Consider the following 41,374-nt stretch of genomic DNA (forward strand, 5'->3'; position numbering starts at 1 on the left):
GCTGGTCGTCGAGCACGAACCAGAAGAGCAGGCCCGCGAAGATCGAGGCGTCGCCCAGCCGGTCGAGGGTGGAGTCGAGGAAGGCGCCCCAGGTGCCCCCGGTGCCGGTCAGCCTCGCCAGCACGCCGTCGAGCAGGTCGGCGAGCACGAAGAAGGTGATCACCAGCGTGCCTGCGAGGAGCTGGCCGCGCGGGAAGAAGAACAGTGCCGCCGCCGCCGTGCCGAGGGTGCCGATGACGGTCACCGTGTTCGGGCTGACCCCATGACGGGCCAGCGCCCTGCCCAGCGGGGTCAGGACTCGGGTGACGGCGGGACGCAGGAGTTTCAGCATCGCGGTCCGATCGTAGGACACCCGTGGAGAGGACCGCCCTGGAACGTGTGCGAGCCGAGCACTTTACCCTCTCCCCCTTGTGAGATTCGCCACATCGGGTGTTTGGTGAACACACCGCGTCTTGTCGGTGACCCCGCAAGCTCGGCACAACGGCACGCGTCAGGACACGGTGGCGGAGCCGACCGCGGCCGTGCGCCGTGGGTGGACGAGACGACGCTGGAGGCGACATGGCTGACAAGACGGCCGGCGCGACCACGGGAGCCGCGGGCAGGGCACCGGCGGCCGACCTGCCTGACCTGGTGAGAAACGTGGTGCTGGTCGGCCATTCGGGAGCGGGGAAGACCACCCTGACCGAATCCCTGCTGGCCGCTACGGGCACCGTACAGCGCGCCGGGCGTGTGGAGGACGGCACCACCGTCAGCGACTTCGACGAGGTCGAGGTGCGCCAGCAGCGCTCGGTCAACCTGACCCTGGCCCCGCTCGTGCACAACGGAATCAAGATCAACCTGCTGGACACCCCCGGCTACGCCGACTTCGTGGGCGACCTGCGGGCCGGGCTGCGCGCCGCCGACGCCGCGCTGTTCGTGGTCTCCGCCGCCGAGGGCGTGGACGGCCTCACCAAGATGCTCTGGGAGGAGTGCGCGTCGGTCGGCATGCCCAGGGCCGTGGTGATCACCAAGATCGACCACCAGCGGGCCGACTTCGACGAGGTGCTCACCTCCTGCCAGGACGCTTTCGGCGACGGCGTGGCGCCGCTTTACCTGCCGCACGACGGCGGCCTGGTCGGCCTGCTGTCACAGCGCTTCTTCGACTACTCGGGCGGCCGGCGCACCGAGCGCGACCCCGAGGGCGACCTCCTGGACACGATCGAGCAGTACCGAGGCATGCTCATCGAGGGGATCATCCAGGAGTCCGAGGACGAATCGCTGATGGACCGCTACCTGTCGGGCGAGGAGATCGACGCCAAGGTCCTGGTCGACGACCTGGAGAAGGCGGTGGCCAGGGGCGGCTTCTATCCCGTGCTCCCCACCGGCGCCGGCATCGGCTCCATCGAGGTGCTGGAGCTCATCACCCAGGGCTTCCCCTCCCCGCTCGAACACCCGCTGCCCGAGATCACCACGATCGACGGCCGGCCGGTCGCCGACGTCTCGTGTGACCCCGCCGGCCCGCTGGTCGCCGAGGTGGTCAAGACCACCAGCGACCCCTACGTGGGCCGGATCAGCCTGGTGCGGGTCTTCTCCGGCACGCTGCGGCCCGACATGACCGTGCACGTGTCAGGCCACGGGCTGGCCGACCGCGGCCACGAGGACCACGACGTGGACGAGCGGATCGGCACGCTGTCCTCGCCGCTCGGCAAGACCCAGCGGCCCGCGGCCAAGTGCGTCGCGGGCGACATCGTCGCCGTGGCCAAGCTGTCGCGCGCCGAGACCGGCGACACGCTGTCCGACAAGGACCGGCCGCTGCTGATGAAGGCGTGGACCATGCCCGACCCGCTGCTGCCGGTGGCCATCCGCGCCAAGTCCAAGGCCGACGAGGACAAGCTCGGCCAGGCCCTGGGACGGCTGGTCGCCGAAGACCCCACGGTCCGGCTGGAGAACAACGCCGAGACCCGCCAGCTCGTGCTGTGGTGCATGGGCGAGGCGCACGCCGACGTCCTGCTCGACCGCCTGGCCAAGCGCTACGGCGTGGAGGTGGAGCGGGTCGATCTGCGGGTGCCGCTGCGCGAGACCTTCGGCGGCAAGTGCCAGGCCATGGGCCGCAACGTCAAGCAGACCGGCGGGCACGGGCAGTACGCCATCTGCCATCTGGAGGTCGAGCCGCTGCCGTCCGGCGGCGGGTTCGAGTTCGTGGACAAGATCGTCGGCGGGGTCGTGCCCCGCCAGTTCATCCCGTCGGTGGAGAAGGGGGTGCGCGCCCAGATGGAGCGGGGCGTGCTCGCCGGATACCCGATGGTCGACGTCCGGGTCACGCTCTACGACGGCAAGGCGCACTCGGTCGACTCCTCCGACATGGCCTTCCAGATCGCCGGGTCGCTGGCGCTGAAGGAGGCCGCGAGCAAGGTGGCCACGCTGCTGCTGGAACCGGTGGACGAACTCGCGGTGCTGGTCGGCGACGACTACGTGGGTTCCGTGATGTCGGACCTCTCCTCGCGGCGCGGCCGGGTGCTCGGCACCGAGCCCGTCGGCACCGGCCGTACGCTCGTCCGGGCCGAGGTGCCCGAACTGGAGATCACCCGATACGCGATCGACCTGCGCTCGATGTCGCACGGCACGGGCACCTTCCACCGCGCCTTCCTGCGCTACGAGCCGCTGCCGTCGCACCTGGCCGGCAAGGTCGCCGCCCACAACGACGCCTGAGACCGGCCTCTGGCGGGCGGCGTCCCCCGGACGCCGCCCCTCAGGGGCCCTTCATCACGCAAGCATCACGAAACGATTTCTGTTTTCCGGTCAGAGCATGCCGCCCGCGATGTAAGACTGAGGAACCATGCGCACCGGTAACCAGGAGACGAGCGCCATGCGAAAGGCGCTGCTCGCGGCCGCGGCCATCGCCGTGGCGGCGACCGCCACCGCCTACGTGTTCGGCCCCGACGCCGAGGCCGACCAGCGCAAGCCGCGGACGGGCCAGGCCCGGAGCGCCGCCGAGCCCGGTAAGGCCGGGCAGGAGACACGGCCGCTCAGCACCGCGAGCGGCGCGCCCGTTTGCGAGGTCGATCCCGCCTATCCCAAGCGCCAGATGCGCGGCCTGTGGATCGCCACCGTCAACAACCTCGACTGGCCATCCAAGGCGACCCTCTCGCCGCAGCGGCAGCGCGCGGAGTACACACGCATCCTCGACGCCGCGGCCAAGCGCCGGTTCAACGCGGTGTTCGTGCAGGTGCGCCCCGCCTCCGACGCCATCTACAAGTCGCCCTACGAGCCGTGGTCGAAGTTCCTGACCGGCACCGAGGGCAAGGACCCCGGCTGGGACCCGCTGCCCTTCCTGATCAGCGAGGCGCACAAGCGCGGCCTGGAGTTCCACGCCTGGTTCAACCCCTACCGCGCCGCCTACGACGGCGACGCGAGCAAGCTGCCCGCCTCGCACCCCGCCAGGCGGCATCCCGACTGGGTGGTCAAGTACGACAACCGCCTGTACTACAACCCGGGCCTGCCGCAGGTGCGCGAACACGTGGTCAAGGTGGTGAAGGACGTCGTCAAGCGCTACGACGTGGACGGCGCGCACTTCGACGACTACTTCTACCCCTATCCCGGCCAGGGCGGCCGGTTCGCCGACCAGGCCGCCTTCCGCGAGTACGGCGGCGGCAAGAGCCTGGCCGCCTGGCGGCGCGACAACGTCAACAAGCTGGTCGCCGAGGTGGACGAGGCCGTCCACGAGACCCGGCCCGAGGTGAAGTTCGGCATCAGCCCGTTCGGCATCTGGCGCAACAAGTCGCAAGACCCCACCGGCTCGCGCACCAACGGCATGTCGGCCTACGACCAGATCTACGCCGACTCGCGCCACTGGATCAAGAAGGGCACCGTCGACTACATCATCCCGCAGCTCTACTGGCCGCGCGGCCAGGCCAACGCCGACTACTCGGTGCTCGCCCCGTGGTGGGCCAACGAGGTCAAGGGCACCGGGGTGCAGCTCTACATCGGCCAGGCCCTCTACCAGGTCGGCACCGCGGGCCCCTGGCGCAAGCCCGGCGAACTGCCCGCCCACCTCACGCTCAACGAGGGGCTGAAGCAGATCCGCGGCGACGTCTACTTCAGCGCCAAGTCGCTGCTCGCCAACCCGCTCGGCGTGGTCGACCGCCTGGTCAAGGAGCACTACAAGCGGCCCGCGCTGCTGCCGCTGATCAAGGACCTCGGCGGCCAGGCCCCGCCCAAGCCGGCCGACCTGCGCGTCTCCGGGGGCACGCTGACCTGGAAGGCGTCCGAGGGCGCCCGCTCCTACGCGGTGTACCGCGTGGACGGCGAGCCCGGCCGCTGCGCCACCGCCGACGCCCGCAACCTGGTCGCCGTAGTCTCCGGCGGGCAGAGCGTCGCCGCGGCCAAGCCGGGCACCTATCTGGTCACCGCCCTCGACCGCCTGAACAACGAATCGGCGGCGGCCCGGATCAAGATCTGACCCGGCTCCGTCCCGGAATCTCGCGAATCCTGGACGCGCGGCCCCCGGCTCCCCTACGGTGCCCGTCAGCGTCAGGGTGCCGTGGGGCGGGCCCCGGCAGGCGTACAGAGGGTCAGGGGGAAATTCTGGTGAGGCGGACGATGCTCGCGGTGGTGGCGTTGCTCACCGTGCTGGGGGTGCCGGGCGCCGCGTGGGCGTCCGGCGGTCCTGTGCCGTCGCTGGCGGAGCACGGCGCGCAGGGCCCGGTCGTTGCCCTGATCGGCGTCCCCGGGCTGCGCTGGGAGGATCTCAGCGCGCGAGAGACCCCCAATCTTTGGCGTCTGGCGGGCCAGAGCGCGCTGGGCACCATGTCCATCCGCACCGTGGGCCCCGTCACCTGCCCCTACGACGGATGGCTGACGGTCTCGGCCGGGGTCCGCTCGGCGGTCGGCTACCGCTGCGGCCTGCCGCCGGTCCCGGAGGCGCGCGGAGCGGGCGCGGTGATCCCCGACTACGGCTATCTGCACCACGTCGCGGGCCAGCGGCACGCGGGCGCCCTGGGCGAGGCGCTGCGCGCGGCCGGGCGGTGCGCCACCGCGATCGGGCCGGGCGGCGCGCTGGCCCTGGCCGACCGCTCCGGCGCGGTCGGCGTCTACCTGCCCTCCGCCGACGGCCTCACCGCCGCCGCGCTGGCCCGCTGCCCGATCGTGGCCGCCGACGTGGACGACCTGGCCCGCGCGTACCTGGCGGGAGGGTCTATCGCGAGGGTGGCCGAGCCGCTCTCGGCGGGCGACCGCGCCGCCGCCGTCCGCCAGGCCGACGCCAAGGTGGGCACGGTGCTGGCCGCGCTCCCGCCGGCCGCCACCGTGCTGGTCGCGGGCCTGGCCGACCACGGGTCGATCCCGCACCTGCGGGCCGCCATGCTGCGCGCGCCGCAGGCCGCGGGCCGTACGCTGGGCAGCTCCTCGACTCACCTGGCCGATGTCACGATCATCCCGGACATCACCGCCACGCTGCTGCACGCCGCCGGGGTCGCGCCCCCGGCCAACGTGGTCGGCACGCCGCTGACGCCCGGCACGGGCACGACCGGCCCGGTAGCCGACGCCGCCGCCGCGTTCGAGGCCGACGACGCGGCCGGGCAGACCATCAGGAACACCCTGACCGGGTTCTTCTTCGGCCTGGCCGTGCTGCAACTCGTGTTCTACCTGGTGGCGTTCCTGCTGATGCGGCGCAGGCGGGCGCTGGTCAGGGTCCGCGTGGCCGCGCTCGCGCTGTCGTCGGTCCCGGTCGCCAGCCTGCTGGTCAACCTGGCGCCCTGGGGCGGCGCGTCGAACCCGCTCGCCGCGCACGTCGGCGTCATCGTCGCGATCGCCCTGCTGATCACCGCGGTGGCGCTGGCCGGGCCCTGGCGGCGCGCCCCGCTGGGCCCGCTCGCCGTGGTGGCCGGAGTCACCGGGCTGGCGCTGGCCGCCGACCTGCTCACCGGCACCACCCTGCAGCTCAACAGCGTGATGGGCTACACCTCGGTCGTCGGATCGCGTTACTACGGCCTGGGCAACATCCCGTTCGCGCTGCTGGCCACGGGCATCCTGCTCACCTCCACCGTGGTCGCCCACCACCTGCTGAGCAGGGGCATGCGCGCGGCGGCGGTGGCCGCCGTGCTCGCGCTGGGCGGCGTGGCGATGATCCTCGGCGGCTGGCCGGGCATCGGCAGCGACTTCGGCGGCGTGATCGCCTTCCTGCCGGGCATCGCGGTGACCGCCCTCATGATCGCGGGCAGGCGGGTCTCGCCGGTCAAGCTGGGCGCGTTCTGCGTGGCGGGCGGCGTCGTGGTGATGGCCATCGCCTTCCTGGACTCCCTGCGCCCGCCCGCCGCGCAGACCCACCTGGGCAGGTTCGTCGGGCAGGTGGTCAGCGGCGAGGCCGTCGAGGTGATCCTGCGCAAGCTGGCGGCGATGATCGGCACCCTGGCCAACCCGATCCTGATGCCGATCCTGATCGGCGCCGCCGCCTTCCTGGTCTACGCGGTCCGCAACCCGGGCCAGGCCAGCGCGGGCGTGGTCACCGCCGCCTTCGAGCACTCCCCCGCCCTGCGCGCCGGTCTGGTCGGCACCCTGGTCAGCGGGGTCGTCGGCATGCTGGTCAACGACTCGGGCGCGGCGGTGCTCTCCATGGCGCTGGCGCTGGCCGTGCCGCTGGTGCTGGCGGCCGGGATCTCCGCGCTGCCCGGCGCGGGGCGCAGCCCCTCGTCCGACCCGGTGCTACCGGCCTCCGTGCCCACGCCCGGCCCCGCCTGAGCCCGCCAGGTAGTCCGCCCAGGTGATCGTGCCGGACGGCCGGGCGCCCGTGGTCAGGTGCCCGGCCCGGAAGGCGCGGCCCAGGCGTCCCGGCAGGCGCACGCGCAGCACCGGCCGCCTGACGCCACGGGCCCGCCGCCATGCGCCGAGCGTGGTGTCCACGTCGAGCACCTCCGGCCCGCCGTACTCCCGGATCTCCCCGGCCGGTCCGTCCGCGACGAGCGACAGCAGGGCGCCCGCGACGTCGCGGACGTCGACCGGCTGGGCGGTGATGCCGGGGTCGGCGAGCAGGAAGGGCAGCCGGGCCATGCCGCGCAGCGCCTGGTCCACGAACTCGTGGAACTGCGTCACGCGCATGATCGTCCAGGGCACCCCGCCCTGCCTGACCAGTTCCTCCGCCATGACCTTGGTGCGGAAGTAGCCCCACGGGACGCGGTCCACACCGACGATCGAGAGGTAGACCAGGTGCCGGACCCCGCACTCGCGGGCGGCGGCCAGCAGCCGCCGCGTGCCGTCCAGTTCCACCCGGCCGGTGTAGCGGCCCTTGTAGGGGGCGGAGGCGAGGTGCACGATGGTGTCCGCGCCCGCCACGGCCGGCGCCACCCCCTCCCCCGTGGTCAGGTCGGCCGTGCGCCATTCGGCACCGGCCGAGGAGCGCGGGCGGCGGCTCATCGCGCGCACGGTCAGGCCGTCGCGGGGGAAGGCGTCGAGCAGGGCGGTGCCCAGGCGTCCGGTCGCTCCCGTCACCAGAATCGTTCTCATGCCGGTGCGGACAACCCGCCGCCCCGGAATGTGACATCGCCCCGGCCGGACGAGGGAGTCAGGCGGTGTCTTCGTCCGAATGCCACGCCTGGGCGAGCAGTTCCCGGGTGTCGGCGAGCAGTTGGGGCAGCACCCTGGTGTGCCCGACCACCGGCATGAAGTTGGTGTCGCCGCCCCATCGGGGCACCACGTGCTGGTGCAGGTGGGCGGCGATGCCCGCGCCCGCCACGGCACCGAGGTTCATCCCGACGTTGAAGCCCTGCGCGCCGCCGGCCCTGCGCAGCGCGCCCAGCGCGCGCTGGGTGAACGCCGACAGCTCGGCGGTCTCCGCCGCGTCGAGGTCGGCGTAGTCGGAGACGTGGCGGTACGGGCACACCATCAGATGCCCGGAGTTGTACGGGTAGAGGTTGAGCACGGCGTAGACCGCGGCGCCCCGGGCGACGATCAGCCCTTCGGCGTCGTCCAGCTTGGGGATCTCGCAGAACGGGCAGCCGTCGTCAGGGCCGCTTCCGGCGGGCTTGTTCTCACCCTTGATGTAGGCCATCCGGTGCGGGGTCCACAGCCGCTGGAAGTTGTCCGGGTCGCCCGCGCCTGCCTGCTCGATCGGGTCGCTGTCGTGCATGCCATGCAGCATAGGGCGTGGCGGGGCAGGCGCGGGGCGGTGGGTCAGACCTGGACTCGGCGCGCGACGGCGTCGACGATCTCCTCGACGGCATCGGCGACGGGTACCCCGTTCTTCTGCTCGCCGCTGCGGTAGCGGAAGGACACCGCTCCCGCCGTGACGTCGTCGTCACCGGCCAGCAGCATGAAGGGCACCTTGGCCTTCTGCGCGTTACGGATCTTCTTCTGCATCCGCTCGTCGCCCTCGTCGACCTCGACCCTGATGCCGCGCTCGGCGAGCCGCTCGGCGACCGCCTTCAGGTGCGGCACGTGGGCATCGGCGATCGGGATGCCGACCACCTGGACGGGGGCCAGCCACGGCGGCATGGCGCCCGCGTAGTGCTCCAGCAGGATCGCGAAGAAGCGCTCCACCGAGCCGAACAGCGCGCGGTGGATCATGTAGGGACGCCTGCGGGTGCCGTCGGCGGCCTGGTACTCCATGTCGAAGCGCTGCGGGAGCTGGAAGTCGACCTGGAGGGTGGAGAGCTGCCAGCGGCGGCCGATGGCGTCGCGGATGTGCACGTCGATCTTCGGGGCGTAGAACGCGCCCTCCCCCTCGGCCACCACGTACGGCACGCCGGACTTGTCCAGCGCGTGGTGCAGCGCCGCCGTCGCGTCGTCCCACTCGGCGGGGTCGCCGACGAACTTCTCCGGCCGGGTGGCCAGCTCCGCCTCGAACTCGGTCAGGCCGTAGTCGCGCAGCAGGTCGATGACGAACTGCAGCAGCGAGGCCAGCTCGTCGGCGAGCTGGTCGGGGGTGACGAAGATGTGCGCGTCGTCCTGGGTGAAGCCGCGCGCCCGGGTCAGGCCGTGCAGCACGCCGGACTTCTCGAAGCGGTAGACGGTGCCCAGCTCGAACATCCGCAGCGGCAGCTCCCGATACGACCGCCCGCGCGCCTTGAAGATCGTGATGTGGAACGGGCAGTTCATCGGCTTCGGGTAGTACTTGGCGCCCTCCATCTCCATGGGCGGGTACATGCCGTCGGCGTACCACTCCAGGTGACCGGAGGTCTCGAAGAGCGAGGACTTGGTGAGGTGCGGGCTGACCACGAACTCGTAGCCGGCCTCCTCGTGGCGCACCCGGGAGTACTCCTCCATCACCCGGCGCACCCGGCCGCCCTTGGGATGCCAGACGGCCAGCCCGCCGCCGATCTCGGACGGGAAGCTGAAGAGGTCGAGCTCGGTGCCGAGCTTGCGGTGGTCGCGCTTCTCGGCCTCGGCCAGCATGGTCAGGTAGGAGTCCTGTGCCTCGCGCGATTCCCAGGCGGTGCCGTAGATGCGCTGCAACTGCGGGTTCTTCTCGCTGCCCCGCCAGTAGGCGCCGCCGGTGCGCATCAGCTTGAAGGCCGGGATGACCCGGGTGGTGGGCAGGTGCGGGCCCCGGCAGAGGTCCTTCCAGCGCAGTTCGCCGGACTTGGCGTCGAGGTTGTCATAGATGGTGAGCCCGCCCGCGCCGACCTCGACGCTCGCGCCCTCACCGGCCTCGGCCGCGCCGCCCTTGAGCCCGATCAGCTCCAGCTTGTACGGCTCGCCCGCCAGCTCCTCGCGGGCCTCGTCGTCGCCGACCGGACGGCGCGCGAAGCGCTGCCCCTGCTTGACGATCTCGCGCATCCGCTTCTCGACGCGCTTGAGGTCGTCGGGGGTGAACGGCTGCGGCACGTCGAAGTCGTAGTAGAAGCCGTTCTCGACGGGCGGGCCGATGCCCAGCCTGGCCTCGGGGAACAGCTCCTGCACCGCCTGGGCCATGACGTGGGCGGTGGAGTGGCGCAGGATCGCCCGGCCGTCGGTGCTGTCGATGGCGACCGGCTCGATGGCCTCGCCGTCGGCGACCTCGGCGGCGAGGTCCTTCAGCTCGCCGTCGGCGCGGGCGGCGATGACCCTGATGCCGTCGGCCTCCAGGGCCGCGCCGTACGTCGTGCCCGCCGCCACCACTCGCTCGGTTCCGGCGAGGGTGATGCGAAGTTGCGCCACGGCAGACACGGTTGCTCCTAGATCGCGTTGGACGACTGAGTACACCGCATGTTACCGGGGGCCGAGACCGAGCGCGGTCAGCTCCCGCAGGCCGTCCGGGAACACGTTCAGGTCCAGCGGGCTGTGCGCGTACTGGTGGATCCGCCACGCGCGCCAGGGCGCGGGGACCTCGGGATCGCCCGGCGGCCTGCCAGGGGAACTGATCCACAGCGGGTGCCCGCCGAGCCCGGCGCAGTTGCCCGCCAGCGCGAACGACGCGTAGGTGCGCACGAAGGGGCGCACCCCCGTGCGGCGCTCGACGGCCTCGCACCACGCCACGGCGAAGGCGGCGACCTCCGCCGGGGGCAGGCCGCCTGAGCTCTCCAGGTCGAGGGCGAGCAGGTCACCGGCGGCGAGCCCGCCCGCCGACTCGACGACCGCCAGGAAGTGCCCGGCCGCAGGCTCGGCGCCGGACTTCGGCCTGGCGACGTGGTAGGCACCGCGGACCAGACCGTGCTCGCGCATGGCCGTCCAGTTCCGCCCGAACGACGCGTCGGTGACGGCGGCGCCCTCGCTCGCCCTGGCGAACGCGAACGCGACCCCCGTCCCGGCGTGGGCGCCCCAGTCGGGCGCGCCCTGCCGGTCGGAGACGTCGATGCCGGTCAGCATGCGGATCTCACCCCGTGGCAGGCCGGAGCGCCGCGGTCACCGCCGGGTTCGCGCCGCGCTCAGCTCGGAGAACAACGCCTCCCAGCGTGGCATGACCGAGGCAGGGGCGTAAGTGGTGACCGTCTTGGCGGCCCGCGCCCCCATCCGTTCGCGCAGCCCGTGGTCCGCGATCACGGTCTTCAGCGCCTCCGCGAGTCCCTGGACGTCTTTCGGCGGGACCAGCAGGCCCTCCTTGCCATGGGTGATGACGTCGGCGGGGCCGGTCGGGCAGTCGAAGCTGACGATAGGCAGCGCGTGCGACATGGCCTCGATCATCACCATCGGCAGGCCCTCGAAACGGGAGCTGAGCACGAACACCGACGCCCTGGTCAGCTCGTCGTGGAAGTGCTCGGTCCGGCCCATCAGGAAGGCGTTGTTGTAGAGCCGCAGCCGTTCGATCTGGGCGCGCAGGCGGTCCTTCTTCGGGCCGGTGCCGAAGATCCGCAACTGCCAGTCGGGGTGTTCGCGCACGACCTCCTCCCACGCGGGGAGGAGCATGTCGAAGCCCTTCTGCGGGTAGAGCCGCCCGGCGGCCAGGACGATCTTGCCGGTGTGGTCGGAGTGCGGCTGGTCCAGGGAGTGGACCGAGTTGGGGACGCGTTCCACCCGCGCCCCCGGGATGGCCTCCTGGTACTCCTTGCGGTCGCCTTCGGTGAGCACCACCACCGCGTCGAACCTGTCGTAGAAGCGCAGCACCGCGGCGCGCACGGCGGGCCGGTGCGTGGACAGGTTCATGTGCTCCTGCGCGACCCGGACCACGTCGCGGTTCGCGTAGCGGGCGGACAGCAGGTTGAGCCCCGGCCGGGTGGTCACCAGCACGCCGTCGTCGAGCCCGGCGATCCAGCTCGCCGTGGCCCGCTCGACGGCGGGCGTGAAGTAGCGGGCGGCGAACTCGCCCCTGGGCACGGCCCCGCCGCGCAGCCTGCGCGCCACGCGGGCGGCCAGCGTGGGCTCCTGCACGCCCGCGCGCTGGTCGACCAGCGCCCACAGCCGCACCCGTTCGTCGATGGCGAACTGCGGGCGCTCGCGGCGGCGCACCACGCTGACCAACTCGACGTCGTGCCCGGCGGCGGCCATGGCGTTGGCCTGGGTGATCACCGTGCGGATGGTGCCGCCCATGCCGTACGCGTGCAGCAGCAGGTAGCGGATCTTCAGGCGGTTCACGGCACCCGCCCGTAGTCGATGGAGAGGTTCTCGTTCACCGTGTAGCGGGGACGGACCTCGACGGGCCCGGCCGCCGACTCGAAGGTCTGCGCGGGGTAGATCATGATCGTCGCCTTGTCCCGGATGTCGTCCAGCCGCCTTCCCACCCGCAGCCGGGTGTCGCCGGCGGTCAGGTGGACGTCCCACACCCCTTTCTCCGGGGACTCCGGCGCGGCCAGGCCGGAGATCGGCACGACGGCCTCGAAGTCGAGGCCGGACACCACGGCGGGCCACTCGGCCTTGGGGCCGCGCGGCTCGCGCAGGGTCAGCGTCACCCGCCACCCCTCCTGGGGCGCCTCGCCGGGCAGTCCGTGCAGCCGGCCGAGCACCCGGATGTCGCCCTCTTCCGGCCAGATCCGCTCCACCTCCGCGTGCGGGGCGGGCCCGGCCGGGCGGTCCTGCTCGATCATGCGGCGTATCCCCAGGCCAGGCAGATGCCCTTGAGCGCGGCGGGAACCTCCTCGGGCGTGGGCAGTGCCCTGCCGGGCTGCACGGCGCCGGAACGGATCTTGTCCTTCCAGTCGCCGAGGCCCTTGACGTACTTCGTGCCCTCGCCGCCGTAGTCGAGCATCCCCGCCTCCCAGTCGAGGCCGAGGAACTCGCAGATGCGCCTGGTCTGCGCCTCGGGGTCGGCGGTGAGGTCTTCGTAGCGCACGGTCAGGCCGGTCAGCGCGGCGCGGGCGCGTTCCACCGCCTTCATGTAGCGCAGCGCGTCGGCGATCGCGGCGTCCTTGTCGCGGCGGTCCGGGCTCGCCTCGTGCCAGGACGTGGCGATCGACACCGGATGGCGCAGCAGGAAGACGAACCTGGCCTTGGGCCAGCACGCCACGAGCCTTTTGTAGGCGAAGGCGTTGGCGGGGGTCTTGTCCACGACGATCTTCTTACCGGACAACACGAGTTCCCGGTGCAGGACGCGGTCCCAGAGCAGGTGCTCCAGGTCGGCCTGGTTGTGGCCGAGGGCGTCCATCGCCTTCTCGGCGAGCGCGGTCCCGAATCCAACGGTCAGCCGCCGCACGTGCAGCTCGTGCGGGGCGTGGATCTGGCTGTGGCTGTTCAGGATCACGCGCAGCAGCGTGGACCCCGACCTGACGGGCGACAGCAGGAACACCGGGTCGACCAGGCGGTCGTGTTCCGGGTCGGCGGGCGGACGGACCAGATCGTCGGCCGCGGCCGACGGCCGCTCCGAGAGGGTCGCCACGCGCTCGGGCGCGGTCGTGGTCTGGGCACGGCTGAAGCGGAATCCGGTCAGTCCACCGACGGTTTCGTTGACCTTGCGCTTCCAGTTCATGAACGGGGAGGTTAACAACGGATCCTGAGTATTGCCTGGGTACACCCAAGACGTTATGGAGAGAGGTAGCCCCAGTCCCGGCAGATCTCGACGAGTTGCTCGGGGATCTCGTCCTCTCCGGGAAGCGGACGGCCGGGCTGCACGGTGCCGGTGCGGATCTTGTCGCGCCAGTCGCCGATGCCCTTGACGAAGTCGCCGTGGGAGTGGCCGCCGTACTCCAGCATGCCGCGCTCCCAGTCGAGTCCGAGGAACTCGCAGATGCGCCTGGTCTGCGCCTCGGGGTCGGCGGTGAGGTCCTCATAGGTGAGCCGCAGGCCGGGAAGGTCGCGCATCGCGTCGCGCAGGTACTTCATGTACTGGAAGGTGTGCCGCACCGCCTCGGGCATCGGGCGGGCCTGCGGGTCGGCCTCGTGCCAGGAGGTGGCGATGGACAGCGGGTGGCGCAGCAGGAAGACGAACCGGGCGTCGGGCCAGCAGGCCGCCAGGCGGGGATAGGCGAAGACGTTGCTCGGCGTCTTCTCCACCAGCACCCGCTTGCCGCTCCTGGCCAGTTCCCGGTGCAGCAGCCGGTCCCACAGGATGTGCTCCACGTCGCTGTGGGTGTGGCCGAGCGCCCGCATGGCCTGCTGCACCGGGTCGGTGGCCAGGTTGACGGTGATCCGCCGCACGTGCAGCTCGTGCGGAGCGTGGATCTGGCTGTGGCTGTTGAGCATCACGCGGAGCAGCGTGGAGCCGGAGCGCACCGGGGACAGCACGAACACGGGGGCGACGAGCAGCCGGTCGCCGGGTTCACCGGGTTCGCGTATCTCGTCGTCCGGCATCCTCGGCGGCAGCATGGCGGCGCGCGGCACCTTCGGGGCGGGCGGGGGCGCGCTTCTGCGGGCCGCCTCGCGGGCGGCCCGCTCGGCACGCGTCAGGTTGTACCCCGTGATCCCTTCGAGGGTCGCGTTGACCTTGCGTTTCCAGCTCATGCCCATGGAGGGTAGGAAGTCCCGGTTACCGGAGGGTGAACACGGCCTGTGCGTTAGCGGCCGACGGACGGCGCGGCCCACGGAAGGGCCAGGCCGTTCTCGTCCACCGCCTCGGTGTGCACCTTGTGTCCCGGCACGCCCATGCGCAGTAAACGCGCCGTGGAGGCCTGCACCATGCCGGGCGAACCGCAGATGAAGATCTCGCTGTCGGCGGACACGCGGTGCCGTGTCACGGTCTCGGCGACGCTCTCCCTCGGCGGGTGCGCGGGGTCGTCGGATACGGCGAGGACGAAACGCATCCGGCCGTGCTGCTCGCGCAGGCGGAGCAGATCGGGAAGGTCGTACGCCTGGTCGCGGCGGCGCACCCCGTGGAAGAGGTCCACGGACGGCCGGTCGTGCATCCAGGCGGTCTCCTCGATGATCGCCTTGAGCGGGGCCAGCCCGGTGCCGCCCGCGACGAAGACCAGGTGAGGGGAGTCGCTGCGGCCGAGCACCATCGAGCCCCTGGGCGGGCCGAGCAGCAGCGTGTCGCCCACACGGGTGCGGTGGGCGAGCGCGGTGCTGACCCATCCGCCGGGGACGACCCGCACGTGGAAGGAGAGCAGGTTGTCCTCGCGCGGCGGGTTCGCGATCGAGTAGGACCGCCACACCTTGGGCCACTGCGGGGTCTGCAGGGTGGCGTACTGCCCGGCCTGGAAGGGATAGGACTGCTGGGGCCGGACGATGACGACCGCCAGGTCGTGCGAGCGGAGTTCGTGGCCGACCACCTCCGCGTTCCAGTAAGGCGGAGCGGTCCGCGAGTCCGCCTCGCTCGCCTCGATCATGGTGGTGGCGATGAGGTCGTAGGCGTCCGTCCAGGCCTCGTCGGCGCCGGCGGGCCAGTCGCCCCCGGCGTTCACCCGCATGGCCTTGACCAGGCAGGCGCCGAGGAGGGGGTAGTGCTCGGGGCGCACGCCGTACTTGCGGTGGTCCCGGGCGAGCTGGGCCAGGTAGCCGGTGAGGCCGTCGATCTCGGTGAGGTTCAGCACCACGCGGGTCAGCGCGTGCAGCAGCCGGTCGCGCTGGTGGTCCATCGCGGCGGGGAACATCGATCTGATGTCCGGGTGGCGGGAGAAGAGCAGGCCGTAGAAGTCGGCGGCGACCTTGTCCGCGCGGGGTTCGACGAGGGACCAGCTACGCCGTATCAGGGCGGTGTCGAGGGTCATGGCGTCGGCGTCGGCCGTTCCTCCTCACGTGGGGGTCTGGCGGCCACTTCCCTGGCGAGGCCGAAGTAGTCGCCCGAGGCGGGCCGGGGGCCGTCCTTGCGGTCCTTCCTGGCGAGCCTGGGGATGTGCTTGGAGCAGTGGATGTACGCCTCCTCGACGTCCACCTTGACCCACCGTTCGGCGGGACGGCCGGGCGCGGTGCGGTCGGCGGCGGCGAGGCCGTAGCGGCGGTGGGCGTCCAGGGCGGTGGTGATCGTGGCCCTGCCGTTCACGTGCAACCCGGCGAGGTCGTCGAAGAAGTCCACGAACAACAGGCTGACGTGCGGATTCTCCAGAATGTTGCCCAGGCTGGCGAGGACGCCGTTGCCGCGGAACTCCGGATATATGAGAGTCGTCTCGTCGAGCACGCGGACGAATCCCGCGGGCCCGGATCTGAACGTGGTGTCGCAGTTGCCCGACGCGTCGGCGGTGCCGACGAAGGCCATTTCCTGGCGGCCGATGAACTCGCGCATCGGCACGGTCAGATGCTCGGCGACCTGGCGCCGGTAGAAGTTCTCCGCCCTGGCCCGGGTGTCGAAGAGGGACTGCAGCACATGCTCTCCGTGCGACCCGGGCAGGTGGCCGCCGTCCTGTTCCACGTCGTGACCCACTCACGCTCCCTGGGGGTCGCCGGTCGGCCACTCCTGCTGGAGCGCCTGATAAGTGATGGATCCTAAACCATTACCCACAGACGTCCGGACAATTCTTGACAAAAAGCTGTCTGACCTGCAGCAATAGCTCTAACCAGATGAACTTTCACATTTGACGATTTTGTGAGGGATCCGGTCGAGTGTCCGAAACCTGCCCGCCTGCGTCAGCGAGTGCGGCCGACCAGGTAGGCGGCGTACGCGCGCAGTTCCTGCACCGCGTCGCGATCCAGCACCCGCGCGGCCATGCCCAGGGCCGTCTCGACGTGCTCGACCGCGCGGCGTTCCGCGATCCGCCGCCCCCCGGCCTCCTCGATCAGGCGGACGGCGGCGCGCAGCGAATCCTGCTCCGGCTCCCGCCCGCCGCCGGGGACGTCGGCCAGCAGCCCGGCCAGCCGTCCGGCCTGGGCCTCGCCGGAGGTGAGGGCCGCCACGACGGGCAGCGTCTTCTTGCCGCGCCGCAGGTCGCTCAGCACCGGCTTGCCGGTGACCTCCTGCTCGCCCCAGATGCCCAGCAGGTCGTCCACGATCTGCAGGGCGATGCCCAGTTGCCGGCCCATGGCGGCCAGCCGCTCGACCACGGTGTCCGCCGCGCCGCCCAGCGCCGCGCCCAGCGCGGCGGCGCAGGCCAGCAGCGCGCCGGACTTGCTGCCCGCCATCCGGGCGTACTCCTCCATGGTCACCGCCTCGCCGCCGGTCCAGGCGCGCCGCTCGAAGAGCACGTCGTCGGACTGGCCGTGGACGATCTCCATCAGGCTCGACGACAGGTGGCGGGTGGCGCGCTCGGAGACGGGGGCGGCGGCCAGGGTGCGCATCGCCAGCGCCAGCAGGCCGTCCCCGGCCAGCAGCGCGGGGCCCACGCCGTACTTCTTCCATACCGAGGCGCGATGCCGCCGACGCTCGTCGCCGTCGATGATGTCGTCGTGGATCAGGGAGAAGGCGTGCACCAGCTCGACGGCCACCGCCGCGGGGACGGCGGCCTCGGGCCGTACGCCGACACCCCGCGCGCACACCAAAACGAGCGCCGGGCGTAGTCCCTTACCGCCGCCGGCGACCGAACCGCCCGCGGCCGGGACGCCCTCGCCCGCCCAGCCGAACGCGTATCCGGCGATTTCGGCCTGCCACGGATGCAGGGTGCGCACCGCCTCGCGGAGCGCGGGAAGGACCAGGGTCTGCGCCCGCTCGACGAACGTGGGCGCAGCCGGTGATGCGTCGAGAGACACTGAGCTACCTCACGTTCGACGAGCCGTCTCATAGCGGAGATCCCCAACGTACTCGTCGCGCACACCCCACGATCGAGGGCCCCTCACCTCTCAAACAACCCCCTTCACTTTCATTATGGGATTTATCACCCGTAACAGGATTCGGGTCACAAGAAGGTAGATCTTGTTCACGATCGGTAGATCGTGTGATACTTCACGCAACACACGCGAACCTTGAGTCGAGGATACGTGTCAGGACAGTCAACCGGTCTGCCGCGGCATGACCTCCGCCCGGCGAAGCCGCCCTCGCAGCCGCATGGGCGAAATCGGTCACGGGCCGCGTTCGCGATGTGACGCTACGCATCAGTCAAAGGTGAGGGACCCCCGACCATGCGAACCCAGCACGCCGCACCCGTACGTCACGCAAGATCGCTACCATTTCATCGCATCGTTCCGCAAATGGTCCGGGAGCCAGTCGCGACGCTCGACGGCATCGGCAAGGAGGCGGGGGACGAGATCGTCCAGCTCAATCTGGGCACCTTCCGTCCGTATCTCGTCACCAGCCCCGACCACGTACAGCGCGTCCTCACAGATTCCGGGAGATTCGTACGCGCCGGAGTGTTCTGGAAGCCGCTGCGCCGGCTGTTCGGCGAGGGCAGCATCATGTCCGAAGGCGCTACCTGGTCGTCCAGCCGCCGCACCCTGCAACCGATGTTCACCCCCCGATACGTGGGGACGCTGGCCGATTCGATGGCCGACTCCGTGGCGGAGGCCGTGGAGGAGATGAGCCGCCGCACCGCCTCCGGTGACCCGATCGACGCGGCGACGGAGCTGACCAAGCTGGTCTCCGGCATCCTGATCAGAGACTTCTTCGGAGACACGATCTCCATGCGGGACGCCGACGAGCTGATGGCGGCGCTGGACACCATGGCCACCGCCGTGGTGATCCGGATCATGCTGCCGGTGATGCCCGACTGGGTGCCGCTGCCAGGGGACGCCGCGCTGCGCCGGGTGGTGCGCACCTTCGACGCGCTGGCCGCGCCGCTGATTCGCAAGTACAGCGTCACGCCGAGCCAGGGCGACGACATCCTGTCCGCGCTCTGCCGGGCCTGGAACCAGGACGGCGGGCGCACCCTGCCCAAGAACTGGGTCCGCGACAACCTCGTCACCATGTTCGCGGTCGGCACCGAGACCGCGATCATGGCGCTCACCTGGTTCTGGCCGGCGCTGGCCGGGCACCCCGAGGTGATCGCCAAACTCCACGAGGAGGTGACCCGGGTGACCGGCGGCGACCGGATCCGCGGGTCGCACCTGCCCGACCTCGTCTACACCAAGATGGTCATGCAGGAGGTGCTGCGGCTCTACCCCACCGGGTGGGTCTTCGTCAGGACCGTCGTCGAGCCGACCGTCGTCGGGGACGTGACGCTCAAAGCCGGTCGCAGCGTGATCCTCAGCCCCTACCTGACCCACCGGCTGGAGTCGGCGTTCGAGCGCCCTCTGGTCTTCGACCCCGAGAGGTTCACCCCCGAGCGCGCGCGGCTGCGGCACAAGTTCGCCTACATGCCGTTCGGCGGCGGCCAGCACCAGTGCATGGGCATGCACGTCTTCTATCAGGAGGCGATGCTCATCATCGCCGGGATCATGAGCCGCTTCCGCCCCGCGCTCGCCGACCCGGCCCCCGTCACGCCGGAGGTCGCGGTGACCCTGCGCCCGGCCCAGCAGGTACGTCTCACCCTGACCCCCTTCGAGCCGCAGGGGGCACGGTGACGCCCTCCCCCATCGGGACGGCGGCGGAGACGATCGGAGCACAGGCGGCGCGCAACGGCAGGATCTGCGCCGTCGCGGGACGGATCCAGCGCGAAATGCGCGACTGGTGCGACGCCTATCCGACCCTGTTCTCCGCCAAGCCGTTCGATGCCACGCTGTTCAGCACGCTGTCGGTCACGCTGGCCTTCAGCGGCCACTGGATGTCCGCGGCGGAACTGCGGACCGCCGCCCGGATGACCCTCTGGTCGTTCGGCCTGGACTGGCACATGGACTACCTGGCGTCCTCGCCCGGCGAGGCCCGCGAGACCGCCCTGCGGTGCCTGGCGGTCGCCACGGGAGCACCCGCCGAGCCCGGTGACGACCTCACCGCGTTCCTCGGCGACATCCGCGCCGAGCTCGCCGAGACACCGGCCTTCCCCACCCTGGAACCGGTCTGGCGCGAGGAGTTCGAGCGGATGCTCGGCGGGATGACCCGCGAGTGGGACTGGAGGGCCGCTGAGACGGCGCCGGGGTTCGAGGAGTACCTCGCCAACGCCGACAGTGTCGCCTTCTCGTGCGTCTTCACCGCCTTCTGGATCTCCACGAGCGTGCCGGAGGGGATGCGCGTCGCGGAGGTACGGGAGGCGAGCCACGCGGTGCAGCGGGTGATCCGGCTGATCAATGATCTGGCGACCTACGAGAGGGACGTCCGCTGGGGCGACCTCAACGCGCTGCGCCTCGGCGTCGGCAGAGAGGAAGTGGAACGGCGGGTCGTGGCGCTGACCACGCGGGCCCGCGGGCTGCTGCGTGAGGTCCGCCCGGCCCACCCCCATCTGGCCGACTACATGGAAGGGCAGATGGACTTCGTCGCCGGCTTCTGGCAGGGCGGCGACTACTGGGGAGAGATTTGACGATCGACTCCAGCCGCGCGCCCGGTCCCGGCCTGGCCGGGCGCGCCACAGAGCTGATCACGGGTCTGACCACCGAACCATGGGGGACGGTCTCCCCCTCCACCTACGAGACCGGGCGCATGGTGACGTTCGCGCCCTGGCTGACCGGGCACGGCGAGCGCATCGACTATCTGGTCGGCGCGCAGCGGGCGGACGGCGCCTGGGGCGGTCCCGGCGCCTATGCGCTGGTGCCCACCCTCAGCGCCACCGAGGCGCTGCTCGGCGCGGCGCTCACCCCGCGCGGCCGGGAGGGGCGGGAACGCCTGGCGGCGAGCGCGGGCCGCGGCCTGTCCGCCGCCTTCGGGTGGCTGAACGGGCCGGCCAGTCCGGCGTTGCCGGACACGCCCGCCATCGAGCTGATCACCTCCTCGCTGACCGATCTGATCAACGCGCACCTGGAACGGCTGCGGTCCGATCCTCCGCCCGGGCTGGACCGGTTCGCGGGGAGCGGGCGGCTGCGCCCGCCTCCCCAGGCGGACGGCAAGGTGCTGAAGTCGCTGCGGGCGCGCCTGGCCGCGGGCGGCCGGGTGCCGCAGAAGCTGATGCACGCGCTGGAGGTCGCCGGTGACGGCGCCGCCGGCGCGGCGGGGGCGACGCTCACGCCGATCGGCTCGGTCGGCGCGTCCCCGGCGGCCACCGCCGCGTGGCTGGCCGGGCGCGGGGAGCGGGAGCCCGGCCACCCGGCCAGGCGGCATCTGGAGTCCGTGGTGCGCAGGCATGGCGGACCAGTGCCGTGCGGCATCCCGGTCACCGTGTTCGAGCGCGGCTGGGTGCTGAGCAACCTGGCCAGGGCGGGGATGCCGCTGGCCGTGCCGGAGCACGTGCTGTGGACCCTGTCCGCGGCCAGCGACCCGCAGGGCACGCCCGCCGGAGCCGGGCTGCCCCCCGACGCGGACACCACGGCGGTGGCGCTCTACGCGCTGGCGCTGCTGGGACGGCCGTACGACCCGGCGAGCCTGCTCGCCTACGAGACGCCGACCCACTTCTGCACCTGGCAGGGGGAGGAAGGCGTCTCGCTCACGGTCAACGCGCACGTGCTGGACGCCTTCGGGCAGTACTGCGCGGCCGAGCCCGCGGCCCTGCCCCGCTACGCGGCGCAGATCGCCCGGATCTCCTCCTGGCTGCGCGACCGCCAGGAGACCACCGGGTGCTGGTCGGACCGGTGGCACGCGTCGCCGTACTACGCCACGTGCTGCTGCGTGCTCGCACTGGCGGACTTCGGCGGCGAGCGGTCGGCGCTCGCCGTAGGGCGGGCCGTCGCGTGGGTGCTCGACACGCAGCGCGAGGACGGGTCGTGGGGCAGGTGGTCGGGAACTCCGGAGGAGACCGCCTACGCCATGCAGATCCTGCTGCTGACCCGGCAGGGCCGTAAGGCGGCGCCGGCCGCCGCGCTGGCTCGCGGTCGCGCGTTCCTGCTCGCCGGACTCGACGAGAAGGGGGCCGACCCGGCGTTGTGGCACGACAAGGATCTGTACGCTCCCGGCGCCATCGTCCGGGCGGCGGTGCTCGCCGCCCTCTATTCCTATGACCGCAACTCATTGTGAAGTCACCAGCAAAGGTGCATAACCACGCATTATTCACTCGCTACGACATACCCAGACATCGTCCGCGCGGATCGCCGAGGTGACTTGAGCCGATTTACCGTGATTGCTAAGGTTCCAGGGGTCTGGCGTGGGTTCCGGCCACGCCGTCCCTCGCCCCGGTCGGCAATCGGCAATTGCCATGAACCGTGATGCGGTAAATCCCCTCACGCAGAATGGGTCAGTATGCGTCTGCGCAAATCCCGCGTCGGAACCAAGGTCGTCGCACTGCTGCTGTCCCTGGCGGCACTGTGGGTGTTCGCGGCCTGGGTGACCCTGCGCGAAGGCGTCAACCTGCTCTGGGTGAGCACCCTGGACACCGGCGTCTCCGAACCCACCGAGGCGCTGGTGTCCGAGACGCAGAAGGAGCGGCGGGCGTCGCTCGTCTTCCTTGGCGACCACCGTCAGCGCCAGGCGCTGCTCTCGCAGCGCAAGCGCACCGACGCCGCGCTGGCGAACTTCAAGGAGCGGACCGAGGCGGGCGACGTGCAGCTCGCGGCCAGCCCCGAGGTCGAGCGTCACCTGGCCGACGTCAAACGGATGCTGGGCACCCTGGGCAACACCAGGAAGTCCATCGACGAGCAGCGGATCTCCAGGGACACGGCAGCCAACTCCTACACCGAGCTGGCCGACTCCATGATCTACACGTACGACATCCTGACCACGCTCGACGACCAGGAATTCGCCCAGGACGCCCGGGCGCTCGTCGAGATGTACCGGGCCAAGGAGGTCTTCGCCCAGGAGGACGCGATCCTGGCCGGCACGCTCGCCCGCGGCCGGTTCGAGGCGACGCAGTACGAACGCTTCGTCCAGTTCGTCGGCGTCCGCCGGTACCTGCACGACAAGGCGGTGACCGCGCTGGGCGGCGTGGACGCCGGAGCCTACGACCGGCTCATCAAGAGCGGCGCCCAGGAACGCGTCCGCAATCTGGAGGACCTGGTCATCCGGATCAACAAGGCGGACACGCGCCCGGCGCTGCCGGCCAACCAGTGGCGGTTCGTCACCGAGACGGCGCTGCGCGAGATGGACCAGGCGGTCACCGCGGCGGGCGACCGCCTGGTGGACCGGGCCGCGCCCATCGCCACCGCCGTCATCGTCCGGCTGGTCCTGGCCGGTGGTCTCGGCCTGCTCGCGGTCATCGCGTCCGTCGTGCTGTCCATCACCACGGCGCGCGACCTCGTGCGGCAACTCGACCGGCTGCGCACCGCGGCCGGTGAGCTGGCGCACGAGCGGCTGCCCCGGGTCGTGGCCCGTCTGGGCCGCGGCGAGAAGGTGGACGTCGCGGCGGAGGCGCCGCCGCTGCGCTTCGGCGACGACCAGATCGGCCAGGTGGGCCAGGCGTTCAACGACGTCCAGGAGACCGCGATCCGCGTCGCCGTCGAACAGGCCGAACTGCGCCGGAGCATCCGTGAGATCCTGCTCAGCCTGGCCAGGCGCACCCAGTCGCTGGTGCACCGGCAGCTCGCGCTGCTGGACACCATGGAGCGCAGGGAGAGCGACCCGGGCGACCTGAAGGACCTCTTCCGGGTCGACCACCTGGCCACCCGCATGCGGCGCAACGCGGAGAACCTGATCGTCCTCTCCGGCGCGTCCCCCGCGCGTTCCTGGCGCCGCCCGGTCCCGATGATCGACGTCGTGCGCGGCGCGCTGGCCGAGGTCGAGGACTACACCCGCGTCACCGTGCCGCCCATGGGCGAGGTCTCACTGGTCGGCCGCGCCGTCGGCGACGTCATCCACCTGCTCGCCGAGCTGATCGAGAACGCCGTGTCGTACTCGCCGCCGTACACCATCGCGGAGGTGCACGGGCAGATCGTCGCCAACGGCTACGTGATCGAGATCGAGGACCGCGGGCTGGGCATGAGCGCGGCCGACCTGCAGGCCGCCAACGACCGGATCGACAACCCGCCCGAGTTCGACCTCAGGGACACCTCCCGCCTGGGCCTGTTCGTGGTCAGCCGGCTGGCCGAGCGGCACGGCATCAAGGTGTCACTGAAGGGCTCGCCGTACGGCGGCACCACCGCCGTCATCCTCCTCCCCCCGGACATCGTCCTCGCGGAAGAGGGCGGCGCCTCCCGGCGCGGCGCCGGTTCGGGCCCCGCGATCACCCTCACCGCCGAGGGCGTCACGGGCCCGGGGGGCGGTGACCCGGCGATCGCCCGGAGGACCGCTGTATTGGGGGAGACGAGCAGCATGTCGGAGCCATCGGCGAAGCCGGCCCTGACGGCGACCACCGGCGGGGAGGCGCACACCGACCCCGGCAGGAACGGCCTGCCCGTCCTGCCGGCCCTGCCGCGCAGGCACGATCTGCCGGCCGACCTGCCCGGCGACGATGACGAAGACCTGGGCGACAGAGCCGACAGAGGCGGCTTCGGTGGCGGGGACCGGTCCTTCGGAGGGGAAACCCACCCTCGCCACGACGACGAAACACCGGGCGGAGAGTCCGACCAGCCCTCCTTCACCCCCGGCGGCCTGCCGTTCCGGGTGCCTCAGGCCAGCCTGGCCCCGGCGCTGCGGGCCGAGCCCGCGCCGCCCGAGCCGGTGAGCGAGGCGGACGAGGACGAGCGTGATCCCGAGGAGATCCGCCGGATCATGGGCTCGTACCAGTCGGGGACGATGCGCGGCCGGATGGCCGCCGAGCAGGCCCGCGTGGAGGACTACGGCCACGCTCCCCGGCACAGCGCCGACCGCCGTCCGGGCTGGGACCGTCCCGACTCGCCGTGACCCGCACCGGTCGTCTCGGCGTGGTCATCGGACACGGAATCCCGCGTAAGCACTCATGAGTAAGTAGAAAGAGGACGACGCGTGACCCAGAAGACCGCCTCACCCGCCGACCTGGCCTGGTTGCTGGACGACCTGGTGGATCGGACCAGGGAGGCCAGACACGGAATCGTGCTGTCCAACGACGGGCTGCTGATGGCCTGCTCACGGGATCTGGAACGGGCGGACGCCGAGCACCTGTCCGCCGTGGCGGCCGGCATCCAGAGCCTGGCGAGGGGCGTGAGCGAGCGGTTCGGCGGCGGGAAGGTCCGTCAGACCATCATCGAGCTGCGCCAGGCGTATTTGCTGGTCACCGTGGCCGGTCAGGGCACCTGCCTGGCCGTGCTGTGCGGGCAGGACGCGGACGTGGGCGTGGTCGCCTACGAGATGGCGATGATGGTCACGCGGGTCGGCCAGTACCTCACCACGCCGGCGCGCGGCAGCGAGCCGGTGGGGAGCGACGCGTCACGATGAACTTCAACGAAGAGCCGCCGGAGGACGCCTGGCTCGACGACCAGGCCGGGCCCGTCGTCCGCCCGTACGTCATGACGCGCGGGAGGACCGAGCCGATCAGAGGGGACTTCAACCTGATTTCGCTCGTCGCCTCCATCCGGCCGGTCGGCACCAAGGAGGTCGGCCTCAACCCCGAACACCTCGCCATCGTGCGGCTCTGCCAGGTGCCGCTGTCGGTGGCCGAGGTCGCGGCGCACCTGGACCTGCCGGCGGGCACGATCCGGGTGCTCCTCGGTGATCTCCTGGACAGGGGATTCGTCACGGTGCAGGACCCACAACCCGAAGTCGACATGCGCGACCGGAGAATGTACGAGGCGGTGCTTGATGGACTACGAGCGCTCTGAGCGCGGCAAGCCGGGAAGGAGGCTGCCCACGGCGATCAAACTGCTGGTCGCGGGCGGCTTCGGGGTCGGCAAGACCACCCTGGTAAGCGCGGTCTCGGAGATCCGGCCGCTGCGCACGGAGGAACTGCTGACCAACCGGAGCGTCGGCGTGGACGACGTGGCCGGGGTGGAGGCGAAGAACACCACCACGGTCGCCATGGACTTCGGCCGGATCAGCTTCGGCGACGACTACGTTCTCTACCTGTTCGGCACCCCCGGCCAGGAGCGCTTCTGGTTCATGTGGGACGAGCTGTCGGCGGGCGCGCTCGGCGCGGTCATCCTCGCCGACACCAGGCGGCTCGCCGACTGCTTCCCCGCCGTGGACTACTTCGAGCGCCGGGGCACGCCGTTCATCGTCGCGGTGAACTGCTTCGACGGCGCGCGGCAGTACGACGTGGCGGAGGTCAGGCTCGCCCTCGGGCTGAGCCCCTCGCTGCCGGTCGTGCTGTGCGACGCCCGGCGGCGTGAGTCCGGCAAGGAGGTGCTGATCACCCTGGTGCAGCACGCGATGGAGGTCAACAGCAAGCGGCCCGCCTCGGTGTAGGGCTCACCCCTTCCCGGCAGCGAGGTGGTCGGCGAACGAGATGGGCGGGTGCCCGGCCAGCGTGGCCACGGCGTCGGTGACCAGGTCGAGCTCGCCCTCGGCGATGGCCGTGTAGGAGGTCACCCAGCCCTCGACCTCCCAGTCGGGGGCGCCGTAGCGGGCCCGCGAGGCGTACGCCTCCTCCACGGTCTCGGCCTGGTAGACGACCTCGCGCCCGGTGACGCGGGTGATCTCCTCGGCGACCTCCGTCATGGTCAGCGCCTGCGGCCCGGTGAGGTCGTAGGTAGCGCCGTCGTGGGCGTGGTCCAGGAGCACCGCGGTCGCCGCGTCGGCGATGTCGTCGCGGGCGACCACGCCCGCCCTGCCGTCGCCCGCCGGGCCGCGGATGACCCCCTCATCGTCGGCGAGGGACGGCATCAGGTCCATGTAGAGGTTGTCGCGCAGGAATGTGAAGCCGATCCCGGTCTCGCGGATGTGCTGTTCCGTGTACCAGTGGTCGCGGGCGAAGGTGAACGCGGCGTCGGGGGCCGCCCCGGTGAAGGACGTGTAGACGATCCGCGCCACGCCCGCCGCCACCGCCGCGTCGACGGCGATGGCGTGCTGCTCGCGCCGGTCGGCCGCCTCGGTGGCCGAGACCAGCAGCAGGGTGCCGACTCCGTCGAGCGCCTGCCGCAGGGCCGCCGGGTCCTGGTAGGAGGCGACGGCGACCCCGGCGCCGGGCAGCGACGGGGCTCGCGCCGGGTCTCGCACCACCAACCGCAGCGGCTGTCCTCGCCCGGCGAGCCGCGCCGCGATCCTTCCGCCGAGTTGCCCGCTCGCACCCGTCACTCCGATGACGTCCATTGCCATGGCTCTAGTTTGTCGTCTTTCCGCCGCGCCTGTCCCGTCGGCTCGCCCCAATCGAGGCTCTCTTTGTGTCATGCTGTCGTGTAATGAGCCCGAATCCCGGCGGGGGGCACCGCCGGGCCCGTCGGCACCGCCGCTCCGAGCAGGCGGTTCGCGGAGACCGAGCCGAATCGCTTGCGCCGACGCGGGGCCGTGGTTAGTTTAATTCTTAGTAAGGTTTCCTTTTAATAACCTGCGCCTCACCCCCCAACACCGCAGGAGCACCAGTGCACGTCCGTCTGAAGACCGCTCTCGCGACCACCATCCCGCTGGTCGCCATCGCCGTCGTGCTTCCCGCCACCCCCGCCGCCGCGCACGGTTCCATGTCGAACCCGCCGAGCCGCGTCTACGTCTGCAAGACGGAAGGCCCCGAGACGCCCAAGTCCGAAGCCTGCAAGGCAGCCCGCGCCGCGGGAGGCACCCAGGCCTTCTACGACTGGAACGAGGTCTCCCTGCTCACCGCCGGTGGCAGGCACCGTGAGCTCATCCCCGACGGCAAGCTCTGCAGCGCGGGCCGCGACAAGTTCCGCGGCCTCGACCTGGCCCGGAACGACTGGCCTGCCGTCAAGGTCTCCCCCGGCCCCATGACGATCACCTATCACGCGACCGCGCCCCACGGCGGCAGCAACTTCGAGTTCTACATCACCCGTGACGGCTGGAACCCCACCATGCCGCTGCGGTGGGCGGACCTCGTCCCCCTCCAGAACTTCAACAACCAGAACCCCACGACGTTCACCAACTGGACGCTCAACCTCCCGCAGCGGACGGGACGCCACCTGATCTACTCGATCTGGCAGCGCGTGCTGTACAGCGACGAGGCGTTCTACACCTGCTCCGACGTTGACTTCGGTGGCGGCACCCAGCCGACGCCCACCCCCACGCCGACGCCCACCCCCACTCCCACCCCCACTCCCACCCCGACCCCCACTCCCACGCCGACCCCGACGACGGGCGGCACCTGGGCCGGCGGAACCGCGTACCGCGCGGGTGACCGGGTCACCTACGGCGGCCTGACCTACCAGTGCCTGCAGGCGCACACCGCGCTGGCCGGCTGGGAGCCGCCGAACGCCGCCTCGCTCTGGCAGCGTCTCTGACCGCGTCCGGGCGGGCGGATCCCCTCCCCGTCCGCCCGGGCGCTCGCCATACCCGCACCGCCCGCCTCCCGACCCCCCAGGGGAGCTCCGCATGAAGCACCTGGTCACGGCGTTGACCATCGCCGCGACACTGCTCCTCGCCGGGTGCGCGGGCGGTGCCACGGCCATCGGCGCCGGTGAGCCCACCGCGCCGAACACCTCGGCCTCGGGGCCCGTCAACGCGGCTGACGTGATGTTCCTGCAGATGATGATCCCGCACCACCGGCAGAGCATCGAGATCGCCAGGCTGGCCGCCCGCAAGGCCACCGACCCTCAGGTCAAGACCATGGCGGAGGCCATCTCGGTGACGCAGGCCGCCGAGGCCTTCCAGATGACCGAGCGCCTGTACGCCTGGGAGCAGCCGCTCACCGTGGGCAAGGAGGCCCACGACGCGCACGGCGGGCTCCCCCAGACCGCCAAGAAGAAGATCAAGGCGCTGAACGACGCCCCGCCCGCGGAGTTCGACCGGGACTTCCTGCAACTGCTGATCGCCCACCACGACGACGGCGTGCAGATGGCCAACACCGAGGCCTCGACCGGGACGAACCCGGCGACCGTCGAGCAGGCGCGACTGCTCAGCAGGGGCCTGTCCGCACAGATCGACCACATGCTCACGCTGCTCACCAAGATCGACCCCGCGGCGGGCAAGACCGCGCGTCCCACGCCCTCACCGGCGCTCCCCACGCCCTCGGCGGCCTGAGGCCCCGCCTCCCGGTGTAGCCGGTCGGTCGGACAAGGGCATCCGGGTCGATGACTCCACGCGATCGACCGGATACTTTTCGTGCGGCGGCCGGCGCAGGGCCGGCCATCGGCACCCCCGGGAGCGCGTGACATGCCGACCGAACCCCAGCTGCGCAGGTTCGAAAAGCTCTTCGACCGGCCCTGACCGTGGTCCCGGGCCGGGATCAGGAGGTTTCGGCCCGGATCTGTTCCAGGTAGTTGCAGGCGGTCACCCGCGAGCCGCCGGGCGACGCGGTCCACGGCGCGCTTGAAGGCGCCCTTGCCGTCGAGGAAGCGCGGGACGTCGAGTTTGTCCTCGCGGGTCATCAGGGCGACCGTGCGGCCGGTGGCGGTGATCTCGGCCTCGATGAGGTCGTCCAGCACCTCGGTGATGTCCCGGGCGAAGATCTCCTCGCGGGCGGGGGCGGGCCCGGCCGGCTTGAGGATCTCGTCCAGGCCCGACTCGCCGGAGGGCGGCGGGCGGCCGTCCCGTGATCTCCACTACGCTCGGATGCCCGGCGATGTCTTCTTTCCCGCCGGCACCCCCTGCCGCGCCCGTTTCGACCTCACGGGAGCGTCCAGGTTCGACCGGAGCACGGGAGAGCGGCTCGGTTCCGCATCCGCGAACGACGCGAACGAAAGGTGACACATCCATGCCCAAGAAGGCGATCAGCACGGACCAGGCCGCACCGCCCGGAGGCCCCTACAGCCAGGCGGTCGTGGCCGGGGACCATGTCTATCTCGCGGGCGCCTGCCCGGTCCTGCCCGACGGCACCTGGGTGCGTGGGCCGTTCGCCGACCAGGCCAGGGCCGCGTTCACCAACCTGGCCCGGGTCGCCGAGGCGGCGGGCGCCGACCTGTCGCAGGCCGTGCGGGTCGGCGTCTACCTGCGCGACTTCGCCGACTTCCCGGAGATGAACGAGATCTACGCCGAGTACTTCGGCCACCCCGACCCGCCGGTCAGGACCACCATCCCGGTGGCGCTCAACGGCTTCGACATCGAGGTCGACGCGATTCTCTACACCGGCGAGTGACCGCCCGCGTCCTCGCCGGCCGCGCCGCGCGCCGGCGAGGACGCACCGGGCGGACCGGAGGGCGTTTTCACCACGATAGAGTCCCGCGTAGATTTCCTGCATGCCCGGAGGGCCACGCCGTGCACCACAGCCCCGACCTGAGCCGGCTGGCCATGGCCGTGCTCCAGCCCGGCTTCGACGGCACCAAGCCGCCCGCCTGGCTGCGGCGCGCGCTCGCCGACGGCCTCGGCGGCGCGGTCCTCTTCGCCAGGAACATCGCGGACGAGGCGCAGACGGCCGACCTGGTCGCCGCACTGCGGGCGGAGAACCCCTCGGTCGTCGTGGCGGTTGACGAGGAGGGCGGCACGGTCACCCGGATGGAGGCCCGCACCGGCAGTTCCTGGCCGGGCAACCGGGCGCTGGGCGTGGGCGGCGATACCGGTCGCACCGAACTGGTGGCCCGCCAGATCGGCCGGATGCTCGCCGCCGCCGGGATCACCCTGGACTACGCGCCGGTGGCCGACGTGAACGCCGACCCGGCCAACCCGGTGATCGGCGTGCGGTCGTTCGGGCCCGAGGCGGGGCCGGTCGCCGACCACACCGCGGCCTGGATCCGGGGGCTGCAGAGCACCGGGGTGGCCGCCTGCGCCAAGCACTTCCCCGGGCACGGCGACACCGTCACCGACTCCCACCACGGCCTGCCCACCGTGCGCGCGTCGCTCGACCTGCTGCGCGAGCGCGACCTGCCGCCGTTCGCGGCGGCGATCCGCGCGGGGGTGCGCGCGGTGATGTGCGGCCATCTGCTGGTCCCGGCGCTCGACCCGGACCAGCCCGCGACGCTCAGCCACCGTGTGCTGACCAGCCTGCTCCGCGAGGAGATGGGCTTCGAGGGCATGCTGGTCACCGACGCGATCGAGATGCGCGCCGTGGCGGCCCTGCACTCGCCGGGCGAGATCGCGGTGCGCGCGCTGGCCGCCGGAGCCGACGCCATCTGCGCCGGGGCGCCCTCGCCCGCCGGTGAGAGCGTCCACGCGCTGCGCGACGCGATCGTGGGGGCCGTGCACGCCGGACGGCTGGCCGAGTCCCGGCTCGCCAAGGCCGCCGACAGGGTGCGGGCTCTGGCCGAGTGGCACTCCGCCGCGACCGCCGACACCGCGCCGCCCGATCGCGAGCTGGGCCTGGCGGCGGCCCGAGCGGCCCTTCGGGTCACCGGTTCCCCGGCCGCCCTGACCGCGCCGCCCCTCGTGGTGGACCTCGCCGCCCGGATGAGCCTCGCCGTCGACCCCGGCGCTCCGACGGGCCTTGCCGCCGCGCTAGCCGAGACGCTCCCCGGCACCCTGGCCTGCACCGTCACCGCCGTGGACCCCCGGCTGCCCGATCTTCCCGCCGAGCGCCCGGTGGTCCTGGTCGCCCACGACGCCGCCCGCCACCCCTGGATGCGCGAACTGCTCGCACTGGCCGTCCGGCGACGGCCCGACGCCATCGTGGTCGAGACCGGCGTGCCCGGAGCCCCCTCCGGAGCCGCGCACATCGCCACGAACGGGGTGTCCCGCGCCACGTTCCGCGCCGTCGCCCGGCGCCTCACGACCGGCTGAGCTCCGCGTGCCGTAGCGCGTGCACGGCCACGGCGTGGCGTAGTTCGCGGATGCCCGGTCTGCCGCGCGGGGGTGGACGTTGTTGGTGAGCAGCACCACGGTCAGTGCGCGTTCCCGGTCCACGACCAGCGAGGTGCCGATGAAGCCGGAGTGCCCGAACGCGCAGGGCAGCGGGCCGCTCACGGCGGGGTCGCCGATCCGCAGTCCCAGGTCCTGGCGGAACCCCGCGCCGTCGATCCCCTGGTCGCCGAGCATCTCGGCGGCGCTCGCCGGGCTCAGGACCGGCTCCCCGCCGGTGCGCACGGTCTCGCCCAGGCGGAGTACGTCGGCGGCGGTGGAGAAGATCCCGGCGTGCCCGGCGACGCCACCGCGCCCGCGCAGACGTCCGGGACCGCCACCGCCAAGATCCCGGCCGGCGCGCGATCAGGAGGGCGATCAGGAAGGCGATCAGGAAGGTCGGACATGGTCGGCCTCGGCGGGCAGCACCGCGTCCAGCCGGTCGTCGTGCATCGCCAGCAGAACCCGCGCCGCGCCCGCGTCGAGGCCGTGCCCGATCATCACCACCGCGGTCTTCACGTCCCATCCGGCCGACTCGACGGCGGTGCGCGCCACCTCGGGGTCGGCCCCGGTGATGTCCGCGACCATCCGCACCGCCCGGTCGGCGAGCTTGGCGTTCATCGCGGACACCTCGATCATCCGGTTGCCGTATGTCCGGCCCAGCTTGACCATCACGATCGTGGAGATCATGTTGAGCACCAGCTTCTGCGCGGTGCCCGCCTTCAGCCGGGTGGATCCGGCCACCACCTCGGGTCCGACGACGACCTCGATCGGGTGCTCGGCCGCCGCCGTCAGCGGCGTGGCGGTGTTGCACGACAGGGCGACGGTGAGCGCCCCGCGCCGGGCCGCCTCGGCGAGCGCGCCCAGCACGAACGGCGCGCGCCCGCTGGCCGACACCCCGACCACCGAGTCCAGCGGGCCCAGGCCGAGCGCGGCGATGGCCTCCGCTCCCCCCTCGTGATCGTCCTCCGCCCCCTCCACCGAGCGGGTCAGCGCGGCCGGTCCCCCGGCGATGACGCCGCGGACCAGGTCCGGGTCGGTGCCGAAGGTCGGCGGGCACTCAGAGGCGTCCAGCACGGCGAGCCGTCCCGATGTTCCGGCGCCCACGTAGACCAGCCGCCCGCCGCGCCGCATGCGCCCGGCGACGGCGTCGATCGCCGCGGTGATGGCGGGCACGGCCTCGGCGACCGCCGCGGGCACCGTGGCGTCCGCCCCGTTCATCAGCCGGACGACCTCCGCCGTGGGCAGGCGGTCGATCCGCCGGTAACGGGGATCGCTCTGCTCGGTGGACAGTCCGGCAAGTGGCTCAGTCATGGCATCCCAGGTCGCTAATTTTCATCAAGGGATTCCATTATGCAAAATAGCTTCGTCGCCCGGCCCGGCCGGATGCCTTTCCGCGCCACATCACCGCAGGTCACGGCGATACAGCCAGAAGACCCGCTCGACCCGGGCGCCGACCGCCCTGGCATAGAAGCGCAGCGGACCCACCCACGCGATCTGCGCGGCCGTCAGCCCGGAGTCACGCTGCTCGGCCAGGCAGCGGCGCAGCAGGACCCGGCCGACCCCGAGGCCGCGCGCGGCGGCGGCCGTACCGGTCGGGCCGAACCACGAGGGACGCGAGCCCCAGACCGCGAAGCCGATCACCTCATCGCCCCGGACGGCGTAGTGGCAGCCCGTGGCGTGCTCGGCCTCCCAGGCCCAGGTCTCCTTCCAGTGCTCGCGCGCGAAGGCGACCACCTGGGCGCGCTCACCGGGCGCGGCGGAGCGCACGGTCACGCCGGCCTCCGCCAGGCGCGCCAGCTCGGCCTCGACGCCGAGATCCGCGGCGAGATCGGCGGTCATGTTCCAGGCCGCGTGGTAGCGCTCGTAGCCAAGGCTCTCGGCCAGGCACACGGCGGGGGTGGCGCGCACGTCGATGCCGGGCCAGGCATAGCAGGGCGGGTTCCCGGCGAAGCGCCCCTGCTCTGCCCCGTGGTCGCGCAGCCACTCCTCGGCCGCGCGCACCAGGCGCGTGCCCAGGCCGCGCCCCCTGGCCTCCGGACGCACCCCGATCAGGTCGATGTGCCCGACGGTGGGATCCTTCCCGGACAGGGAGGCGAACACCAGCCCGTCGTCGGAGGCGAGCGAGGTCCACACCCGGCCGGACGGCGGCGCGGACAACCGCGCGACCAGCGCGTGCGCGTCGTGCGCGTCGGCCGGGTCGAAGTCGAGCGCCACGGCGGCCACCTCGGCCAGCGCGCCGAGGTCGCCGGACGGACGAACGGTCATCCCGGGCACCCCTCCCCGAGTCATCGCGAACGCGCCCGGTCACCCCGGGGGCCGCGCCGAGCGCGGAACGCCCCCGTCCCGGCGAACCCGCCGCCCGCGCTCTGGTTCGACAGCCCCACCATACCCAGCCGCCGCCCTTCCCGATCAAGGAGCGAGGCGGCCGGACGGCCGGGCGGTCTCAGTGCCTGCCCGAACCGTTCACGGTGAGGATGGGCTCCGGGGTGACTATCGCGGGGAAGGTGCCGGTGTCGATGATGCCGTGCTCGTTGTAGGCGGCCTCGATCAGCGCGTGGGCCCTGGGCTCCAGCTTCCACAGGGCGCGCCACTCGCGGGCCGTGGCGACCGAGATGTCGGTCTCGGCGGCGATGTCGGCGGCCCGGGGGACGTACTTGCGCTCGATCTGCTCGTCCCAGTAGCGGCGGGCGGCGCGCATCAGCGCGGCCCGCTGGGCGGTGTCCACCGGCTGCTGCGGCCCGGTGTCCTCCACCATCTCGAACTCCTGGTCCTCGTCCTCGTCGATCTGCGGCGGGGTGCCCACCGAGACGGTTCCCGCGGCGGGCGAGGCGGGCAGCGCGTGCGCGACCGGCTCGGGGCGCTCGGGCTCCCACGGCACCCTCGGCTTCAGGTCGATCAGGCCGTTGGTGTTGTACAGCGCGCCGATCTGCGAGAGCAGCGCCTCCTGGCGGACCGGGTCGACGGCCAGGCCGGTGTGCTCCACGGCGCGGTCCATGGCCTGGTCGAGCTTGGCCAGCGCCTGGCGCATCTTGCGGTCTGAGGCGCCGGACTCGCGCAGCGCGCGGGCCCGCTTGGCGGCGAGTGCGACCCGGGTCAGCCTGCGGTGCGCGTCGACCTCGCTGGCGGTGCGGTCGCTGACCTCGGCCAGGCCGATCCGCACCATGATCCGCTCGGGGGTGAGCCGCCAGTTGATCTTGCCGCGTCCGGTGATCCGGTGCCGCTCGATCGCCATCCCGCGCTCCCAGAGCCAGGCGGCGACCAGCGGGGCCGCGAGCCTGAAGACCGCCTCGGGGAGGCTCCGCGCGTCCATGCTGGACAGGACCGCCGTGAGACCGGTGAGCGCCCACACCGCGACCCCGTCGATCCCGGCGGAGAAGTTCTCGCGCATGTTGCGGCGGGCGCGGACCGCGCTGGTGATGACCGCGACCTCGATGAAGGCGAAGAGCAGCATGCGCAGCGGGCCGTCGAAGCCCAGGACGTCGCCCGAGAAGCGCCACATGCCCTGCGCGGACACGCCCGTCGCGATGCAGGCGGCCACGATCGTCAGGATGTCCTCGACGGGACGGGGGGCCACGAAGCGGTTGAAGAGCTGCGCCCCGGTGCGCGCGCCGGCGCGCAGGGCCAGGCTGGCCACGACGAGCAGGGCCAGGGAGATGACGCATATGACGACGGTTCCGACCGGGTTTTCCGCCGCGAAGGTGGTCATTTCATCGATGGAGGGCATCAGTCACTGTCCGTCAGTCTCGTTGTCCGAGTGTATATCCAAGCGATCATGCCAGAAGGTCATGATTTTGTAGGCGGAAACGGGAGTTCACTCGACAGATTGACGAGCTGGAACCCCGCTTGTGCGACCGTACAGGCCTTCTACGACGTATGAGACTACTGGTACGCGGGCACGGGGGCATAAGGGCCTGTATTCCGGGCACAGCCCAGACATGGGACTTGGTGACCTGATCGGCCGCTGGCCGGTGATCCGCCAGCTCCGCGGCCAGGACGGCCGCGGCGCCGCGGCGCGCTCACCGCGCACGGACGCGCTGCGCCCGCGCACCGCCGAGGCCGACTCGGTCGCCCGCTCCGTGTGCCCCTACTGCGCGGTCGGCTGCGGCCAGCTCGTCTACGTCAAGGACGGCAAGGTCACCCAGATCGAAGGCGACCCCGACTCCCCCATCTCGCGCGGGCGGCTCTGCCCCAAGGGATCGGCGAGCAAGCAGCTCGTCACACACGAGGGACGGCAGACCACGGTCCTCTACCGCAGGCCGTACGCCAAGGACTGGGAGAGCCTCGACCTGGACACCGCGATGCGCATGATCGCGGACCGGGTGACGGCCACCAGGCGCGAGAACTGGCAGGAGACGCACGAGGGCAAGGTCGTGCGGCGCACCCTGGGCTTCGCCGGCCTGGGCGGTGCGACGCTCGACAACGAAGAGAACTACCTGATGAAGAAGCTGTACACCGCCCTCGGCGCGATCCAGGTGGAGAACCAGGCGCGCATTTGACACTCCGCCACCGTCCCCGGTCTGGGGGCCAGCTTCGGCCGCGGCGGCGCGACCAACTTCCAGCAGGACCTGGTCAACAGCGACTGCATCGTGATCCAGGGCTCCAACATGGCCGAGTGCCATCCGGTGGGGTTCCAGTGGGTCATGGAGGCCAAGGCGCGCGGCGCCAGGGTGATCCACGTGGATCCGCGCTACACGCGGACCAGCGCGATGGCCGACACCCATCTGCCCATCCGCGCGGGCAGCGACATCGTGCTGCTCGGCGCGCTGATCAACCACGTGCTGCGGGGCGGGCACGACTTCCGTGACTACGTGCTGGCCTACACCAACGCGGCCACCATCGTGTCCGAGGACTTCCGCGACACCGAGGACCTGGACGGCCTGTTCTCCGGCTTCCATCCGGAGACCCGCACCTACGACCCGCGGACCTGGGCCTACCAGTCGGGATCGCCCGACCGGGAGCGGGAGGAACAGGCAAGGGAAGGCGAGATCCACGCCACCGTCGCGGGCGCCGACCAGTACGGCTCCGGCGGCCCCTCGGCGCACCCGGCGCCGCGCACCGACCCCACCCTGAACGACCCGCAGTGCGTCTACCAGATCCTGTCGCGGCACTTCGCCCGCTACACCCCGAAGCTGGTGGAGGAGCTGTGCGGCATCTCCCGGGCCGACTTCCGGTTCCTCGCCGACTCGATCACCGCCAACAGCGGCCGGGAGCGCACCACCGCGTGGGTCTACTCGGTCGGCTGGACCCAGCACACCGTGGGCGCGCAGTTCATCCGGGCGGCGTCCATCCTGCAACTGCTGCTCGGCAACATCGGCAGGCCGGGCGGCGGCATCCTGGCGCTGCGCGGCCACGCCAGCATCCAGGGCTCGACGGACATCCCCACGCTGTTCAACATCCTGCCGGGCTACCTGCCGATGCCGCACGCGCTGCTGCACGAGAACCTCGACGACTACCTCGGCTACGCCGCGGGCGACACCGGCTTCTGGGGCAACAAGCGCTCCTACATGGTGAGCCTGCTGAAGGCGTGGTGGGGCGACTCGGCCACCGAGGAGAACGACTTCCGGTTCGGCTACCTGCCGCGCATCACCGGCGACCACGGCACCTACGCCACCGTGTTCGGGCAGATCGACGGCACTGTGAAGGGCTACTTCGTGGTCGGCGAGAACCCGGCGGTCGGCTCCTCCGGCGGGCACGCCCAGCGGCTCGGCCTGGCGAACCTGGACTGGCTGGTGGTCAGGGACCTGCTGCCCGTGGAGACCGCGACGTTCTGGAAGGACGGCCCGGAGCTGGAGACCGGCGAGCTGCGCACCGAGGAGATCGGCACCGAGGTGTTCTTCCTGCCCGCGGCCTCGCACGTGGAGAAGGAGGGCACCTTCACCCAGACCCAGCGGCTGCTGCAGTGGCGGGAGAAGGCCGTGGAGCCGCCCGGCGACTGCCGCAGCGACCTGTGGTTCTACTACCACCTGGGGCGGCTGCTGCGCGAGCGGGCCTCCGACGGGGAGATGGACGCGCCGCTGCGAGACCTCACCTGGGACTACCCGGTGAGCGGGCCGCACGACGACCCGTCGGCCGAGGCCGTGCTGCGCGAGATCAACGGCACCGGCCCGGACGGCAGAGCGGTGTCGTCGTACCTGGACCTGGCCCCCGACGGCTCCACCCGCTGCGGCTGCTGGATCTACTCGGGCGTCTACGCCGACGAGGTCAACCAGGCGGCGCGCCGCAGGCCGGGCTCGGAGCAGTCGTTGGTCGCGCCCGAGTGGGGCTGGGCCTGGCCGATGAACCGGCGCATCCTGTACAACCGCGCCTCCGCCGACCCGGACGGCCGCCCCTGGAGCGAGCGCAAGGCGTACCTGCGCTGGAACCCGGACCAGGGCGAGTGGACCGGCCCCGACGTGCCCGACTTCGAGGTGCGCAAGCCGCCGGACTACGTGCCCCCGCCGGGGGCCACCGCGCAGGCGGCGCTCGCGGGCGACTCGCCGTTCATCATGCAGACCGACGGCAAGGGCTGGCTGTTCGCCCCGTCGGGCCTGGCCGACGGGCCGCTGCCGGCCCACTACGAACCGGACGAGTCCCCGGTGCCCAACACCCTGTACGGCACGCGCGCCAACCCGGCCAGGAAGATCTACGACCGTCCCGAGAACCCGTCCAACTCCGGCAGGTTCCCGTACGTGCTCACCACCTACCGGCTGACCGAGCACCACACCGCCGGCGGCATGAGCCGGTCCCTGTCCCACCTGGCCGAGCTGCAGCCGGAGATGTTCTGCGAGGTGTCCCCGCAGCTCGCCGACGAGCTGGGCCTGGTCAACGGCGGCTGGGCGACCGTCATCACCAGCCGGGCGGCGATCGAGGCCCGGGTGCTGGTCAGCGAGCGGCTGCGGCCGCTGAAGGTGGCCGGGCGGCCGGTCCACCAGATCGGCATGCCGTACCACTGGGGCTGGGCGGGTGGCGGGCTGGTCACCGGCGACGCGGCCAACGACCTGCTCCCGATCGTCCTCGACCCCAACGTCTACATCCAGGAGAGCAAGGCCACGACCTGCGACGTGCTGCCCGGACGCCGGCCGAGAGGCCCGGCGCTGATCGCCCTGATCGAGGAGTACCGGCGTGACTGAGCGGATGGGGTTCTTCACCGACACCAGCGTGTGCATCGGCTGCAAGGCCTGCGAGGTGGCGTGCAAGGAGTGGAATGACGTGCCGGAGGACGGGTTCGTGTTCCGGGCGACCTCCTACGACAACACCGGCGGGCTCGGCGCGAGCACCTGGCGGCACGTGGCCTTCATAGAGGACTTCACCCGCCGCGACGACAAGTGGCTGATGGCCTCCGACGTCTGCAAGCACTGCACGCACGCCGCCTGCCTCGACGTGTGCCCGACCGGTGCGCTGTTCCGCACCGAGTTCGACACAGTGGTGGTGCAGTCCGACGTGTGCAACGGATGCGGGTACTGCGTCCCGGCCTGCCCGTACGGGGTGATCGACCGCAGGGAGAGCGACGGCCGGGCCTGGAAGTGCACCCTGTGCTACGACCGGCTGCGCGGCGGGCTGGAGCCCGCGTGCGCCAAGGCGTGCCCGACCGACTCGATCCAGTTCGGCCCGCTGGACGAGCTGCGCGAGCGGGCCCAGGAGCGGGTCGAGTCGCTGCGCGCGCAGGGGCGCACCGAGGCCCGGCTGTACGGCGAAAGCCCCGACGACGGCGTGGGCGGGGACGGCGCGTTCTTCCTCCTGCTGGACGAGCCGGAGGTGTACGGCCTGCCGCCCGACCCCGTGGTGACGACCAGGGACCTGGTGTCGATGTGGAAATGGGCCGGGGCGGCGGCGCTGTCGATGGCCGCCACCTGCGCCGTGTCGCTCCTCGCCACGGGCCGGAGGTCGTCCCGGTGACCCGTGAGCGGGCGATGGTGCCCGATCCGGAGTTCCGTTCCTACTACGGTCAGCCGATCATCAAGCCGCCCATCTGGCATGAGCCCCACATGCCCGTCTACCTCTACCTGGGCGGCCTGTCGGGCGCGTCGTCGCTGCTTGCGGCGACCTGCGAGCTGGCGGGCCGGCCCCGGCTCGCCGCCCCCGCCAAGATCACCGCCGCGCTGGCGGGCACGGCGGGCGCCGGTTTCCTGGTCGCCGAGCTGGGCCGCCCGGAGCGCTTCCTGAACATGCTGCGGGTGTTCAAGCCCAGCTCGCCGATGAGCGTCGGCTCGTGGATCCTCGCCGCGCAGAGCGGGCTGGCCGCCGTCGCGGCGGGCTCGGAGGTCACCGGCCTGCTGCCGGTCGTCGGGAACGCCGCCGGGCTGACCACGGGGATCACCGGGCCGCTGATGGCGACGTACACGGCGGTGCTGGTCGCCGACACCGCCGTGCCGTCCTGGCACGCGGGGCACCGCGAGCTGCCCTTCCTGTTCGCGGGCAGCGCGCTGGCCAGCGCGGCCGCGGTGGCCATGGTCGTCGCTCCCCCGGACCAGGCGGGGCCCGCCAGGGGCGTGGCGATCCTGGGCGCGGCGGTGGAGACGGCGGCGGGCGAGGTCATGGAGCGCCGTCTGGGGCTGCTGGCCGAGCCGTACCGGATCGGGTCGGCGGGCAGGCTGATGCGCGCCGCCAGGGCGCTGACCGTGGGGGGCGGGCTGCTCGCGGCGGTGGCGGGGTTCAGCTCCCGCCGCGCCCCGGCGGTGCTGTCGGCCGCCGCGCTGACGGCGGGCGCCCTGTGCACCCGCTTCGCGGTGCTGCGGGCGGGCCGGACGGCGGCCATGGATCCCAAGTACACCGTGGTCCCGCAGCGCGAGGGCCTCGAAAGGCGCCGCCGCGACGCCGCCGGGTGAGCGTCCGGTCCACGGCGAGGGCGGCCCGCGTCGCTATGGTTGGGAGACATGGATCACCGCAGGCTGGTACCCAGGACCGACGTCGTCCTGGGCGATCCGCGGCTCGCGGCCGCGTGCGCCGCGTTCGGCAGGGCGCAGGTAAAGGCGGCCGTCGCCAAGGCCCAGCGGCGGGCCAGGGCCGGTGAGATCGAGCCGGAGGGCGTCGTCGCGGCCACGCTGGAGGCGCTGCGCCCGGCGGCCCCGATGCGGCCCGTGATCAACGCCACCGGCGTGCTGCTGCACACCAACCTCGGCCGCGCGCCGCTCGCGGAGGCGGCGATCGAGGCCGTGGCCGCCGCGGCGGGGGCCGCCGACGTGGAGTTCGACCTGACCACCGGTGAGCGCGCGCGGCGCGGGCGCAGCGCCCTGGCGGCGCTGGCCGCCGCCGTCCCCGAGGCCGGTGACGTACACGTGGTCAACAACAACGCCGCCGCCCTGGCGCTGGCGGCGGCCGCGCTCGCCTCCGGGGGCCGGGAGATCGTGGTCAGCCGGGGCGAGCTCGTCGAGATCGGCGACGGGTTCCGCATTCCCGAGCTGCTGGAGTCCACCGGGGCGCGGCTGCGCGAGGTCGGCGCGACCAACCGCACCACCCGCGACGACTACGCCTCGGCCGTCGGCCCGGACACCGCCTTCGTGCTCAAGGTGCACCAGTCCAACTTCCGGATCGAGGGGTTCACCGGATCCGTCGGCGTCGCGCGGCTGCGCGGCCTCGGCGTGCCTGTGGTCGCCGACGTCGGCTCCGGGCTGCTGGCCCCCGAGCCGCTGCTGCCCGGCGAGCCCTCGGTGCGGCAGGCGCTGCGCGAGGGCGCCGACCTGGTGACGGCCAGCGGCGACAAGCTGCTCGGCGGCCCGCAGGCGGGCCTGCTGTTCGGCGGCGCGGAGCTGATCGGCGCGCTGCGCCGGCATCCGCTGGCGCGGGCGCTGCGGGTGGACAAGCTCACCCTGGCCGCGCTCACGGCCACCCTGCACGCCCCCGAGACCCCCGTCGGCCGCGCGCTGCGCGTGTCCGCCGGGGCGCTGGAGGAGCGCGCCCGGATGATCGCCGGGCGGGTCGCCCGCGCCGACGCCGTGGTCGAGCCGGTGTCGGCCACGGTGGGCGCGGGCGGGGCGCCGGGCGTCCGGCTGCCCAGCGCGGCGGTGAGCCTGCCCGCGCGGTTCGCCGCGGCGCTACGGACCGGCGACCCGCCCGTGGTCGGGCGCGTCGAGGACGGCCGGCTGCTGCTCGACCTGCGCGCGGTCCCGCCGTCCCGCGACGGCGAGCTGTGCAAGGCGATCGGCGCGCTCGGCGAGTGACCTCATCCGA

35 protein-coding genes and 1 pseudogene (1 of these 36 only partly in view) are annotated in these 41,374 nt (G+C 72.1%); 19 read left to right on the plus strand and 17 right to left on the minus strand.

What is annotated here, in order from left to right; translation table 11 throughout:
* Positions 1 to 331: the start of a phosphatidylinositol phosphate synthase gene (pgsA, locus tag P3X83_RS05240; protein ID WP_277303704.1), read on the minus strand. The gene continues 332 nt to the left of window position 1, outside the view; 331 of the gene's 663 nt are visible here — the first part of the coding sequence; the start codon lies at positions 329 to 331; the stop codon falls past the left edge of the window.
* 227 nt (positions 332 to 558) lie between these two features.
* Between pgsA and P3X83_RS05245 the strand changes: the two genes are divergently transcribed.
* The 3 genes from P3X83_RS05245 (at position 559) to P3X83_RS05255 (ending at position 6,714) form a co-directional block, all read left to right on the plus strand.
* Positions 559 to 2,688, plus strand: a complete 2,130-nt coding sequence (locus P3X83_RS05245; RefSeq protein ID WP_277303705.1) for an elongation factor G-like protein EF-G2 — start codon at positions 559 to 561, stop codon at positions 2,686 to 2,688.
* Positions 2,689 to 2,815: 127 nt separating this feature from the next.
* Positions 2,816 to 4,438: a family 10 glycosylhydrolase gene (locus P3X83_RS05250; RefSeq protein WP_277303706.1), complete on the plus strand. Its 1,623-nt coding sequence runs from the start codon at positions 2,816 to 2,818 to the stop codon at positions 4,436 to 4,438.
* 128 nt (positions 4,439 to 4,566) lie between these two features.
* On the plus strand, positions 4,567 to 6,714 hold the full coding sequence (locus P3X83_RS05255; RefSeq protein ID WP_277303707.1) for a hypothetical protein: 2,148 nt from the start codon (positions 4,567 to 4,569) through the stop codon (positions 6,712 to 6,714).
* Here P3X83_RS05255 and P3X83_RS05260 read toward each other — a convergent pair.
* The 11 genes from P3X83_RS05260 to P3X83_RS05310 form a co-directional block, all read right to left on the minus strand.
* Entirely contained in the window at positions 6,679 to 7,476 is a 798-nt protein-coding gene (locus P3X83_RS05260) for an NAD(P)H-binding protein (RefSeq protein ID WP_277303708.1), read from the minus strand. The two genes, P3X83_RS05255 and P3X83_RS05260, sit on opposite strands and share 36 nt — an antisense overlap.
* A 58-nt stretch (positions 7,477 to 7,534) precedes the next feature.
* Positions 7,535 to 8,098 (minus strand): HIT domain-containing protein, encoded by a 564-nt coding sequence (locus P3X83_RS05265; protein WP_277303709.1) that lies wholly within the window; start codon positions 8,096 to 8,098, stop codon positions 7,535 to 7,537.
* Positions 8,099 to 8,142: 44 nt separating this feature from the next.
* Positions 8,143 to 10,116, minus strand: a complete 1,974-nt coding sequence (gene thrS, locus P3X83_RS05270; protein ID WP_277303710.1) for a threonine--tRNA ligase — start codon at positions 10,114 to 10,116, stop codon at positions 8,143 to 8,145.
* Between the two features lie 42 nt (positions 10,117 to 10,158).
* On the minus strand, positions 10,159 to 10,755 hold the full coding sequence (locus tag P3X83_RS05275) for a glycoside hydrolase family 25 protein (RefSeq protein ID WP_277303711.1): 597 nt from the start codon (positions 10,753 to 10,755) through the stop codon (positions 10,159 to 10,161).
* A gap of 36 nt (positions 10,756 to 10,791) precedes the next feature.
* Positions 10,792 to 11,958, minus strand: a complete 1,167-nt coding sequence (locus P3X83_RS05280) for a glycosyltransferase family 4 protein (RefSeq protein ID WP_277303712.1) — start codon at positions 11,956 to 11,958, stop codon at positions 10,792 to 10,794.
* Entirely contained in the window at positions 11,955 to 12,407 is a 453-nt protein-coding gene (locus P3X83_RS05285; protein ID WP_277303713.1) for a hypothetical protein, read from the minus strand. Before P3X83_RS05285 ends, P3X83_RS05280 begins: the two co-directional genes overlap by 4 nt.
* Complete coding sequence (locus tag P3X83_RS05290) at positions 12,404 to 13,285, minus strand: sulfotransferase (RefSeq protein WP_277303714.1); 882 nt, start codon at positions 13,283 to 13,285, stop codon at positions 12,404 to 12,406. The genes P3X83_RS05285 and P3X83_RS05290 overlap by 4 nt, the downstream gene beginning before the upstream one ends.
* A 53-nt stretch (positions 13,286 to 13,338) precedes the next feature.
* Positions 13,339 to 14,256: a sulfotransferase gene (locus P3X83_RS05295; RefSeq protein ID WP_277303715.1), complete on the minus strand. Its 918-nt coding sequence runs from the start codon at positions 14,254 to 14,256 to the stop codon at positions 13,339 to 13,341.
* 53 nt (positions 14,257 to 14,309) lie between these two features.
* Positions 14,310 to 15,461 carry a globin domain-containing protein gene (locus P3X83_RS05300; protein ID WP_277303716.1) on the minus strand — a complete coding sequence of 384 codons (1,152 nt, stop codon included), beginning with the start codon at positions 15,459 to 15,461 and terminating at the stop codon, positions 14,310 to 14,312.
* Positions 15,458 to 16,111, minus strand: a complete 654-nt coding sequence (locus tag P3X83_RS05305; RefSeq protein ID WP_277303717.1) for a pyridoxamine 5'-phosphate oxidase family protein — start codon at positions 16,109 to 16,111, stop codon at positions 15,458 to 15,460. The genes P3X83_RS05300 and P3X83_RS05305 overlap by 4 nt, the downstream gene beginning before the upstream one ends.
* A 203-nt stretch (positions 16,112 to 16,314) precedes the next feature.
* Positions 16,315 to 17,370 carry a polyprenyl synthetase family protein gene (locus tag P3X83_RS05310; protein WP_277303718.1) on the minus strand — a complete coding sequence of 352 codons (1,056 nt, stop codon included), beginning with the start codon at positions 17,368 to 17,370 and terminating at the stop codon, positions 16,315 to 16,317.
* A gap of 438 nt (positions 17,371 to 17,808) precedes the next feature.
* On the opposite strand from P3X83_RS05310, the gene P3X83_RS05315 reads away from it, so the two are divergent.
* The 7 genes from P3X83_RS05315 (at position 17,809) to P3X83_RS05345 (ending at position 25,822) form a co-directional block, all read left to right on the plus strand.
* The gene (locus P3X83_RS05315; protein WP_277303719.1) at positions 17,809 to 19,116 is read left to right on the plus strand and encodes a cytochrome P450; all 1,308 of its coding nucleotides are present in this window, start codon (positions 17,809 to 17,811) and stop codon (positions 19,114 to 19,116) included.
* Positions 19,113 to 20,006 (plus strand): terpene synthase family protein, encoded by an 894-nt coding sequence (locus tag P3X83_RS05320; protein ID WP_277303720.1) that lies wholly within the window; start codon positions 19,113 to 19,115, stop codon positions 20,004 to 20,006. Before P3X83_RS05315 ends, P3X83_RS05320 begins: the two co-directional genes overlap by 4 nt.
* On the plus strand, positions 20,003 to 21,589 hold the full coding sequence (locus tag P3X83_RS05325; RefSeq protein WP_277303721.1) for a prenyltransferase/squalene oxidase repeat-containing protein: 1,587 nt from the start codon (positions 20,003 to 20,005) through the stop codon (positions 21,587 to 21,589). Before P3X83_RS05320 ends, P3X83_RS05325 begins: the two co-directional genes overlap by 4 nt.
* 222 nt (positions 21,590 to 21,811) lie before the next feature.
* Entirely contained in the window at positions 21,812 to 24,346 is a 2,535-nt protein-coding gene (locus tag P3X83_RS05330) for a sensor histidine kinase (protein WP_277303722.1), read from the plus strand.
* 81 nt (positions 24,347 to 24,427) lie between these two features.
* A complete protein-coding gene (locus P3X83_RS05335; protein ID WP_277303723.1) occupies positions 24,428 to 24,856 on the plus strand; it encodes a roadblock/LC7 domain-containing protein in 429 nt (142 codons plus the stop codon).
* The gene (locus P3X83_RS05340) at positions 24,853 to 25,239 is read left to right on the plus strand and encodes a DUF742 domain-containing protein (protein WP_277303724.1); all 387 of its coding nucleotides are present in this window, start codon (positions 24,853 to 24,855) and stop codon (positions 25,237 to 25,239) included. Before P3X83_RS05335 ends, P3X83_RS05340 begins: the two co-directional genes overlap by 4 nt.
* Positions 25,220 to 25,822, plus strand: coding sequence for an ATP/GTP-binding protein (locus P3X83_RS05345; protein WP_277303725.1), 603 nt, complete (start codon positions 25,220 to 25,222; stop codon positions 25,820 to 25,822). The genes P3X83_RS05340 and P3X83_RS05345 overlap by 20 nt, the downstream gene beginning before the upstream one ends.
* Before the next feature lie 3 nt (positions 25,823 to 25,825).
* Here the strand turns inward: P3X83_RS05345 and P3X83_RS05350 are convergent, their stop codons facing one another.
* On the minus strand, positions 25,826 to 26,671 hold the full coding sequence (locus tag P3X83_RS05350; protein WP_277303726.1) for an SDR family oxidoreductase: 846 nt from the start codon (positions 26,669 to 26,671) through the stop codon (positions 25,826 to 25,828).
* 263 nt (positions 26,672 to 26,934) lie between these two features.
* Here P3X83_RS05350 and P3X83_RS05355 point away from each other — a divergent pair, with 263 nt between their 5' ends.
* The 5 genes from P3X83_RS05355 (at position 26,935) to P3X83_RS05375 (ending at position 31,168) form a co-directional block, all read left to right on the plus strand.
* Complete coding sequence (locus P3X83_RS05355) at positions 26,935 to 27,801, plus strand: lytic polysaccharide monooxygenase (RefSeq protein WP_277303727.1); 867 nt, start codon at positions 26,935 to 26,937, stop codon at positions 27,799 to 27,801.
* A gap of 91 nt (positions 27,802 to 27,892) precedes the next feature.
* The gene (locus P3X83_RS05360; RefSeq protein WP_277303728.1) at positions 27,893 to 28,540 is read left to right on the plus strand and encodes a DUF305 domain-containing protein; all 648 of its coding nucleotides are present in this window, start codon (positions 27,893 to 27,895) and stop codon (positions 28,538 to 28,540) included.
* Positions 28,541 to 28,779: 239 nt separating this feature from the next.
* Positions 28,780 to 29,055, plus strand: a complete 276-nt coding sequence (locus P3X83_RS05365; RefSeq protein ID WP_277303729.1) for a hypothetical protein — start codon at positions 28,780 to 28,782, stop codon at positions 29,053 to 29,055.
* Positions 29,056 to 29,213: 158 nt separating this feature from the next.
* A complete protein-coding gene (locus P3X83_RS05370; protein ID WP_277303730.1) occupies positions 29,214 to 29,594 on the plus strand; it encodes a RidA family protein in 381 nt (126 codons plus the stop codon).
* 119 nt (positions 29,595 to 29,713) lie between these two features.
* Positions 29,714 to 31,168, plus strand: a complete 1,455-nt coding sequence (locus P3X83_RS05375) for a glycoside hydrolase family 3 N-terminal domain-containing protein (protein WP_277303731.1) — start codon at positions 29,714 to 29,716, stop codon at positions 31,166 to 31,168.
* A gap of 114 nt (positions 31,169 to 31,282) precedes the next feature.
* Here P3X83_RS05375 and P3X83_RS05380 read toward each other — a convergent pair.
* The 4 genes and pseudogenes from P3X83_RS05380 to P3X83_RS05395 form a co-directional block, all read right to left on the minus strand.
* Positions 31,283 to 31,549 (minus strand): annotated as a pseudogene (locus tag P3X83_RS05380) (serine hydrolase); the annotation flags it as partial.
* A 66-nt stretch (positions 31,550 to 31,615) separates the two neighbouring features.
* Positions 31,616 to 32,539 (minus strand): N-acetylmuramic acid 6-phosphate etherase, encoded by a 924-nt coding sequence (gene murQ / locus P3X83_RS05385; RefSeq protein ID WP_277303732.1) that lies wholly within the window; start codon positions 32,537 to 32,539, stop codon positions 31,616 to 31,618.
* Positions 32,540 to 32,629: 90 nt separating this feature from the next.
* Positions 32,630 to 33,493, minus strand: coding sequence for a GNAT family N-acetyltransferase (locus P3X83_RS05390; protein WP_277303733.1), 864 nt, complete (start codon positions 33,491 to 33,493; stop codon positions 32,630 to 32,632).
* 178 nt (positions 33,494 to 33,671) lie between these two features.
* The gene (locus P3X83_RS05395) at positions 33,672 to 34,934 is read right to left on the minus strand and encodes a hypothetical protein (protein ID WP_277303734.1); all 1,263 of its coding nucleotides are present in this window, start codon (positions 34,932 to 34,934) and stop codon (positions 33,672 to 33,674) included.
* Between the two features lie 229 nt (positions 34,935 to 35,163).
* Between P3X83_RS05395 and fdh the strand changes: the two genes are divergently transcribed.
* The 4 genes from fdh to selA are packed head-to-tail and all read left to right on the plus strand — an operon-like array spanning position 35,164 to position 41,364.
* Positions 35,164 to 38,337, plus strand: a complete 3,174-nt coding sequence (fdh, locus tag P3X83_RS05400; RefSeq protein WP_277303735.1) for a formate dehydrogenase — start codon at positions 35,164 to 35,166, stop codon at positions 38,335 to 38,337.
* Positions 38,338 to 38,341: 4 nt separating this feature from the next.
* Complete coding sequence (locus P3X83_RS05405; RefSeq protein WP_277303744.1) at positions 38,342 to 39,103, plus strand: 4Fe-4S dicluster domain-containing protein; 762 nt, start codon at positions 38,342 to 38,344, stop codon at positions 39,101 to 39,103.
* Positions 39,100 to 40,032: an NrfD/PsrC family molybdoenzyme membrane anchor subunit gene (gene nrfD / locus P3X83_RS05410; protein ID WP_277303736.1), complete on the plus strand. Its 933-nt coding sequence runs from the start codon at positions 39,100 to 39,102 to the stop codon at positions 40,030 to 40,032. Before P3X83_RS05405 ends, nrfD begins: the two co-directional genes overlap by 4 nt.
* Positions 40,033 to 40,080: 48 nt before the next feature.
* Entirely contained in the window at positions 40,081 to 41,364 is a 1,284-nt protein-coding gene (gene selA / locus P3X83_RS05415; RefSeq protein WP_277303737.1) for an L-seryl-tRNA(Sec) selenium transferase, read from the plus strand.
* Positions 41,365 to 41,374: the final 10 nt, after the last annotated feature.

The organism is Spongiactinospora sp. TRM90649 (genome assembly GCF_029382225.1).
Classification (GTDB): Bacteria; Actinomycetota; Actinomycetes; order Streptosporangiales; family Streptosporangiaceae; genus Spongiactinospora.

Coding starts and splice junctions, on each gene's coding strand:
- P3X83_RS05265 (WP_277303709.1), bottom strand. CDS start 8,098: ATGCACGACAGCGACCCGATCGAGCAGGCAGGCGCGGGCGACCCGGAC.
- P3X83_RS05315 (WP_277303719.1), top strand. CDS start 17,809: ATGGTCCGGGAGCCAGTCGCGACGCTCGACGGCATCGGCAAGGAGGCG.
- P3X83_RS05405 (WP_277303744.1), top strand. CDS start 38,342: ATGGGGTTCTTCACCGACACCAGCGTGTGCATCGGCTGCAAGGCCTGC.
- P3X83_RS05330 (WP_277303722.1), top strand. CDS start 21,812: ATGCGTCTGCGCAAATCCCGCGTCGGAACCAAGGTCGTCGCACTGCTG.
- P3X83_RS05290 (WP_277303714.1), bottom strand. CDS start 13,285: ATGAACTGGAAGCGCAAGGTCAACGAAACCGTCGGTGGACTGACCGGA.
- P3X83_RS05390 (WP_277303733.1), bottom strand. CDS start 33,493: ATGACCGTTCGTCCGTCCGGCGACCTCGGCGCGCTGGCCGAGGTGGCC.
- P3X83_RS05285 (WP_277303713.1), bottom strand. CDS start 12,407: ATGATCGAGCAGGACCGCCCGGCCGGGCCCGCCCCGCACGCGGAGGTG.
- P3X83_RS05245 (WP_277303705.1), top strand. CDS start 559: ATGGCTGACAAGACGGCCGGCGCGACCACGGGAGCCGCGGGCAGGGCA.
- selA (WP_277303737.1), top strand. CDS start 40,081: ATGGATCACCGCAGGCTGGTACCCAGGACCGACGTCGTCCTGGGCGAT.
- P3X83_RS05345 (WP_277303725.1), top strand. CDS start 25,220: ATGGACTACGAGCGCTCTGAGCGCGGCAAGCCGGGAAGGAGGCTGCCC.
- P3X83_RS05300 (WP_277303716.1), bottom strand. CDS start 15,461: ATGACCCTCGACACCGCCCTGATACGGCGTAGCTGGTCCCTCGTCGAA.
- P3X83_RS05360 (WP_277303728.1), top strand. CDS start 27,893: ATGAAGCACCTGGTCACGGCGTTGACCATCGCCGCGACACTGCTCCTC.
- P3X83_RS05370 (WP_277303730.1), top strand. CDS start 29,214: ATGCCCAAGAAGGCGATCAGCACGGACCAGGCCGCACCGCCCGGAGGC.
- P3X83_RS05395 (WP_277303734.1), bottom strand. CDS start 34,934: ATGACCACCTTCGCGGCGGAAAACCCGGTCGGAACCGTCGTCATATGC.
- P3X83_RS05340 (WP_277303724.1), top strand. CDS start 24,853: ATGAACTTCAACGAAGAGCCGCCGGAGGACGCCTGGCTCGACGACCAG.
- murQ (WP_277303732.1), bottom strand. CDS start 32,539: ATGACTGAGCCACTTGCCGGACTGTCCACCGAGCAGAGCGATCCCCGT.
- P3X83_RS05275 (WP_277303711.1), bottom strand. CDS start 10,755: ATGCTGACCGGCATCGACGTCTCCGACCGGCAGGGCGCGCCCGACTGG.
- P3X83_RS05250 (WP_277303706.1), top strand. CDS start 2,816: ATGCGCACCGGTAACCAGGAGACGAGCGCCATGCGAAAGGCGCTGCTC.
- P3X83_RS05350 (WP_277303726.1), bottom strand. CDS start 26,671: ATGGCAATGGACGTCATCGGAGTGACGGGTGCGAGCGGGCAACTCGGC.
- P3X83_RS05260 (WP_277303708.1), bottom strand. CDS start 7,476: ATGAGAACGATTCTGGTGACGGGAGCGACCGGACGCCTGGGCACCGCC.
- P3X83_RS05295 (WP_277303715.1), bottom strand. CDS start 14,256: ATGAGCTGGAAACGCAAGGTCAACGCGACCCTCGAAGGGATCACGGGG.